General features: G+C 67.7%; 53 protein-coding genes and 1 riboswitch (2 of these 54 only partly in view). Of the genes, 21 read left to right on the top strand and 32 right to left on the bottom strand.

Going from position 1 to position 56,225, the window contains the following annotated elements:
- The 3 genes in view from rsmA to FHY09_RS01510 are tightly spaced (at most 15 nt apart) and all read left to right on the top strand, a layout consistent with a single transcriptional unit that may run on beyond the window.
- A protein-coding gene (gene rsmA / locus FHY09_RS01520) for a 16S rRNA (adenine(1518)-N(6)/adenine(1519)-N(6))-dimethyltransferase RsmA (RefSeq protein ID WP_166923474.1) crosses the window boundary here: on the top strand, window positions 1–272 show its 3' end. The gene continues 529 nt to the left of window position 1, outside the view; 272 of the gene's 801 nt are visible here — the last part of the coding sequence; its start codon lies off the left edge, out of view; its stop codon occupies window positions 270–272.
- A 13-nt stretch (window positions 273–285) separates the two neighbouring features.
- Window positions 286–669, top strand: a complete 384-nt coding sequence (gene apaG, locus FHY09_RS01515) for a Co2+/Mg2+ efflux protein ApaG (RefSeq protein WP_166923472.1) — start codon at window positions 286–288, stop codon at window positions 667–669.
- 15 nt (window positions 670–684) lie between these two features.
- The gene (locus FHY09_RS01510) at window positions 685–1,716 is read left to right on the top strand and encodes a symmetrical bis(5'-nucleosyl)-tetraphosphatase (RefSeq protein WP_166923470.1); all 1,032 of its coding nucleotides are present in this window, start codon (window positions 685–687) and stop codon (window positions 1,714–1,716) included.
- A gap of 66 nt (window positions 1,717–1,782) precedes the next feature.
- On the opposite strand, the gene FHY09_RS01505 is transcribed toward FHY09_RS01510, so the two are convergent.
- The 8 genes from FHY09_RS01505 to FHY09_RS01470 all read right to left on the bottom strand — a co-directional run bounded on the left by FHY09_RS01505 (window position 1,783) and on the right by FHY09_RS01470 (window position 7,294).
- On the bottom strand, window positions 1,783–2,277 hold the full coding sequence (locus FHY09_RS01505) for a dihydrofolate reductase (RefSeq protein ID WP_166924334.1): 495 nt from the start codon (window positions 2,275–2,277) through the stop codon (window positions 1,783–1,785).
- An 8-nt stretch (window positions 2,278–2,285) separates the two neighbouring features.
- Window positions 2,286–3,080, bottom strand: coding sequence for a thymidylate synthase (locus FHY09_RS01500; protein WP_166923468.1), 795 nt, complete (start codon window positions 3,078–3,080; stop codon window positions 2,286–2,288).
- Window positions 3,077–3,961, bottom strand: coding sequence for a prolipoprotein diacylglyceryl transferase (gene lgt / locus FHY09_RS01495; protein ID WP_166923466.1), 885 nt, complete (start codon window positions 3,959–3,961; stop codon window positions 3,077–3,079). Before lgt ends, FHY09_RS01500 begins: the two co-directional genes overlap by 4 nt.
- A 44-nt stretch (window positions 3,962–4,005) precedes the next feature.
- Window positions 4,006–4,500, bottom strand: coding sequence for a TPM domain-containing protein (locus tag FHY09_RS01490; protein ID WP_166923464.1), 495 nt, complete (start codon window positions 4,498–4,500; stop codon window positions 4,006–4,008).
- A complete protein-coding gene (locus FHY09_RS01485) occupies window positions 4,500–5,381 on the bottom strand; it encodes a TPM domain-containing protein (protein WP_456362675.1) in 882 nt (293 codons plus the stop codon). Before FHY09_RS01485 ends, FHY09_RS01490 begins: the two co-directional genes overlap by 1 nt.
- A 3-nt stretch (window positions 5,382–5,384) precedes the next feature.
- Window positions 5,385–6,023: a LemA family protein gene (locus FHY09_RS01480; RefSeq protein WP_166923462.1), complete on the bottom strand. Its 639-nt coding sequence runs from the start codon at window positions 6,021–6,023 to the stop codon at window positions 5,385–5,387.
- A gap of 110 nt (window positions 6,024–6,133) precedes the next feature.
- Window positions 6,134–6,883: a TerC family protein gene (locus FHY09_RS01475; protein WP_166923460.1), complete on the bottom strand. Its 750-nt coding sequence runs from the start codon at window positions 6,881–6,883 to the stop codon at window positions 6,134–6,136.
- 18 nt (window positions 6,884–6,901) lie between these two features.
- The gene (locus FHY09_RS01470; protein ID WP_166923458.1) at window positions 6,902–7,294 is read right to left on the bottom strand and encodes a diacylglycerol kinase; all 393 of its coding nucleotides are present in this window, start codon (window positions 7,292–7,294) and stop codon (window positions 6,902–6,904) included.
- 198 nt (window positions 7,295–7,492) lie between these two features.
- Here FHY09_RS01470 and FHY09_RS01465 point away from each other — a divergent pair, with 198 nt between their 5' ends.
- The gene (locus FHY09_RS01465; RefSeq protein ID WP_166923456.1) at window positions 7,493–8,203 is read left to right on the top strand and encodes an SGNH/GDSL hydrolase family protein; all 711 of its coding nucleotides are present in this window, start codon (window positions 7,493–7,495) and stop codon (window positions 8,201–8,203) included.
- A gap of 15 nt (window positions 8,204–8,218) precedes the next feature.
- Here the strand turns inward: FHY09_RS01465 and FHY09_RS01460 are convergent, their stop codons facing one another.
- The 3 genes from FHY09_RS01460 to FHY09_RS01450 all read right to left on the bottom strand — a co-directional run bounded on the left by FHY09_RS01460 (window position 8,219) and on the right by FHY09_RS01450 (window position 11,040).
- A complete protein-coding gene (locus FHY09_RS01460; protein WP_166923454.1) occupies window positions 8,219–9,490 on the bottom strand; it encodes a sensor histidine kinase in 1,272 nt (423 codons plus the stop codon).
- Between the two features lie 106 nt (window positions 9,491–9,596).
- Window positions 9,597–10,310: a response regulator transcription factor gene (locus FHY09_RS01455; RefSeq protein WP_042613699.1), complete on the bottom strand. Its 714-nt coding sequence runs from the start codon at window positions 10,308–10,310 to the stop codon at window positions 9,597–9,599.
- Window positions 10,311–10,395: 85 nt separating this feature from the next.
- Complete coding sequence (locus tag FHY09_RS01450) at window positions 10,396–11,040, bottom strand: arylesterase (protein ID WP_456362674.1); 645 nt, start codon at window positions 11,038–11,040, stop codon at window positions 10,396–10,398.
- A gap of 75 nt (window positions 11,041–11,115) precedes the next feature.
- Here FHY09_RS01450 and FHY09_RS01445 point away from each other — a divergent pair, with 75 nt between their 5' ends.
- From FHY09_RS01445 to FHY09_RS01435, 3 genes are all read left to right on the top strand, one after another.
- A complete protein-coding gene (locus tag FHY09_RS01445) occupies window positions 11,116–11,763 on the top strand; it encodes an ATP-binding cassette domain-containing protein (protein WP_166924330.1) in 648 nt (215 codons plus the stop codon).
- Window positions 11,760–14,264 (top strand): FtsX-like permease family protein, encoded by a 2,505-nt coding sequence (locus FHY09_RS01440; RefSeq protein WP_166923452.1) that lies wholly within the window; start codon window positions 11,760–11,762, stop codon window positions 14,262–14,264. Before FHY09_RS01445 ends, FHY09_RS01440 begins: the two co-directional genes overlap by 4 nt.
- Before the next feature lie 87 nt (window positions 14,265–14,351).
- A complete protein-coding gene (locus FHY09_RS01435; RefSeq protein ID WP_166923450.1) occupies window positions 14,352–14,690 on the top strand; it encodes a DMT family protein in 339 nt (112 codons plus the stop codon).
- Between the two features lie 9 nt (window positions 14,691–14,699).
- Here the strand turns inward: FHY09_RS01435 and FHY09_RS01430 are convergent, their stop codons facing one another.
- From FHY09_RS01430 to FHY09_RS01410, 5 genes are all read right to left on the bottom strand, one after another.
- Window positions 14,700–15,626, bottom strand: a complete 927-nt coding sequence (locus FHY09_RS01430) for a DUF6607 family protein (RefSeq protein WP_166923448.1) — start codon at window positions 15,624–15,626, stop codon at window positions 14,700–14,702.
- 48 nt (window positions 15,627–15,674) lie between these two features.
- Window positions 15,675–16,247, bottom strand: a complete 573-nt coding sequence (locus FHY09_RS01425; protein ID WP_166923446.1) for a ChuX/HutX family heme-like substrate-binding protein — start codon at window positions 16,245–16,247, stop codon at window positions 15,675–15,677.
- A 4-nt stretch (window positions 16,248–16,251) separates the two neighbouring features.
- Window positions 16,252–18,441, bottom strand: coding sequence for a TonB-dependent hemoglobin/transferrin/lactoferrin family receptor (locus FHY09_RS01420; protein WP_166923445.1), 2,190 nt, complete (start codon window positions 18,439–18,441; stop codon window positions 16,252–16,254).
- 121 nt (window positions 18,442–18,562) lie between these two features.
- Window positions 18,563–18,757, bottom strand: coding sequence for a hemin uptake protein HemP (hemP, locus tag FHY09_RS01415; protein WP_166923443.1), 195 nt, complete (start codon window positions 18,755–18,757; stop codon window positions 18,563–18,565).
- A 178-nt stretch (window positions 18,758–18,935) separates the two neighbouring features.
- The gene (locus FHY09_RS01410; RefSeq protein ID WP_166923441.1) at window positions 18,936–19,907 is read right to left on the bottom strand and encodes an aldo/keto reductase; all 972 of its coding nucleotides are present in this window, start codon (window positions 19,905–19,907) and stop codon (window positions 18,936–18,938) included.
- A 213-nt stretch (window positions 19,908–20,120) separates the two neighbouring features.
- On the opposite strand from FHY09_RS01410, the gene FHY09_RS01405 reads away from it, so the two are divergent.
- From FHY09_RS01405 to FHY09_RS01390, 4 genes are all read left to right on the top strand, one after another.
- Complete coding sequence (locus tag FHY09_RS01405) at window positions 20,121–21,419, top strand: nucleoside transporter C-terminal domain-containing protein (protein ID WP_166923439.1); 1,299 nt, start codon at window positions 20,121–20,123, stop codon at window positions 21,417–21,419.
- A 55-nt stretch (window positions 21,420–21,474) separates the two neighbouring features.
- Complete coding sequence (locus tag FHY09_RS01400) at window positions 21,475–22,437, top strand: ribokinase (RefSeq protein WP_166923437.1); 963 nt, start codon at window positions 21,475–21,477, stop codon at window positions 22,435–22,437.
- 527 nt (window positions 22,438–22,964) lie between these two features.
- On the top strand, window positions 22,965–23,969 hold the full coding sequence (gene dusB, locus FHY09_RS01395; RefSeq protein WP_166923435.1) for a tRNA dihydrouridine synthase DusB: 1,005 nt from the start codon (window positions 22,965–22,967) through the stop codon (window positions 23,967–23,969).
- 11 nt (window positions 23,970–23,980) lie between these two features.
- Complete coding sequence (locus FHY09_RS01390) at window positions 23,981–24,808, top strand: methyltransferase domain-containing protein (protein ID WP_166923434.1); 828 nt, start codon at window positions 23,981–23,983, stop codon at window positions 24,806–24,808.
- Here the strand turns inward: FHY09_RS01390 and FHY09_RS01385 are convergent.
- Entirely contained in the window at window positions 24,802–25,872 is a 1,071-nt protein-coding gene (locus FHY09_RS01385) for a metal-dependent hydrolase (protein WP_166923433.1), read from the bottom strand. The two genes, FHY09_RS01390 and FHY09_RS01385, sit on opposite strands and share 7 nt — an antisense overlap.
- A gap of 159 nt (window positions 25,873–26,031) precedes the next feature.
- Between FHY09_RS01385 and metK the strand changes: the two genes are divergently transcribed.
- Together metK and FHY09_RS01375 are read left to right on the top strand one after the other, a co-directional pair.
- On the top strand, window positions 26,032–27,246 hold the full coding sequence (gene metK / locus FHY09_RS01380; protein WP_166923432.1) for a methionine adenosyltransferase: 1,215 nt from the start codon (window positions 26,032–26,034) through the stop codon (window positions 27,244–27,246).
- A gap of 85 nt (window positions 27,247–27,331) precedes the next feature.
- A complete protein-coding gene (locus tag FHY09_RS01375) occupies window positions 27,332–27,838 on the top strand; it encodes an acyl-CoA thioesterase (protein WP_166923431.1) in 507 nt (168 codons plus the stop codon).
- A 37-nt stretch (window positions 27,839–27,875) separates the two neighbouring features.
- Here FHY09_RS01375 and ppc read toward each other — a convergent pair whose 3' ends face one another.
- Window positions 27,876–30,593, bottom strand: a complete 2,718-nt coding sequence (gene ppc, locus FHY09_RS01370) for a phosphoenolpyruvate carboxylase (RefSeq protein ID WP_166923430.1) — start codon at window positions 30,591–30,593, stop codon at window positions 27,876–27,878.
- Between the two features lie 219 nt (window positions 30,594–30,812).
- Between ppc and FHY09_RS01365 the strand changes: the two genes are divergently transcribed.
- Window positions 30,813–31,907 (top strand): hypothetical protein, encoded by a 1,095-nt coding sequence (locus FHY09_RS01365; RefSeq protein WP_166923429.1) that lies wholly within the window; start codon window positions 30,813–30,815, stop codon window positions 31,905–31,907.
- A gap of 152 nt (window positions 31,908–32,059) precedes the next feature.
- Here FHY09_RS01365 and FHY09_RS01360 read toward each other — a convergent pair whose 3' ends face one another.
- Window positions 32,060–34,579 carry a prolyl oligopeptidase family serine peptidase gene (locus FHY09_RS01360; protein ID WP_166924326.1) on the bottom strand — a complete coding sequence of 840 codons (2,520 nt, stop codon included), beginning with the start codon at window positions 34,577–34,579 and terminating at the stop codon, window positions 32,060–32,062.
- A 123-nt stretch (window positions 34,580–34,702) separates the two neighbouring features.
- Window positions 34,703–34,777, top strand: a riboswitch (S-adenosyl-L-homocysteine riboswitch).
- A gap of 35 nt (window positions 34,778–34,812) precedes the next feature.
- On the opposite strand from FHY09_RS01360, the gene ahcY reads away from it, so the two are divergent.
- The 3 genes from ahcY to FHY09_RS01345 all read left to right on the top strand — a co-directional run bounded on the left by ahcY (window position 34,813) and on the right by FHY09_RS01345 (window position 37,323).
- A complete protein-coding gene (ahcY, locus tag FHY09_RS01355) occupies window positions 34,813–36,273 on the top strand; it encodes an adenosylhomocysteinase (RefSeq protein WP_166923428.1) in 1,461 nt (486 codons plus the stop codon).
- 82 nt (window positions 36,274–36,355) lie between these two features.
- On the top strand, window positions 36,356–36,829 hold the full coding sequence (gene ybaK, locus FHY09_RS01350) for a Cys-tRNA(Pro) deacylase (protein ID WP_166923427.1): 474 nt from the start codon (window positions 36,356–36,358) through the stop codon (window positions 36,827–36,829).
- Window positions 36,829–37,323, top strand: coding sequence for a hypothetical protein (locus FHY09_RS01345; RefSeq protein WP_166923425.1), 495 nt, complete (start codon window positions 36,829–36,831; stop codon window positions 37,321–37,323). The genes ybaK and FHY09_RS01345 overlap by 1 nt, the downstream gene beginning before the upstream one ends.
- Window positions 37,324–37,357: 34 nt before the next feature.
- Here the strand turns inward: FHY09_RS01345 and FHY09_RS01340 are convergent, their stop codons facing one another.
- Complete coding sequence (locus tag FHY09_RS01340; protein ID WP_166923423.1) at window positions 37,358–37,915, bottom strand: DUF3228 family protein; 558 nt, start codon at window positions 37,913–37,915, stop codon at window positions 37,358–37,360.
- A 152-nt stretch (window positions 37,916–38,067) separates the two neighbouring features.
- On the opposite strand from FHY09_RS01340, the gene metF reads away from it, so the two are divergent.
- Both metF and FHY09_RS01330 read left to right on the top strand, forming a co-directional pair.
- Window positions 38,068–38,895 carry a methylenetetrahydrofolate reductase [NAD(P)H] gene (gene metF / locus FHY09_RS01335; protein WP_166923421.1) on the top strand — a complete coding sequence of 276 codons (828 nt, stop codon included), beginning with the start codon at window positions 38,068–38,070 and terminating at the stop codon, window positions 38,893–38,895.
- Between the two features lie 45 nt (window positions 38,896–38,940).
- A complete protein-coding gene (locus FHY09_RS01330) occupies window positions 38,941–39,501 on the top strand; it encodes a DUF4124 domain-containing protein (protein WP_166923419.1) in 561 nt (186 codons plus the stop codon).
- Between the two features lie 18 nt (window positions 39,502–39,519).
- Here FHY09_RS01330 and FHY09_RS01325 read toward each other — a convergent pair whose 3' ends face one another.
- A complete protein-coding gene (locus FHY09_RS01325; protein WP_166923417.1) occupies window positions 39,520–40,488 on the bottom strand; it encodes a Nudix family hydrolase in 969 nt (322 codons plus the stop codon).
- 224 nt (window positions 40,489–40,712) lie between these two features.
- On the opposite strand from FHY09_RS01325, the gene FHY09_RS16345 reads away from it, so the two are divergent.
- Window positions 40,713–41,672: a fimbrial protein gene (locus tag FHY09_RS16345; protein WP_208407441.1), complete on the top strand. Its 960-nt coding sequence runs from the start codon at window positions 40,713–40,715 to the stop codon at window positions 41,670–41,672.
- A 313-nt stretch (window positions 41,673–41,985) separates the two neighbouring features.
- On the opposite strand, the gene secA is transcribed toward FHY09_RS16345, so the two are convergent.
- On the bottom strand, window positions 41,986–44,718 hold the full coding sequence (gene secA, locus FHY09_RS01315; protein ID WP_166923415.1) for a preprotein translocase subunit SecA: 2,733 nt from the start codon (window positions 44,716–44,718) through the stop codon (window positions 41,986–41,988).
- A 184-nt stretch (window positions 44,719–44,902) separates the two neighbouring features.
- On the bottom strand, window positions 44,903–45,856 hold the full coding sequence (locus FHY09_RS01310; RefSeq protein WP_166923413.1) for a M23 family metallopeptidase: 954 nt from the start codon (window positions 45,854–45,856) through the stop codon (window positions 44,903–44,905).
- A gap of 12 nt (window positions 45,857–45,868) precedes the next feature.
- Between FHY09_RS01310 and FHY09_RS01305 the strand changes: the two genes are divergently transcribed.
- Window positions 45,869–46,309 (top strand): DUF721 domain-containing protein, encoded by a 441-nt coding sequence (locus FHY09_RS01305; protein ID WP_166923411.1) that lies wholly within the window; start codon window positions 45,869–45,871, stop codon window positions 46,307–46,309.
- Window positions 46,310–46,559: 250 nt separating this feature from the next.
- Here the strand turns inward: FHY09_RS01305 and lpxC are convergent, their stop codons facing one another.
- The 9 genes from lpxC to mraY all read right to left on the bottom strand — a co-directional run.
- A complete protein-coding gene (gene lpxC, locus FHY09_RS01300; protein WP_166923409.1) occupies window positions 46,560–47,474 on the bottom strand; it encodes a UDP-3-O-acyl-N-acetylglucosamine deacetylase in 915 nt (304 codons plus the stop codon).
- Between the two features lie 207 nt (window positions 47,475–47,681).
- On the bottom strand, window positions 47,682–48,935 hold the full coding sequence (gene ftsZ / locus FHY09_RS01295) for a cell division protein FtsZ (protein ID WP_166923407.1): 1,254 nt from the start codon (window positions 48,933–48,935) through the stop codon (window positions 47,682–47,684).
- Window positions 48,936–49,119: 184 nt separating this feature from the next.
- Window positions 49,120–50,355, bottom strand: a complete 1,236-nt coding sequence (gene ftsA / locus FHY09_RS01290) for a cell division protein FtsA (RefSeq protein WP_166923405.1) — start codon at window positions 50,353–50,355, stop codon at window positions 49,120–49,122.
- A complete protein-coding gene (locus tag FHY09_RS01285) occupies window positions 50,352–51,095 on the bottom strand; it encodes a cell division protein FtsQ/DivIB (protein WP_166923403.1) in 744 nt (247 codons plus the stop codon). Before FHY09_RS01285 ends, ftsA begins: the two co-directional genes overlap by 4 nt.
- The gene (locus FHY09_RS01280; protein WP_166923401.1) at window positions 51,092–52,084 is read right to left on the bottom strand and encodes a D-alanine--D-alanine ligase; all 993 of its coding nucleotides are present in this window, start codon (window positions 52,082–52,084) and stop codon (window positions 51,092–51,094) included. Before FHY09_RS01280 ends, FHY09_RS01285 begins: the two co-directional genes overlap by 4 nt.
- Window positions 52,081–53,517, bottom strand: a complete 1,437-nt coding sequence (murC, locus tag FHY09_RS01275) for a UDP-N-acetylmuramate--L-alanine ligase (protein ID WP_166923399.1) — start codon at window positions 53,515–53,517, stop codon at window positions 52,081–52,083. The genes FHY09_RS01280 and murC overlap by 4 nt, the downstream gene beginning before the upstream one ends.
- A 43-nt stretch (window positions 53,518–53,560) precedes the next feature.
- The gene (gene murG, locus FHY09_RS01270) at window positions 53,561–54,649 is read right to left on the bottom strand and encodes an undecaprenyldiphospho-muramoylpentapeptide beta-N-acetylglucosaminyltransferase (protein ID WP_166923397.1); all 1,089 of its coding nucleotides are present in this window, start codon (window positions 54,647–54,649) and stop codon (window positions 53,561–53,563) included.
- A complete protein-coding gene (gene ftsW / locus FHY09_RS01265) occupies window positions 54,646–55,983 on the bottom strand; it encodes a putative lipid II flippase FtsW (RefSeq protein WP_166923395.1) in 1,338 nt (445 codons plus the stop codon). Before ftsW ends, murG begins: the two co-directional genes overlap by 4 nt.
- Window positions 55,983–56,225, bottom strand: the final stretch of a protein-coding gene (mraY, locus tag FHY09_RS01260; RefSeq protein WP_166923394.1) for a phospho-N-acetylmuramoyl-pentapeptide-transferase. The gene runs 843 nt beyond the window's last position; the window shows 243 of its 1,086 coding nt (coding positions 844–1,086); its start codon lies beyond the right edge, outside the window; the stop codon is at window positions 55,983–55,985. The genes ftsW and mraY overlap by 1 nt, the downstream gene beginning before the upstream one ends.

Below are 56,225 nucleotides of genomic sequence, written 5' to 3'. Positions count from 1 at the left end.
TGGTGCCGCCGGGCGCGTTCCGCCCGCCGCCGAAGGTCGATTCGGCCGTCGTGCGGCTGGTGCCGCGCGATCCCTCCAGCATCGGCATCAACGATCGCAGGCGCTTCGCCGATGTGGTGCGGGCGGCCTTCGGCCAGCGACGCAAGACGCTGCGCAATGCCCTCAACAACGTGGTCTCCGCCGAGCAGTTCGCCGCTGCCGGCGTGCGCCCGGATGCGCGCGCCGAACAGCTGGACATCGCGGAATTCGTCGCACTGGCCAATGCAAGCTGATTACACTGCCGGTATGCAAGCCCCCGATCCTTACGCAATCGAAGTTGAAGTCGCTCCCCGCTTCCTCGACGACCAGTCCACCCCGGAAGACGGCCGCTATGCGTTCGCCTACACCATCCGCATCCACAACCGCGGAAGCGTGGCCGCGCGCCTGGTCGCCCGTCACTGGCGCATCGTCGACGGCAACGGCGAGGTGCAGCTCGTGGACGGCGATGGTGTGATCGGTGAGCAGCCCCGGCTGCGCCCGGGTGAAGACTTCCGTTACACCTCAGGCGTCATGCTGGGGACCGAGCACGGCACGATGCAGGGGCATTACGACATGGTGGCAGATGATGGCACCGAGTTCGTCGCTCCGATCGCGGCCTTCGTGCTGACCATCCCCCGAACGCTGCACTGACAAGGAGGCCAGGCCATGAGTGTGTGGGCAATCGGCGACCTTCAGGGCTGCTATGACGTTACCCAGCGCCTGCTGGAGAAGATCAGGTTCGATCCCGCACAGGACACGCTGTGGTTCTGCGGCGATCTGGTCAACCGCGGCGGCCAGTCGCTGGAAACCCTGCGCCTGGTGCATTCGCTGCGCGAGCACAGCGTGGTGGTGCTCGGCAACCACGACCTTTCACTGCTTGCCGTCGGTGCCCGCAGCGAAGAAGAACAGCGCAAGGTCAATCCGGACCTGCTGCGCGTGGTGCAGGCCGAGGACCGCGACGTGCTGCTGGAGTGGCTGCGCATGCAGAAGCTGGTGCATGCCGATCGAGCACTGGGCTGGATGATGGTGCATGCAGGCATCGCGCCCCGCTGGACCACGCAGATGACCGAAAAGCACGCGCGCGAGGTCGAGCAGCAGCTGCATGGTGCCGGCTACCGCAAGCTGCTGCGCAACATGTATGGCGACAAGCCGAGCTGGGCCCCCGGACTGACCGGGTACGAACGCTCGCGGGCGATCATCAACGTGCTCACCCGCATGCGCTATTGCACCTCGCGCGGGCGCATCGGCATCGAGGACAAGGGGACGCCGGGCACGCAGGAGCAGGGGTTGTATCCGTGGTTTGAAGTGCCGGGCCGCCTGGAGCGCGATCTGAAGGTGGTCTGCGGCCACTGGTCCGCGCTGGGCCTGACGATCACCCAGGGCGTGCACGCCATCGATACCGGCGCGGTCTGGGGCGGCAAGCTGACCGCCCTGCAGCTGGATACCGACGAGGTGCGCGTGGTGCAGGTACCCGGGCGCGACGTGCCCGCCCCCGTGCCGGGGGCCCGTCCGCCGGCGCGTCCCCCGAAGGCGCCGCAGGAGAAAACACCGCGCGGGTCGCAGCCGGCTGCGGCATCGGATCATGCACCGGGCCAGCCCACCGGTGGCGAGACCCGTACCCGCGGGCCGCGCCGGCGGCGCGGACGCGGTCGCGGCAATGGCGGCGCCGGCGCAGGCACGCCCCCGGCCGTCGACTGAAAAGGAACCCCGCCTGAGCCGTGCGCACGGCCGGGCGCGGCCCGTCCGCGCGGTCCGCAGGCGCGGCTAGTCGCGCCGCGTGTAGTGCAGGAATTCGAAGGCGAACGGGTGCTGCCCATCCGCCTCATGCCGTGCACGCTCCACCACCTGCCACAGGCGCTCGTCCACCTCCGGGAAGAAGGTATCGGCCTTGACCTCGGTGTCCACCCGGGTCAGGTGCAGGTCCGTGGCGTGGTCCATCAGCAGGCGGTAGATCTCACCGCCGCCGATCACGCACAGCTCCGGCGCGTTCTCTGAGGCCGCTACTGCGCGCGCCTGCTCGAACGAGGCCACCGCATGCATGCCCGCCCACGGCACCGCACCCCGGCGGGTCAGCACCAGGTTGGTCCGCCCCGGCAGCGCGCGCCCCAGCGATTCCGCCGTGCGCCGCCCCATCAGCACCGGCTTGCCCAGCGTCAGCGCCTTGAAGTGCTTCAGATCGTCCGGCAGGCACCACGGCAGCTCATTGTCACGCCCGATGCCGCGTGCGCGATCAAGCGCGGCGATGAAACTCACCTTCAGCGCAGCGCTCATACCGCGACCGGCGCCTTGATCGCCGGGTGCGGGTCGTAACCGTCGATGCGGATGTCCTCGAAACGGAAGCCGAACAGGTCCGTCACCTCCGGATTGAGCCACAGCGTGGGCAGGGCGCGCGGCGCGCGCGTGAGCTGTTCGCGCGCCTGCTCGTAGTGGTTCGAATACAGATGCGCATCGCCGAGCGTATGCACGAAATCACCGACGCCCAGCCCGGTCGCCTGCGCCACCATGTGGGTCAGCAGCGCATAGCTGGCGATGTTGAACGGTACGCCGAGGAAGATGTCGCCGCTGCGCTGGTAGAGCTGGCAGCTGAGCTTGCCGTCCACCACGTAGAACTGGAACAGGTTGTGGCACGGCATCAGGGCCATCTGCGACAGCTCGCCCACGTTCCAGGCACTCACCACCAGCCGCCGCGAATCCGGATTGCGCTTGATTTCCTCCACCAGCCACTGCATCTGGTCGATCTGGCGGCCATCGGCGGCCGCCCAGCTGCGCCACTGCTTGCCGTACACCGGCCCGAGATCGCCGTTCTCATCGGCCCACTCGTCCCAGATGCGTACCTGGTTGTCCTTCAGGTACCCGATGTTGGTATCGCCTTTCAGGAACCACAGCAACTCGTGGATGATCGAACGCAGGTGCAGCTTCTTGGTGGTGACCAGCGGAAAGCCGTGATTGAGGTTGAAGCGCATCTGCCAGCCGAACACGCTGCGGGTGCCGGTCCCGGTGCGGTCGCTCTTCTCGGCGCCGTGCTCCAGCACATGCGCGAGCAGGTCGAGGTAGGGCTTCATCGGGCGTCCTTGGCCACCGCCGGCTGCGGCAGCAGGCGCGGCGCCCGGCGCGACATCACCACCAGCACCAGGCCCAGCACCACCAGCGGCAGGCTCAGGATCTGCCCGCGCGTGAGCCAGTCGAAGGCCACGTAGATGCCGTTGTCGGGCATGCGCACGAACTCCACCGCGAAGCGGAACAGGCCATACATCAGCGCGAACAGGCCCGACACCAGGTAGCGGTTGCGCGGGGTGGCCGAGACCAGCCACAGCACCACGAACATCACCAGGCCTTCCAGGAAGGCCTCATACAGCTGCGAAGGATGGCGGGCATACGGGTTCAGCGCGCCTGCGGCGAACTGGGCCTTGAGCGTGGCGGTATCCAGCTGGGCCAGCGGCGCCGGCAGACCGGTGGGGAACACCACGCCCCAGGTGCCGTCGGTGAACTTGCCCCAGAGCTCATCGCCGATGAAGTTGCCGATACGCCCGAACCCCAGGCCCAGCGGGACCAGCGGCGCGATGAAATCCATGGTGTCGAAGAAGTGCAGGCGATGCCTGCGCGACCACCACCAGCAGGCCGCCAATACGCCCAGCAGGCCGCCGTGGAAGCTCATGCCGCCATCCCAGACCTTGAACAGCAGCAGCGGATTGGCCAGGAATTCGCTGAAGGCATAGAACAGCATGTAGCCTACCCGCCCCCCGACCACCACGCCGAGCATGGCGTAGAAGAGCAGATCGGAGAAGCCTTCGGCCGAGACCCCCGGCAGGCGGCCTGCCGCGATCCGGCGCTTGCCCAGGAACCAGGCCGAGGCGAAGCCAAGCAGGTACATGATGCCGTACCAGTGCACCTTGACCGGCCCCAGCGAAATGGCGAGGGGGTCGATATCGTGGAAGTAGATCATGGGGGGTGCCTTGCGGGGATCGGGGTAGTTTAGCCCGGCCGGGCTCACCCCAGAATCTGCGGCGCGTCCGGCAGGCCCGCAGGGTCTGACCGCAGGGAGGGCGGAAAGTGCCGCGCCAACAGCGTGGAGACCTGATCGATCGCGGCCACCAGCGCGCCGGCTGGATCACCGCCGCGCAGCCCCTCGCGCAGCTGCGCGCAGATCTGCTCCCAGTGCGCCTGCGCCACGTGCCCGTGCAGGCCGCGGTCGGCCACGATCTCGATGGCATGGTCGGCCAGCAGCAGGTAGACCAGCACGCCGTTGTTGCCGGGGGTATCCCAGGTCCGCAGGTGGGCGAACGCGCGCTCGGCTGCTTCGCGCGGACGCACGCCACGCCAAATGGCAGGCAGTGGCAGGTCCGCTTCCACGGCGAACATCACCTGTCCGCCATGACGGCGCTCACCGGCCGTGATGGCCTGCGTGATCGCCTCCAGCGTGGAGGGGGGGAACGTCCGCCGCACGGACGGCGAGAAGACGTGGCGCAGGAGCCGCGTGAGCATCACCACCCTCCCGACGCGCCGCCGCCGCCGGAACGGCCGCCGCCACCGCCCCAGCCACCGCCGCCAAACCCGCCACCGCCCCCACCGAAGCCGCCGCCGAAGCCTCCCCCGCCCCAGCCACCGCCGCGCGCGAAACGCGCCGGGTGTCCGGAGGTGACCGCGATCAGCAGGCCGACCACGCCGGCGATGCCGCTGGCCACCAGCAGGGAGGTGAACAGGAAGGCGACCACGGCGGCGCCGGCACCGGCGGCCAGGCCGCGCAGCGGACGGGGCAGCCAGCCCAGCACGGCCCGCAGCAGCGAACCGACGAAGAAGCCGATGACCACGGCGATGATCCAGCCATCGCCGGAGGGGGCGGCATCGCGCTGGCGGTGGGCACTGACAGGGGGCGGCAACGCTTCGCCCTCGATCAGCCGCGACAGCACGGCGGTGGCCTCGCTGATACCGCCCGCGTAGTCGCCACGCCGGAAGCTGGGCGCGATATATTCCTGGATGATCCGGTTGGCCACCGCGTCCGGCACGGCCCCTTCCAGGCCGTAGCCCGGCTCGATACGCACCCGCCGGTCGTCCTTGGCGACCACCAGCAGCACACCGTCATCCACGCCCTTGCGGCCGATCTGCCACGTATCGAACACGCGGGTGGTGTACTGCGCGATGTCTTCAGGCTGCGTGGTGGGCACGATCAGCACCTGCAGCTGGCTGCCCTTGCGCTGCTGGAGGTCCATGGCCTGCTGCACCAGCTGCCGGGTCTGTGCCGCATCCAGGGTCCCGGTGGTGTCCACCACGGGCGAGTCCAGGGGCGGAATCGGCGCGCTGTTCTGCGCTCCGAGCGATCCCAGCGGCGACAGCAGCAGCAGGGCCAGCAGCAGGCGCATCAGCATGGCTCAGCTGCCTGGCTGCGGCTGCGGCTGCGGGGCCGGGGCCGGGGCCGGCTGCGCGCCGTTGCCGAAGTTCACTTCAGGTGCGTTGGAGATCTGCGCTTCGTTGTCCACGGTGAAGTTGGGCTTGGGCTGGTAGCCGAAGATCTTCGCGGTGATCACCTGCGGGAACGAACGCACGTAGGTGTTGTAGTCCTGGACCTGCTGGATGTACCGGCCACGGGCCACGGTGATGCGGTTCTCGGTGCCTTCCAGCTGCGCCTGCAGATCGCGGAAGTTCGCGTCGGACTTGAGCACCGGATAGTTCTCGGTCACCACCAGCAGCCGCGACAGCGCACCGCCCAGCTCGCTCTGCGCCTGCTGGAACTGCTGCAGCGAGGCCGCATCATCGGCGTTGACGTTGATCTGGCCGACCCGCGAGCGTGCGTTGGTGACGTCGGTCAGCACCTGCCGCTCCTGGTTGGCGAACCCCTGGACGGTGTTGACCAGGTTGGGCACCAGGTCGGCGCGGCGCTTGTACTGGTTCAGCACCTCCGCCCAGCTGGCCTTGACCGACTCGTCCTTCTGCTGGATGGCGTTGTAGCCGCAGCCGGAGAGCAGGGATACCAGCACGAGCAGGGGAAACAGGCGGGTCAACAGGCGCATGGCCGCAATCCATCAGGTTGGAAAGCCGGAGCATGCCACGCGCCGCGTGAAAACGATCGTGCATACGCCAGTGCTGCCGGGCAAGGACCGGCAACACTGGCGGGCGACAGTCACCAGTCGCCGGCGCCCGGCACCTGCTTGGCGCGTGCGCGGTTGCGCATCAGCAGGTTCAGCCATTCCACCAGCACCGAGAAGCCCATCGCCGAATAGATGTACGGCTTGGGCACGTGCACGTCCAGGCCATCCAGGATCAGCACCGCGCCGACCAGCAGGATGAAGGCCAGCGCCAGCATCTTCACCGTTGGATTGGCGTCGATGAAGCGGCCCAGCGGATTGGCCGCCAGCAGCATCACCGCCACCGACAGCAGGATCGCCGCCACCATGACCGGGATATGGTCGGCGATGCCGACCGCAGTGATCACCGAATCCAGCGAGAACACGATGTCGATGATGGCGATCTGCAGGATCACCATGCCGAACACCGCCGAAGCCTTGGTGGTGGTCGGGTCGTTGTCCTCGCCACCGCTGATCATCTCGCGTATCTCCATCATGCCCTTGATGATCAGGAACAGGCCGCCGAGGATCAGCACCAGGTCGCGGATGGAGATCCCCATGCCGGCCACGGTGAACAGGTTCGCTTCCATGTGCGCCAGATAGGCCAGCGACACCAGCAGCAGGATGCGCGTGATGCACGCCACGGCGATGCCGAGCTTGCGTGCGAACGGACGGCGCGCCTCCGGCAGCTTGCTTACCGCGATGGAGATGAAAACGAGATTGTCGATGCCCAGCACGATTTCCAGCGCACTCAGCGTGAGCAGGGTCAACCAGACGTTGGGATCGGAGAACAGTTCAAGCAGCATGGGGAGGTCTTCGCGAAGTCAGGAAAAGGAAGAGAAAAGGCGGGGCAGCAGGAGCAGGCCCCAGCACAGCAGGACATTCACCAGCAGCACGAACACCGCGGCCGAGCCCATGTCCTTGGCCCGTCCGGCCAGTTCGTGGAACTCGCTGCCGTAGCGTTCGATGACAGCTTCGATGGCCGAGTTCAGCAACTCCATCGCCAGCACCAGCAGCAGCGAACCGAGCAGCAGCACGCGCTCAACCGGGGTCGCGCCGAGCCATAGCGCCAACGGCGCCAGCACGACCACCAGGCAGACTTCCAGCCGGAAGGACGATTCGTGCAGCCACGCCGCGCGCAGTCCCTGCCAGGACCACTGCGCGGCCTGCAGCATGCGGCGCGGTCCGCGTGGCGCGTGGCCGAACTGATCAGCCATGTCGAGCCCCGGGACGGACAGGGGCGGCGGGCGCGCGCAGGCGCCGCCACGTACGGAAAAAGCCAGGCATCAAGGCAACCACAGGGAAGACGGCAGGCGCTCATTTTGCCACAAGCCACCGGTGTGCCCGCCCCGCCTGCCCACCCGGGCCGGTACGATGGGCTCCGGTATCGAATCAGACCCTGCTGGAGAATCCACATGAAGCCGCATCCACGCCCCCTGCTGCTGGCCCTGGCCCTGGGCCTCACCGCTGCGGTGTCGGCGCAGGCCATCACACCTGCCACGCCTCCCCGCGTTCCCGGACAGGTCTCCAATGTCGCCTGGGAAGAAGACATGCGCGCGTTCGCCCGGGCCGACCAGGCCCGGCCAGTGCCCGACGGCGGCATCGCCTTCATCGGCAGTTCGTCGATCCGCATGTGGTCATCGCTGCAGCGGGATTTTCCGGGCAAGCCGGTCTACAACCGTGGCTTCGGTGGCTCGGAAGTGCGCGACAGCACCTGGTACGCCGATCGCCTGCTGATCCCGCACAAGCCCTGCGCGGTGTTCCTGTATGCCGGTGACAACGACCTCAACAGTGGCCGCACGCCGGTGCAGGTGCGCGAGGACGTGCTGGCCTTCGTGCAGCGCGTGCACAGCGCCCTGCCCGCCACCCGGGTCAACTACATCTCGATCAAGCCCAGCCCGTCGCGCGCGAACCTGCTGCCCGCCATCACCGAAGCCAACGGACTGATCCGCCGTGCCCTGGCCGGCGTACCCAACACCGGGTTCATCGACATCTATACGCCCATGCTCGGCACCGATGGCCAGCCCGACCCGGCGCTGTTCCTGCCCGACATGCTGCACATGAAGCCGTCCGGCTACGCGCTCTGGACCCGGGCGATCGCGCCCAGCGTCAGCTGCCCGAAGTAACCGGCGGACGCAGTTTCAGCGGAATACCACCACCGCTTCGGTACCCTGGCCCGGCTCACTGGTCAGAGTGATGGTCCAGCCGAAGCGGTCACACAGCCGCTTGACGATCAGCAGGCCGAGCCCGGTGCCCTGCGGGCGATCAGGCTCGGCGCGGTAGAACGGTTCGAACGCACGTGCCAGCGTTTCGGCGGACATGCCGATACCGGTATCGCGCACGCGCACGCGGTCCTGCTCCACGTGGACGTCCACGCGCCCTTCGTCGGTGTAGTTGCAGGCATTGCGCACCAGATTGCTGACCACCACCTGCAGCACCCGCGGCGGTCCGTGCAGCGTCACCTCGCCGGCGCCGTGCATCTCCACGTGCACCGGCTTGTTCGCCATCAGGCCGGCAGCGGTATCCACTTCGTGGCGGACCACCTCGGCCACATCGAAGACTTCCATCTGCGGCTGCACATCGGCCTCGCGCGCCAGGATCAGGAATGCATCGATCACCGCTTCCATGTCCCGCCCGGCGCGCTGGATGCGCTCCAGGCTGCGGCGCTGGCGGGGCGCGAGGTCCTCATCGCCCAAGGCCATGTCGCTGGCCACGCGGATCACGGTCAATGGAGTACGCAGCTCATGGCTGGCATCACGGGTGAAATCCCGCTCGCGTGCCACATTCTCGGTGACCCGGGTGGCCAACGAGTGCAGTGCCGCGGCAAGCTGGCGGGTCTCGCCCTGCATGTCGCCGGGCAGCCGTTCGGGGTCCAGATCAGAGGCATCGGGACGCGCCGGATCCCAGCGCGAGACGCGTCGGGCCAGCCAGTTCACCGGCGAGACGAGCCGGTTGGACACCCGCCAGGTCACCCAGCTTGCGCCATAGACGGCGAGCAGGGTCAGCAGTACCGGCACGATGCCGAACCAGAACGCCAGCATCTGTGCCCGTGAGCGCAGGAACACCAGATAGAGATGGCCCTGCGGCCGGGCATCCACCCAGACCAGCTGGTCATCGCCGGCCAGTTCGTGGAAGCCGGGTGCCAGCCCGCGCAGGCTGGCCGGCAGGGCCAGGGGCGAGCGCCCGGCTTCCAGCAGGTAGCCACGGACATTGTGCGTGTTGGGCGGCGGCTGCGCGGGCGAGGCCTCGTGCAGCGTCCAGTAGTACGTTGCTTCTTCCTGCAGCGCGGCCTTGATCAGGCTGTGCTTGATCACCAGCGAGACAAGCCATGCCCCCAGCACGATCGCGACGCTGGCGAGCACGGCCTGCAGGATGAAGGCAATACGGATCTTGCGCGGCAGGCCGTGCGGCATCGGGAAAGGTCGATACGTGGGAGGCGGCTCCAGTATAGGCAGCGCGCCCGTCAGGTCTCCGTACAGGGGCGATGAAGCGCCTGTACGGAAAACCCTGCGGCAGGTATCAGCCCATCGGCTGGGCGATGTCCGCGATGCGGTAACCGGCGCTCTGCACGGTATGCAGCAGCGGGCGGTCGAACGGCTTGTCGATGATCTTGCGCAGGTTGTACAGATGGCTGCGCAGGGTATCGGAATCCGGCAGGCCGTTGCCCCAGATCTCGCGCTCGATTTCCTGGCGCGTGACCACGCGCGGTGATTCGCGCATCAGGATGGTCAGCAGGCGCAGTCCGATCGGCGACAGCTGCAGCTCGGTGCCGGCTCGCGTGGCGCGCATGCTGACCGGATCGAGCACCAGGTCGGCGACCTTCAGCACTTCCGAACCCACCTGGCGGCGCTCGCGACGGATCAGGGCACGCAGGCGTGCTTCCAGTTCCTGGATCGCGAACGGCTTGGTGAGATAGTCGTCGGCGCCGAAGCCCAGGCCGGTCAGCTTGTCGTCCAGCGTATCGCGCGCGGTCAGCATCAGCACCGGGGTCGATTTGCGGGCGTCGTTGCGCAGACGGCGGCACACTTCGATGCCGTCCAGGCGCGGCAGCATCAGATCCAGCACGACCACGTCGTAGCTGTTCTCGGCGGCCAGACGATAACCGTCCAGCCCGTCCTGGGCATAGTCGACCTCGAAGCCACGGCCTTCCAGATACTCACCGATCATCTCGGAGATATTACGGTTGTCCTCCACGACCAGAACAAGGCCGGAGGTTTCCTTCGTCTGACGCATGGTCTTCCCTCTAACTTCAGCTTTGTGAAACATGCCGCATCGACAGTGGACGGGATGTGAAGCCTGATCGAAGGGAGCGTGAACCTCAGAGCAGCGGTTGCAGCAGCGGCCAGACATTCGCAAGCACGCGCGGCTGCGCCGCGGCCGTTGGGTGGAGACCGTCGGACTGCATCATCCCCGGCGCCAGCGCAACGCCCTCCAGCAGGAAGGGCAGCAATGGGGCCCCGCTTTCTGCCGCGACCTCGCGATAGACCGTCGCCAGCCGCTGCCGGTAGGCCGCCCCATAGTTGGGTGGCACGTCGATGCCAAGCAGCAGCACCTTCGCCCCACTGGCCTTGCTGGCCTGCACCATCTTCTGCAGGTTGGCGCGGATCTGTGGTGGCGTCAGTCCGCGCAGGGCATCGTTGCCGCCCAGCGCGATCACCACCACGGAGGGTTTCTCGCGGACCAGCAGGCCCGGCAGGCGCGTGGCCGCACCGGCCGTCGTTTCCCCGCTCATGCTGGCGTTGACCACACGCGCCTGCGTGCCCGAACCGGCGCTGAGCCGCTTGCCGAGCAGGTCCACCCAGCCGCTACCGGCCGGGATATTGTGGGCAGCGCTCAGGCTGTCGCCCAGCACCAGCACCGTGGCCGTTTGACCTTTGGCACACGCCAGCAGCGGCACCATCAGCAACCATGCCAGCAGCATCCCCATCGGGCCGAAGCGTCGGCCTTGTCCCGCAACGTGCATTGGAGTCTCCTCATCGACAGTCTGTCCCCCCGCAGCGTGCCCGTCGCCATCGCCGTCGACCAGGTCGGCAAGTCCGTGCAGGGCCCGGAAGGTGAAGTCCACATACTGGACAACATCAGCATGACGGTCCATGAAGGGACCTCGGTCGCCATCGTCGGCGCTTCAGGTTCGGGCAAGACCACCCTGCTCGGCCTGCTGGCCGGGCTCGATGTCCCCAGCCAGGGGCGCATCAGCCTGGCCGGCAGCGATCTGGGCACGCTCGACGAAGAAGCCCGCGCGCAGCTGCGTGCCCGCGAGGTGGGCTTCGTGTTCCAGAGCTTCCACCTCCTGCCCTCCCTGACGGCTGCCGAGAACGTGGCCCTGCCGCTGGAACTGGCCGGTCGTGAAGATCCCGCGCGCGTGGAGCAGGTGCTGGCGGCCGTCGGCCTGGCCCACCGTGCGCGCCACTATCCGCGGCAGCTGTCCGGCGGCGAGCAGCAGCGCGTGGCCCTGGCCCGCGCCTTTGTCACCCGCCCGCGCATTCTCTTCGCTGATGAACCCACCGGCTCGCTGGACCAGGCCACCGGCCAGCAGGTGAGTGATCTGCTGTTCGGCATGAACGCCGACAGTGCGACCACCCTGGTGCTGGTGACCCACGATCTGCGACTGGCGCAGCGCTGCCAGCACATCTTCCAGATCGATGGCGGACGCCTGCAGCCGGTGGTCAGCGGGGCCCACGCATGAACCTGCTGCGCCACGCGCTGCGTTCGCTGCGCCGTGAAGCGCTTGCCGGTGACCTGCTGACGGTGTTCGCCGCGCTGGTGCTTGGCGTAGCGGTGATGACCGCCGTCGGCACGCTGGTGGACCGGGTCAACCTGGCCCTGTCCAACAGCACGGCGGAGATGCTGGGCGGCGATCTCGGCGTGACCGGACGCGAGGCGCCGCCCGCGGCGTTCCGCGAAGAAGCACAGCGTCGTGGGCTGCGCAGCACCGCCATCGCCGCGTTCGGCAGCGTGCTGTTCCATGGCGAGGCCAGCCAGATGGCCACTGTCAAGGCGGTCGAGGCCGGCTACCCGCTGCGCGGGACGCTGCGCGTACGTGCCGGAACCGATGCGGCGCTGGTCGAATCCGCGGCCGCTCCCGCGCCGGGAGACGCCTGGGCCGACCCGCGCCTGCTGCAGGCGCTGGGCCTGCGTATCGGTGACCGGCTGGAGTTCGGCGGCGGGACGCTGCGCATCGCCGGCCGCATCGAATCCGAACCGGACACGTCCACCGACCTGCTCTCACTCTCGCCTACCCTGCTGGTGAACCGGGCCGATGTGGACGGTACCGGGCTGCTCGGGCCCGGCAGCCGGGTGAGCTATCGCCTGATGTTTGCCGGCGATCCCGAGCCCATCGCCGCCTTCCGGCAGTGGCTCGAACCCAGGGCCAAAGGCCTGCGGCTGCCGGGCGTGGGCGATACCCAGCGCGGGGTGCGCCAGGCATTCGAGCTGGCCGGGCGCTTCCTCGGCCTGAGCGCGCTGCTGGCCGTGCTGCTGTCCGGCGTGGCCACCGCCCTGGCGGCGAACCGTTTCGCCCTGAGCCGCATCGACCAGGTTGCGGTGCTGCGGTGCCTGGGCGCGCGCCAGCGCGACATCCTCGGCAGCCTGGCCCTGCAGCTGCTGCTGCTGGCCATCCCGGCGTGCGTGCTCGGCGTGGCGCTCGGCATGGCCACCCAGGCCGGGCTGGTGCAGATCCTTGGCGGCCTGGTCCCGCAGCGCCTGCCGCTGCCGCAGGCTACGCCGGCGCTGGCCGGTGCGGTGATCGGGCTGGTCCTGCTGCTCGGCTTCGGGCTGCCGCCGCTGCTGAGGCTTCGCAACGTGCCACCAATGCGCGTGCTCAACCGCAGTTTCGCCACCCTGCCGCGGACCTCGCTGCTGGTCTACGTGGGCGCGCTGGCGGCCAGCCTGGCCCTGACGGTCAACGTGACCGGCGACCTGAAACTGGCCTTGTACGTGCTCGGTGGCCTGGCCGGGCTCGCCCTGCTGGCCGGTCTGGGCGGTCTGCTGCTCCTGCAGCTGGTGCGCGGCCTGCAGCACCGCCTGCATGGCAACTGGCGGCTGGGCCTGGCCGCCCTCACGCGCCGCCGCCTGCTGGCGGTGATGCAGCTGGTCGGCCTGTCGCTCTCGCTGTGCGCGCTGCTGATGCTGGCCGTGGTCGGACCCGCGCTGCTGCAGCAATGGCGCGACCGGCTGCCGGCCAACACGCCCAACTACTTCCTGATGAACATCCAGCCTGACCAGCAGCAGGCCGTGCTGGCGGCGCTGCGCGCGCAGGGCGCAGACGATGCCGGCGTGGAGCCCTTTGCCACCGGTCGCTTGATCGCCATCAACGGCAAGCCGCCGCTGCGCCGCGATCCTGCGGCGGAAACCGATGGGCAGGGCCCCGACGGCGCCGGAGACGATGGCAACCGACCGGTCAATTTCAGCTGGCGCGCCACGTTCCCGCCGGCCAACCAACTGCTTGAGGGACGCTTCTGGGCAGCCGACAGCAGCGCGGCGGAGGCGTCGGTGGAAGAAGGCTGGGCCCGGCGCTACGGAGCCGGCCTCGGTGATTCGATCACCCTGGAGACCGGCGAGCAGCAGCGCGAGTACACCATCACCAGCATCCGCAAGGCCGAGTGGAACTCGTTCCGGGTGAACTTCTTCCTGCTGCTCAACGCCAATGCGGTCGGCGACACGCCCTACAACCTGATCTCGGCGTTCCATCTGCCGCGGTCGCAGGCCGCTGGCCTGGGGCAGCTGGTACGCGAACTGCCGAACCTGTCGCTGCTGGATGTGGACGGGGTGATCAGCGAGGTGCGACAGGTGATGGAACGGGTGACGCAGGCGATCCAGCTGGTCATGGGCTTCAGCCTGCTCGCCGGCGTGCTGGTGCTGCTCGCAGCGCTGCAGTCCACGGCCGGGGAGCGCCGCTACGACAGCGCGGTGCTGCGCACGCTCGGCGCGACCCGCCGGCAGCTGCGCGGTGCGGTGCTGGTGGAGTTCGGTGCGCTGGGCCTGCTGGCTGCCCTGCTGGCGGTGGGGGCGGCAGCGCTGATCGGTGCAGTGGTCTCACGGCAGGTCTTCGAGCTGGCGATGTCGCCGCCGTGGACCGGCCTGCTTGCCGGCGGCGGCGCCGGCGTGCTGCTGAGCGTGCTGGCCGGCTGGTGGGGCACGCGCCGGATCCTGCGGACGCCGCCGGCGCTGGCCCTGCGCGAGGCCTAGCCAAGGGCGCGGCGCCGCGCATGCACGTTGACCCGCCGCTTACGGGACGGGCGCATAATCGCGCCCTCTCTCCCGGCATGTCCGTCCATGGCCCAGTACCTCTATCCCGTCCTGCTGCTGCTTGGCAGCAACATCTTCATGACGTTCGCTTGGTATGGCCACCTGAAATACAAGAGCGCTCCGCTGATCACGGTGATCCTGATCAGCTGGGGCATCGCCTTCTTCGAGTACTGCCTGCAGGTGCCGGGTAACCGGCTGGGCAGCGCGGTGTATTCCGCGCCGCAGCTCAAAGGCATGCAGGAAGTGATCACGCTGCTGGTCTTCGCCGCGTTCTCGGCGTTCTATCTGGACCAGCCCCTGAAGTGGAACCACTGGGCGGCGTTCGGACTGATCGTGATCGCCGCCCTGCTGATGTTCAAGGAGTGAGCCGGCGGGTCATTGCGCTGGCGCCGGCGCCACGAACTGCGCGAACACCGCATCGATCTGCGCGTCGGTGACCGGCTTTCCGTCCTGCAGGTCCTGCGCCAGAGTGAACAGCGGGATGATCATCGGCATGCCATCCAGCGGCATCCTGAGCTGGACACCGGGGGCCTGGCCGAGCACGGCCTGCCAGCGATGGCGCACCCTGTTCCAGAAGCCGGACGTGGCCGCCCAGTAACGCCGCGCGGGCGTGAAATCCACCTCGGTGGTGCGCACGTAATCATTGAATCCGAACTCGCGCGCGATCTCCTGGCCGCGGCCATCGGCCTGGCGCTGCACCTTGGTGTTGAACTGCTCATGGGTCCAGCCACGCGGGGTGAGCGTGTGCCGGTTGACCACCGCCAGCGCGTTGTAATCCTTGCGCCGGGTGTACTCCCGCCGCGGCAACGGGCGCCAGCCGGTATCACTGGTCCAGGTGGCGGTCTGGTTGTCATACGTCCAGCGCCCCGTACCGCAATAACGCGGCGCATCGCTGACCTCGAACACGCACTGCGTCCACGCGCCACGGGTGACGTCCGCTGGCAGCGCACGCACGCGCCAGGTCTGTTCGCCGGTGAATTCGAATCGGCTGGCGGCCTGGTACACCCAGTCCTGGCGCCAGTGCTTGGTCACGTGGCCGTCCTTGCCCACCAGCAGGTGCTGCAGCACGATCCGCTCCGGCGTGTCTTCCACCACGATGACCACCTCGTCACCGCCACTGCGCTGCGCGGGCGCACGTTCGTAACCCGGCTTCAGCAGTACGGTTTCATCGAATGCGAAGTCGACGCTGTACTCGCCCTGCAGGGCGAGGATGCTCTGGCGGTCACGCGTGGGTGCGGCGGCCTGGGCGTTGGCAGCGGCGCTGCAGAGCAGCAGCAGGGTGGCAGGAAGAGCGTTCATCATGGGGTCCTGGGCGGGAGCGGGAAGGAAGCCGCCGCGCGCTGCGGCAGATCAGGAGCGCAGCAGTGCGGGGACGCGTGGTGCGGCATCGACCTCCGCCGACGGCATCTCGGCGCCTTCGAGCCGCGCGATACGGCGCGCCACCGCCGCGCCAAGGCTGGACAGTGGCGCCAGGCTCGCCGCCAGCCCCTGCCCACCCGCGGATGCGTGCAGGCGCAGCGCGCACACGCGCCAGCGCTGGCCGCGCAGATGCCCGGCCAGGCGCCGCCACAGGCGTTCGCCGACATTGCCTTCCCCCTCGCCCGATGACAGGCCCGGCAGCTCGGCCACAAGCCGGTCCCACGCCAGGAAATCGCTGTCCGGCAGCAGGTACAGCCGCCAGCAGCAGCGGCCGCGGTCATCGGTGAAGCACAGGCTTTCGCGCAGCCCTTCGCTGTCCACGCCCTGGCAGGCATGGACCGCGACGGCCTGGTGCCAGCCCGCCAGCTCGCTGCCGTCTGCGTGGTACAGGCACAGCACCGTGCCCAGTTCCGCCAACCGCGTGGGTGCAGGCGGTACCGGGGCCATCATGGGCGACAGGGGAAAACGCGGGGAACGGCGCGCGGCGGACAGGGCTCGGCTCATGGGATCACCAGCTCACGGCAAGGCTGGCCGACAGCGTCCGGCCAGGATTGGAGAAACGATCCAGCACGGTGCTGTTCGCCGCGAGCGTGCCGACGAGGGCCGAGCTGTCGATGTAGGTGCGATCGGCGAGATTGAACACGCCCACGTTGAACCTCGCGCCCGGCGCGAAGCGCCAGTGCGCCATCAGGTCGAGCACGCCGTAGCCCGCCGTGGGATGGCCGGTGGCGGTGGCGAGGCGGTCCTTGCGGCGAGCGAACGTGCCGGCCAGCTCGATGCCCCAGGCCTCACGGTCGTAGGCCACGCCCAGGGTGCCGCGCAGCGGGTCCACCGAATCCAGGGGTACGTCTTCGGTGCGGTTGTCACCCCGCGACCAGGCCACCGCACTGCGCAGCGACCATCCCGCAAGGGCCGCGCTGAGCTGGCCGACGTCGATGCCGGCCTTGAGCTCGGCGCCCTGGATACGCGCATCGGCGATGTTCTGCGACTGGAACACCATCAGCCCCTGCGCGTTGGTGCCCACCCATCGGCTGGACTCGATGAAATCCTTGTAATCGTTGTAGTACCCGCTCAGGCTCACATACGCCGCCGGCGTGAGGAACCGGATCCCGAGTTCGATGCCGTCGCTGGTTTCCGGCTTCAGGCCGGGATTGGGTATGGCGGTGTAACCGAACATCACGTTGGTGAAACCCAGGTTGACGTCGTTATACGGAGGCGAGCGGAACCCGCGCGCGTAGCCGGCGAACAGCGACCAGTCCGCAGCGAAACGCCAGACCATCCCGAGCTTGGGCGAAACACGGGTTTTCTCCAGCCGCGCCACCGCTACGCCCGGGTTGTCGGTGGCGAAGATGCCATCGAGCTCCGGCTCGAGTTCATACCGGTCCACGCGCAGGCCCGGTACCAGCGAGAGGCGGCCGTCAGCCAGGCGCATCTCGTCCTGGACGTACAGTCCGAACTCGCGGGTCCGGCTGACCGGGAAGTCCCGCACCGGGAACGCATCGGGCAGGATCGTGGTGCTGACCTGGCCGTTGGCGAGCACCTGGTAGCCGTCCCGTTTCTGGCGGATCCCGGTCCAGGTGCCATCGATGCCATAGGTCAGCGCGTGCTCCACCCCGCCCGTCCGCAGCGCCTTTTCAAAGACCGCCTGCAGGCCATGGGCGCGCTGGTCGAAATTGAACGTGCGGTGGCGACGGCTGCGGTTGCTGCGCGCCTCATCGGTGACCTGCGTGGTTTCGCTGTCCTGGCGGTAGACCTGCCAGCGCAGGCTGTTCGCCGCCGCCCACGGCAAGCCCTCCATTTCATGGGCCAGGGACAGGCGCGCACGCGTCTGTGTATCCCGTGCCGTCATGCCGGTGGTGGTGGTGCGATCGACCGACGAGAACACATCGGTATCGGTACGGTCTTCGTTGCCTTCCAGCGTGAGCTTGAAGCGCTGGTCGTCGGAGGGTGCGTACACCAGCTTGGAGAGCACGCTGCGGCCGTCGCGCTGCTGCGGGTTGGCGGCCGTTCGGGTGTTGTCGCGCGTGCGCACCTCGCCCTTGGTCGCGGTTTCCTGCCCCTGCCGGTGATTGATGTTGACCATGCCACTCCAGCGCTCGCCGCCGAACGCGGTGGTCGCGCTGCCGAGCAGCCCGTTCCATTGCCCGTCGTAGCCGAACTTCAGGCCGGCATGGGCGCTGCGATCCGCCTCAAGGTAATCCGCCGGATCCTTGGTGATGAAAGCCACCACGCCGCCCAGCGCGTCCGAGCCGTACAGCGAACTGGCCGGGCCGCGCACGATCTCCACGCGCTTGAGCGTTTCCACGTCGGTGAAATCGCGGTTGGCATTGGAGAACGCACCGATGCTGAAGCTGGTCGGCATGGCGATGCCGTCGGTCTGGATGCGCACGCGGTTGCCATCCAATCCACGGATGCGGAAGCCACCGAGGCCGAAGCGGGTCGCATTGCGCGTCACCGAAACACCTGGCTCGTAGCGCACCAGATCCTCGATGTCATGGACCAGCTGGTCATCCATGCGTTGCCGGTCGATCACATCCACGGTGGCCGCCACATCACTCAGCGCGCGCTCGGTGCGGGTCGCGGTGACCTGCACGCGGTCGAAGGCACGGGCCGCCTCGGGCGCGGGACTGGATTGCGCGCGGGCAGGCGAAGGCAGCGCCAGCCACAGGGCGGCACACAGGAGCGTCGGTCGGGTCATGGAATGCCGTTGTCGGGCGGAGTCAGAGCCCCCGGCGCCCGCCCTGGCCAACAGGGGCCATGGCGGAAAGCCGAGGGGGAGAGAGCAGGCGGTGCGGCCGCTGCAGGAAGCGGCCGCCCGGTTACTTGGTCAGGATCAGCTTGTCGTTGCTCGTATGGCGCAGACGGTAGAAGCGGTCGCCGTGCTGGATCAGGATCTCGCGACGCCCCTTGAGCAGGGCTTCGCTGTCGATCACGTCCTCCGCGGGAATGGCACGGACCGGACGGTCGCGGAGGGTCAGTACGTCGGGACGCAGGAGCACAGGTTGAGCGTTCATGATCGTCGTATCTCGTTGCGAGGGACGATTCAAATGATAACGATTCTCAGTTCGCAATCAACAACCATTCTCAAATAGGTTGATGTAATTGATGATCGATTTTCTTTTATTCATAGCCTTTGCCTATTGGAAGGCCCGAACAGGCGGCTGTACGTAGCCGCCTGTCGTCCCGCGGGCCTCAGCCAAACACGGCCTCGATCTGGTCCCAGGTGCCCTGGTCCACGCGGTCCAGTACGTCCAGCGCACGCAGGTTTTCCAGCAGCTGCGGCACCCGGCTGGCGCCCAAGATCACGCTGGAGACGTTGGGATTGCGCAGGCACCACGCGATGGCCAGCGCCGCCGGTGGCAGGCCGAGCGCATCGGCCAGTGCGGTAAAGCGCTGCACCTGGGCCAGACGCGCCTGCGGCTGGCCGCCAAGTACGAGGTCCTGCAGCCAGCCCATGTCCGGACGCCCGAGGCGGGTGTCTGCTGCAAAGCCCGACGCGTATTTCCCGGTCAGCACGCCCGAGGCCAGCGGCGAGAAGGTGGTCAGGCCCAGCCCCGCCTCTGTGCAGAGGTCCGCATAGTCCTGCTCCACCCGCCCGCGGTGCAGCAGGTTGTATTGCGGCTGCTCCATGGTGGGGCCCTGGAGGTTGTGCCGGTGCGCGACATCCAGGGCTTCGCCGATCTGCGCCGCCGACCACTCCGACGTCCCCCAGTAGAGCACCTTGCCCTGGCGCACGAGCGTATCCATCGCATGCACGGTCTCCGCCACGGGGGTATCCGGATCGGGGCGATGGCAGTAATAAAGATCGAGATAGTCCACCCGCAGGCGCTTGAGCGCAGCGTGGCACGCATCGGTGACGTGCTTGCGCGAAAGGCCGCGCTGGGTCGGGCGGGGATCGGCGGCGCTGCCGAAGAACACCTTGCTCGACACGCAGAACCCGTCGCGCGGCAGACGCAGGTCCGCGATGACATCCCCCATGACCTGCTCGGCGCGCCCGTTGGCATACCCTTCGGCATTATCGAAGAACGTGATGCCGTGGTCCCACGCGGCGGCCACCAGGTTGCGCGCCTCATCACGGGCGATCTGGTCGCCGAAGGTGACCCACGCCCCGAAGGACAGCGCCGAAAGGTTCAGCCCGGAGCGTCCAAGGCGGCGGTAATGCATGCGGTTCTCCTGTGGCCAGCCCGTCCTGCGGGCCCGATCGTGGGCCATTCTACCTGCGCACCTGCGGTGCTGCCGCAGGCGCCGGGCATGCGGTTGAAGGCGGTTTACCGGCCGATCGCCTCGTGCTGCGTGCTTTTCCTTGCCCCCGCCCCGGCCCTGCTCTAGGCTTCCCGTTTTTGCGCGGTGCCGTCTGGCGCCATTCAGGGATTCGACATGGTCGATGGTTTGGGCAGGATCGGCTTCGGCCTGTTTGGTTTGGCGGTGCTCATCGGCATCACCTGGCTGTTCTCCAACAACAAGCGTGCAGTGGACTGGAAGCTGGTGATCACCGGCATCGTGCTGCAGATCGCTTTCGCGGCGGTGGTGCTGCTGGTTCCGGGCGGACGCGATGTCTTCGATGCGCTGGGCCACGGCTTCGTGCGCGTGCTGAGCTTCGTCAACGAGGGCTCGGGCTTCATCTTCGGCTCGCTGATGAACGTGGACAGCTACGGCTTCATCTTCGCGTTCCAGGTGCTGCCCACCATCATCTTCTTCTCGGCGCTGATGGGCGTGCTGTACCACCTCAACGTCATGCAGGCCATCGTGCGCGTGATGGCGGCGGCGATCACCAAGGTCATGCGGGTGTCCGGGGCGGAAACCACCAGTGTCTGCGCGAGCGTGTTCATCGGTCAGACCGAGGCACCGCTGACCGTGCGTCCCTACATCGCACGCATGACCCAGTCCGAACTGCTGACGATGATGATCGGCGGCATGGCCCATATCGCCGGCGGCGTGCTGGCGGCCTACGTCGGCATGCTCGGTGGCGGCGATCCGGAGGCCCAGGCGTTCTATGCCAAGCACCTGCTGGCGGCAAGCATCATGGCCGCACCGGCGACGCTGGTCGTGGCCAAGCTGCTGATCCCGGAAACCGGCACCCCGCTGACCCGCGGCACCGTCAAGATGGAGGTGGAAAAGACCTCCAGCAACATCATCGACGCCGCTGCCGGCGGTGCGGCTGACGGCCTGAAACTGGCACTGAACATCGGCGCGATGCTGCTGGCCTTCATCGCCCTGATCGCGCTGATCAACGCCCCGCTCACCTGGCTGGGCGAAGTGACCGGCCTGGCCGCGCTGCTCGGTGCCCCGACCAACATGTCGACGATCTTCGGTTACCTGCTGGCGCCGATCGCCTGGGTGATCGGCACGCCGTGGGCCGATGCCACCACGGTGGGCTCGCTGATCGGCCAGAAAGTGGTGATCAACGAGTTCGTGGCCTACTCCCAGCTGTCCAACATCATCAACGGCCAGGTACCGGGCGTTTCACTGTCCGAAGAAGGCCGCCTGATCGCCACCTACGCGCTGTGCGGCTTCGCCAACTTCAGCTCGATCGCCATCCAGATCGGCGGCATCGGCGGGCTGGCCCCCGAGCGTCGCCACGATCTGGCGAAATTCGGCCTGCGCGCCGTGCTCGGCGGCACCATCGCGACCTTCATGACCGCTACCATTGCGGGTGTGCTGACCCATTTCAGCTGATGGCCCGGCCGATGCCTCCGGCCACCCCACGCATCACCACGGAACAGTTTTCTCTATGAGCAGCAATGTCGTCGTCGTCGGTTCCTTCAATGTCGATCATGTGTGGCGGTGTGAAACCCTGCCGGCACCGGGCGCGACCATTGCCGGCCGCTACAGCACCGGCCCGGGTGGCAAAGGCTTCAACCAGGCCGTGGCGGCGCGCCGCGCGGGCGCCGACACCACCTTCCTGTGCGCGCTGGGCGCGGATGCAGGCGGTGCCATGGCGCGTGATCTTGCCGCGCAGGACCACTTCACGCTCATCGCCGAGGCGAGCGCCGAACCGACCGGCACCGGCGGCATCTACGTGGATGCGCGCGGGCGCAACACGATCGTGATCGGCCCGGGCGCGAACGCGGCGCTCAGCACGTCCTTCATGCGGCAGCAGCAGGCGCTGCTGGCCGGTGCCAAGGTCGTGCTGGCGCAGCTGGAATCACCGGTGGAAACCATCGAGGCGGTGCTGGCCGCCGCACGCGAGGCCGGCGTCACCACGGTACTCAATGCGGCCCCGGCGGATGCGCCTTCCAGCATCGCGCTGCTGAAGCTGGCCGACGTGATCACGCCGAACGAAACCGAATTCGCCGCACTGCTCAACCGCCACGTGGGCGAGCGGATCGACCCGGATGATGTCGCGGCGCTGGACGGTGCGAGCCTGCATGCGCTGTGCCGCAAGCTGGTCGGCAACGGGACGGTGGTGGTGACGCTGGGTGCGGTGGGCGTATTCGTTTCGCACGATGAAGATGCGCTGCGCGGCGACACCCAGCCGTACTACCGGGTGGGTGCCGAACAGGTGCAGGCGATCGATACCACCGGCGCCGGTGATGCCTTCAACGGTGCGCTGGTGGCTTCGCTGGCGCAGGCCGGTGACGCCCCGTTCGCGCGCCACGTGCGTTTCGCCAACCAGTTCGCCGGCCGCTCCACGGAAAAGGAAGGCGCCGCAGGGGCGATGCCGCACTTCACTCCGGCCGACCAGGCCCCCTGATCGGTCCAACAGCGGGGGCGGCGCCCCCGCTCCCCTGCTTCAAGCAACAGCGCAGAGCGCAGGCTCCGCGCTGTTCTGCGTCTGGGGGGGGGCGCAGTGGGCCGGCGGGGACGGCAACCGCCGCACCTGCGTGCCTCGTCTCGCGCCATCCCTGGCGCCCGACGCCAGCGTGCCGCAGGACGGCCGGATGCGCTTGCTTTTGCTTTGCTGGGCTTTTGCTTTTCTCCCTTTCCAAACGCGGCGGGCACGCGCGCTGACTGTCGAAGGCCGGGTGGAGGGGCTGATGGGGGCGTGTCGCGCCAGGGATGGCGCGACGCGAGGCCCGCAGGAGCGGCTTTTGCCGTCCCCCATCAGCGCCCTCCACCCGGCCCATCTCCCGCCAACCGATGCCCACCGGTGTCCACCGGTGTCCACCGCGAGGGGCCTCGCCGTTCGCCGCCGTCAAGCGTCCCGCCAGCATCTACTGATGCCCATGCAGCATGAGCCGCACGGACTGCCCCACCCGCCCCCGCACTACAATGACACCCATGCAGATCGGCCCCTATTCCATTGCCCCCAATGTCGTGCTGGCACCCATGGCCGGTGTCACCGACAAACCGTTCCGGCTGCTGTGCAAGCGCCTGGGCGCCGGGCTGGCCGCCTCGGAAATGACGATTTCCGACCCGCGTTTCTGGACGACCCGCAAATCCATCCATCGCATGGACCATGACGGCGAACCGGCGCCCATCAGCGTGCAGATCGCCGGCACCGAGCCCCGGCAGCTGGCCGAGGCCGCCCGCTACAACGTCGACCATGGCGCGCAGATCATCGACATCAACATGGGCTGTCCCGCCAAGAAAGTCTGCAACGCCTGGGCCGGCTCGGCGCTGATGCGCGACGAAGCCCTGGTCGCCCGCATCCTGCAGGCCGTCACCGGTGCCGTGCCGGTGCCGGTGACGCTGAAGATCCGCACCGGCTGGGACGGCGACCATCGCAACGGGCCGGTCATCGCGCGCATTGCCGAAGACTGCGGCATCGCCGCACTGGCCGTGCACGGCCGCACCCGCGACCAGCACTACACCGGCCAGGCCGAGTACGCCACCATCGGTGAGATCAAGGCCGCGCTGCGCATTCCCGTGATCGCCAATGGCGACATCGACTCACCGCGCAAGGCCGCCCAGGTGCTGGCGCAGACCGGCGTGGATGCAGTGATGATCGGCCGCGCCGCGCAGGGCCGACCCTGGATCTTCCGCGAGGTCGCGCATTTCCTGGCCACCGGGGAGGACCTGCCGCCGCCGGCGCTCACCGAGGTGCGCGACATCCTGATCGGCCATCTGCACGCCTTGCATGCCTTCTACGGCGAGGTGCAGGGCGTGCGCATCGCCCGCAAGCACCTGGGCTGGTATGCCCGGGACCGCCCGGAAAACGCGGCGTTCCGGGCCGTGGTCAACCGCGCCGAAGACCCCGCCAGCCAGATCGCGCTGACGGCCGACTACTTTGCCCGCCTCATCGATGAAGCGCCCGCCGAGCCCCGCTCGCTGCTCCCTGCCTGACACCTGCCCCCATGACCCCACCCATCGCCGCACCCACCTACCTGCACGGGTTTTCCAGCACCGAGCAGGAACGCCTGATGACCCAGGCCCGCCTGCTCGAACCCACGATCTTCGGCCAGATCGACTACACCGGCGTGCGCCGGCTGCTGGAGGTGGGCAGTGGCGTGGGCGCGCAGACGGAGATCCTGCTGCGGCGCTTCCCCGACCTGCACGTCACCGGCATCGATCTGAGCGAAGCGCAGCTGGCCACGGCGCGCAGCAACCTGGAAAAGACCCCGTGGTGCAGCGACCGCCACGTGCTGCTGCAGGCCGACGCAGGCGAACTGCCGTTCGGGGCGCGCGAGTTCGATGGCGCCTTCCTGTGCTGGGTGCTCGAACACGTGCCCTCGCCCGCGCGCGTGCTCAGCGAAGTGCGCCGCGTGCTTTCACCGGGCTCGCCGGTGTTCATCACCGAGGTGATGAATGCTTCCTTCCTGCTCGACCCGTATTCGCCGAACATCTGGCGCTACTGGATGGCCTTCAACGATTTCCAGCATGACCACGGCGGCGACCCGTTCGTAGGGGCCAAGCTGGGCAACCTGCTGCTGGCCGGCGGCTTCCGCGATGTGCAGACGGAGATCAAGACCATCCACCTGGACAACCGCGAGCCGGCCCGCCGCAAGACCATGATCGCCTTCTGGGAGCAGGTGCTGCTTTCGGCCGCCGAACAACTGGTCCAGGCCGGCAGCGTTGATGCGGAGACCGTGGACGGCATGCGCCGCGAATTCCGCCAGGTGCAGAACGATCCCAACGCGGTGTTTTTCTATTCCTTCGTGCAGGCGCGCGCCACGGTCTATTGAGGCGCCCGCGTCTGCGCCGCTGGCGAGCCGGACCCGGCGGGCTGTTGCCAGATCCGCGTCCACATCGCCCGCAGCCGCCGGGTCGCGTCCGCACGTGCCTGCGGGCTGCTGTAGTCGCTGCGGACCTGCTCGGGCACGATGCCCTGCCAGCGCCCGTCGCGGTGCTCGGCGACCACGAAGTTGAAGGTGTAGTCCGGCTCAAGCCCCATGCGCAGGTCACTCAGCAGCAGGCGGTCATCCACCACCTGGGCCCGCATGAAGCCGCGGTTGAACCAGGTCAGCCGCTGCACGGCGGGCAGATCGCGCGCCTCGCGCAGCGCCTGCACGTTGGACGGATGGCCGTCGAAGTGCATGACGCCTTCATCGGCGATCACGGAGCGGTCGCCCACCACGTAGCCGCTGGGGGTCATCGCCACCACGCGCCACAGCAGCGTGTTGAAGGGCATCGGTGTGGAGAACCGTGGCGCATCGCCCAGGCCCATGGCGGTCAGGCTCTGCGTCGCAGCGCGGTCCACCTGCGCCTTGGCGACCAGGCTCCAGGCCAGGTACCCGCTGCTGAGGATCAGCGCGAGGGCCAGCACCCGCCCTGCCCACGCCCGTTCGCGGCCAAACCAGGCCAGCACGCAGCCGAGCAGCAACCACACCGTATAGAGCGGATCGATGATGAACACGCTCGACCCCATCACCGGCGAGGAAGCCAGCGGCCACCACAGCTGCGTGCCGTAAACGGTCATCGCATCGAGCAGCGGATGGGTCACAAGCGCCAGCTGCATCGCCCAGAACCAGCGCACGGGGGCCTGCGCGACGCGGCCTCTGCCGAAGCGCCTGAACAGCCACCAGAGCAGGGCCGCCACCCACGGCAGCACCAGCAGCGAATGGCTTGCGCTGCGATGCTCGGTCATCGCCGCCACCGGATCGGCGGCGAGCAGCCCCAGCCACAACGCGTCCAGGTCCGGGAGGGTACCCAGTGCGGCACCGGCCAGCAGGGCGGCCCTGCGGTGGCGCGCGGGGGCGATGGCGGCTGCGACGGCGCCGCCCAGTACGATCTGTGTCAGGGAGTCCATCGACCGATGCTAGCAGGCCCCGTGGACCGGCCGCCTGTCGTGTCGTGGACACGCCCGCTTAACCATCGGCAACTTTTCACGGTCCACAATGCAATGGTGTCGCGCGCCGTGTATCATTCGCGACCATCTTTCCATCCGAATCAAGGGATATAACGCCTGATGTCCAGCTTCCTGTTCACCTCCGAATCGGTCTCTGAAGGCCATCCGGACAAGATTGCCGACCAGATCTCCGATGCGGTGCTGGACGCGATCCTGACCCAGGACCAGCGTGCCCGCGTGGCCTGCGAGACCCTGGTCAAGACCGGTGTGGCCATCGTGGCCGGCGAAATCACCACCAGCGCGTGGGTCGATCTCGAAGCCATCACCCGCAAGGTGATCCTGGACATCGGCTACAACAGCTCCGACGTCGGTTTCGACGGCGCCACCTGCGGCGTGCTGAACCTCATCGGCAAGCAGTCCCCGCATATCGCCCAGGGCGTTGACCGCAAGAAGCCCGAAGAAATGGGCGCCGGCGACCAGGGCCTGATGTTCGGTTACGCCACCAACGAGACCGACAGCTACATGCCGGCCGCGATCCACCTCTCGCACCGTCTGGTCGAGCAGCAGGCCAAGATCCGCAAGAAGAAGAACACGGCCCTGTCGTGGCTGCGTCCGGACGCCAAGAGCCAGGTCACCCTGCGCTATGACGAAGAGGGCAACGCGACCTCGATCGACGCCGTGGTGCTGTCCACCCAGCACGCCCCGGGCGTCAAGCAGAAGGACCTGATCGAGGCCGTCCGCGAAGAGATCATCCGTCCGGTGCTGCCGGCCAAGTGGCTGCACAAGGGCACCAAGTTCCACATCAATCCGACCGGCAAGTTCGAGATCGGTGGCCCGGTGGGCGACTGCGGCCTGACCGGCCGCAAGATCATCGTCGATACCTACGGCGGCTGGGCCCGTCACGGCGGTGGCGCGTTCTCGGGCAAGGATCCGTCCAAGGTCGACCGTTCTGCCGCCTACGCCGCCCGCTACGTGGCCAAGAACGTGGTCGCGGCCGGCCTGGCCGACCGCTGCGAAGTGCAGGTCTCCTACGCCATCGGCGTGGCCGAGCCGACCTCGATCTCGGTCACCACCTTCGGCACCGGCAAGATCCCGGACGAGCAGATCGAGAAGCTGATCCGCAAGCACTTCGACCTGCGCCCGTACGGCATCATCAAGATGCTCGACCTGATCCACCCGATGTACCAGCAGACGGCGGCCTATGGCCACTTCGGCCGCAAGCCGAAGGAGTTCGCCTACCTCAACGGCGCGGGCGAGACGGTCAACGCCACGGCCTTCTCCTGGGAGAAGACCGATCGCGCTGCCGCCCTGCGCGCGGATGCGAAGCTGAAGTAAGCCACCCGGAGGGCCGCGCAAGCGGCCCTTCTTTCATGTGACGGGGCGCAAGGGCAGAGCCGGACGCTCCCGCTACAATCGCCGGATGTCAGAAGAAATCAAATCGCACGAACTGACCATGACGGTGCTGATGACGCCGGACATGGCCAACTTCTCGGGCAAAGTCCATGGTGGCGCCGTGCTGCGCCTGCTCGACCAGGTCGCCTACGCCTGTGCCAGCCGCTACGCCGGCCGCTACGTGGTCACCCTGTCGGTGGACCAGGTGATGTTCCGCCAGCCGATCGCGGTCGGCGAGCTGGTGACCTTCCTGGCCTCGGTCAATTACACCGGCACCTCGTCGATGGAGATCGGCGTCAAGGTTGTCGCCGAGGACATCCTCAAGCGCAGCGTGCGCCACGCCAACAGCTGCTTTTTCACCATGGTGGCGGTGGATCAGGACAACCGCCCCACGGCCGTGCCGGCCCTGCAGCCGACCACGCCGGACGAGCAGCGCAGGCACGCGGCGGCGCTGCTGCGAAGGCAGCTGCGACAGGAAATGGAGCTGCGCCACCGCGAGCTGCTGGCCTCCAACCCACCCGCACCCGGGGCCTGATTGCAGGTAGCCGGCGGCGCCCCGGCGCCTGCGTTGCCTAGCCCGTGTTCTGCACGCCCTGCGAGACACCGTTCACGCAGGCCACCAGCGCGCGCAGCAGGTCGTCATCGCCACGGTCACTGGCACGCCAGCGCTGCAGCAGGTCCACCTGCAGCACACTGATCGGGTCCACGTAGGGATTGCGCAGGCGGATCGAATGCGCCAGGCGCGGGTCGTGTTCGAGCAGCGTGTCCTGCCCGGTCAGCGCCAGTACCCAGCGTTCGGTCAGTGCCCATTCCTGCTGTATTTTGGGAAAGAACGCCTCGTGCAGTGCACCCGACAGCCGCGAGAACTGTTCGGCGATGGTGATGTCACCTTTGGACAGCACCATCGCGATGTCGTCCAGGAAGGTGCGGAAGAACGGCCACGCCTGCGCCATGTCCCGCAGCGTACCTTCGTGGCCTGCATCGACCGCGGCCTGCAGGCCGCTGCCCACGCCATACCAGCCGGGGATGACCGCACGGGCCTGGCTCCAGGCAAACACCCAGGGGATCGCGCGCAGGTTGCTCAGCGCCGCGTCCTGGCCCAGTCGCCGCGAGGGCCGCGATCCCAGTGTCATGCGTTCGATCACATCGATCGGCGTGGCCGTGCGGAAATAGTCCATGAAGCGCGGTTGGCCGACGAACCCCCGGTACGCCTCGCTGCTGGCCTCGGATACCGTGTCCATCACCGGGCGCCATGCCGCTTCGCGCGGCTCCGGTGCACGCGGCCGCAGGCTGGAGCGCAGCACCGCGCCGGTGGCCTGCTCCAGCGAACGCACCGCCAGGGCGCGGATGCCGTACTTGCGGTGGATGACTTCGCCCTGCTCGGTGACGCGCAGGCGTCCATCGATGCTGCCACGTGGCGAAGCATCCACGGCACGGGTGGTCTTGCCGCCGCCGCGGCTGATGGAACCGCCACGCCCATGGAAGAAGGTCAGTGCGATGCCGGCCTCGGCGGCCACCTCGAGCAGCTCCACCTGCGCCCGCTGCAGGCTCCAGCGCGAGGCGGCGATGCCGCCGTCCTTGCTGCTGTCCGAGTAGCCGAGCATCACCATCTGCACATCGCCGCGCGACTGCAGATGACGACGATAGACCGGGTCCTGCAGCAGGTCGCGCAGCGTGTCGGTGCCCTGCCGCAGGTCGTCCACGGTCTCGAACAAGGGCGCGATGTCCAGCGGCACCGCGCCGTCCTCGTCCACCAGCCCTCCCCGGCGCGCCAGGGCGAGCACCGCCAGCACATCGCCGCGGTCGTGCGCCATGGAGATGATGTAACTGCCGAGGGCATCGGCGCCATGCCGGCGGCGTGCATCGGCCAACGCGGCGAACACCGCATCGATGCGCTGGTTGCCTTCTTCGTCCGCTGCCGGCACCACCTCATCACCGCTTGCGTAGGGTCCCAGCAATGCCGCGCGTGCGCGCGCATCGCGCGCCTCCCAGGCGGCTTCACCGTCGAGCGAGAGAGCCAGGGCACGGGCGTGCACGCTCGATTCCTGGCGCACATCCAGACGCGCCAGGTGGAAGCCGAAGGTCTTCACCCGCCACAACAGCCGTTGCACGGCAAAGCCCCCGGCATGTTCGCCGCGGTTCTCGCGCAGGCTGTCGAAGATCAGCTGCAGGTCGCCGATGAGTTCGTCCGGACCTTCGTACGCCGCATCGCCATCGTCCAGCGTGGCCTGCAGGCGGGCCCGCATGCGGTCGTTCAACAGGCGGTAGGGCATGTCCGCATGGCGCGGCCGCGATTCCACCTGCGGCAGGCGCTGCTGGTAGTCGGCCAGGCGCGCCTGCAGGGCCGCGCTCACCGCTACCCGCTGCGTGGACTGGCTGAGCAGGCTGGCCAGGCGCAGCAGTTCCTTCTGGTACTGGCCCAGCACCGCACGGCGCTGGGCATCAAGCGTGCTGCGGATGGTCCCACCGTCCACGTTCGGGTTGCCGTCCATGTCCCCGCCCACCCACGTGCCGAAGCGCAGCAGGCGCGGCAGCGGCAGCGCCTGGCCATAGGTGGCCACCAGTGCCTGCTGCAGCGACTCGTACAGCACCGGGATCACCCGGTACAGCACCTGCACCAGGTAGAACCCCACGTGCTCGCGCTCGTCGTCCACGGTCGGCCGCACCGGCGAGGAATCGGTGGTCTGCCAGGACGCGGTGAGCGCCATGCGGAAGCGTGCATCGTCGGCCGCCGCTTCACCCGGCGTGCGCTGGCCATCGAGGTTGTCCACCAGGCTGGCCACCATGAGCTGCTCTTTCTCCAGCAGCGCGCGCCGTACCGCTTCGGTCGGATGCGCGGTGAACACCGGCTCGATGTCGATGCGCGGCAGCCAGTCCGCCAGCTCCTGCAGGCTCACGCCCTGCGCCTTGAGCTGCTGCAGGGCATCCTGCAGGCCATCGGGTTGCGGCGCCTGCGTGCCAGCGCGCTGGTAGTGCCGGCGACGGCGGATGCGGTGCACGCGCTCGGCGATGTTGACCACCTGGAAGTAGGTACTGAAGGCCCGCACCATGGACTCGGCCTGCTGCGGCGAGCGCCCGGCCAGACCCTCGGCCAGATCCGAAAGCGGCGACTGGTTCTCACGCCGCGCGATCGCGCGCGTGCGGACACGCTCCACGTCCTCGAAGAAACCTTCGGAAACCTGTTCGACGAGCAGGTCGCCGACCAGCGTGCCGAGCCGGCGCACATCGTTGCTGAGTGCGCGATCAGGCGATGCGGTGCCGGTGTTGCTGCGATGGGACTGGGTGTGCACGCACGAGCCTCGCTGATGGACGTCGGCCAAGACTAGCGCACTCGGTGGCCGACCCGCCGGTGCAGGCACGGATTCTGGCAGCCGCCGACGCACCGGCGCCCCATGATTCGAGGGTTGAACGCTCAAGGAACCACCATGCTCCCATTGCCCTCTCTCTCCTCATTGGCTGCGCCCGTACGGGCGTGGCGCGCCGTCGTACGCCAGGACATCGATGCGGGCATGAAGCTTGTCGAACGCCACCCCTGCCGACGCAACGCGGCCCTCGCATTGCGGCTCATCGAAAATGGGGAGAGACGCCTGGTCAGTGCCCTGCCGGGCGATGTGCACGGCGTTGTCCGTCTCGGCCGCCAACGCGCGCAGGTGGTGCGGCTGCTGGCCCTCGCCAGGCCCGACGCGTCCGTGCCAGGCACAGGACACACACCACAGGAACGCTTCCCCCACTTCGCCCAGCGCCTGCTGCGTGTTGCCACATTCGCCCCTGGTCCTGATGCCCGTCTGCAGGTCTGCCTGACGCCACGGCGGCAGCTGGAGGCGCTACCCAGTAATCCGTCGACAGTGATTTACGCCGATGCCGTGAGTTCACGGGCGACCTCGATCGCTTCCTGCCCAGACAGCGGGCAACCACCTTACGAAGCTATCGGGCCTCTGGCGAGGCAGCATATGACACCGCGCAGCAGCAAGGCCTCCTCCCTGCTGTCGTCGCCGTACACCCGAGCTGCAGGCCGCGAGGACAGCAGGCCGTCAGGGCTGCGAAGCCTGTCCCACGCGCAGTACCGCGCGCTGATGGCGCAGATCGAACCGCACGACGCCAGTGAGGTAGTCAGCCAGTTGCTGGGATTCGATCGGGACCTGCAGAACATGTTCGATAATTACAGCTGTTTTTCGGGTAAGCAGGATCTCGCTGCATTGGATGGCTTCATCGCCAAAGCAGAAGCCGGCCGTACGGCGCTCACAGCGATGAAGGTCCGCTACACCGGCATCCGGCAGGCAATGGACATCATGGTGAAGCATTACCGCGACCAGAACGTTCGCAGCACCGCGCTCGAAGAAGCGCTGTGCCGCGAGGTCAGGGCCCGCCAGCTCGGCGCGCTGGCGACCCTGCTTGAGGGCCCGTTGGCGCAGTTCGGGGATGTGACGCAATTCGACGCCAGCGCCAGCCGGGCACTGGACATGCTCACGCGCATGCATGGCCAGGTGCTGGACTGCGGCAAGCTCAGCGGGGTGCAGCGCACGTCCGCCGAGATGCTGACGAACGAAGCAAAGGAGATGATCGCCGCGCGACGCACAGCAATCACTGAAACGCTTCACGGCTGATCCGGCCACCTACGTTGCCGTTGCAGGGAGAGGCGCGCCCACCCGCAACGCCAGCGGGCAGGACAGTGGTCGGAGGGCTGCCCTCTTCCGGGTGGCGTGGCAGGCTCCAGGAGATGGAGCCGCCGTCCGCCCGGGCGTTCCTGCCGGCCTTCTCAGCGTCGCGGCGCCGATCGCCCCTGTGCCGGCGCGCCGATGGTCTGCTCCAGCCAGCGCTCGCTCTCGGCCAGCATCGTCATGATGGATTCGCGCGCGCGGTAGGCATGTGATTCATTGGGCAGCATCACCAGCCGCGCCGTACCGCCGAGCCCCTTGACGGCGGCGAACATGCGCTCGCTCTGCATGGGGAAGGTGCCGGAGTTGTTGTCGTCCACGCCGTGGATGAAGAGGATCGGGTCCTTGATGTTGCCGGCGTAATTGAACGGTGACATCTTCAGGTAGGTGTCCTGCGCCTGCCAGTAGTTGCGCTCCTCGGCCTGGAAACCGAACGGGGTCAGCGTGCGGTTGTAGGCGCCGCTGCGTGCGATGCCGGCCTTGAACAACCGGCTGTGCGCGAGCAGGTTGGCCGTCATGAACGCGCCGTAGGAATGGCCGCCGATGGCGATGTGGTCGCGATCGGTCACACCTCGGCGCACCACTTCGTCCACCGCCGCCTGCGCGTTGGCCACCAGCTGCTCGAGATAGGTATCGTTGGGCTCCTTGTCACCCTCGCCGATGATCGGCATGGTCGGGCTGGCGAGCACCACATAACCGGTGGCCAGGAACGCCTGCGGGCCCCAGTAGCTGATCGCATTGAACCGGTACGGCGAATCGGTGACCTGGCTGGCCGAGGCTGCACTCTTGTACTCGCCCGGGTAGGCCCACATCAGCAGCGGGCGCGGCCCATCCCGCTTGGGGTCGTAGCCCGGCGGCAACAGCAGCGTGCCGGTGAGTTCCACGCCATCCTTGCGCGCGTAGCGGATCTGCTCCTTGGTCACCCCCTGCAGCTGCGGCAGGGGATGGGCGAACGCGGTCAACGCGCGCGGCGCCGCCGTGGCATCGCCCAGCGGCTGCACGTAGTAGTTCGCCGGCTGCTCGGGGCTCTCGCGCGTCAACAGCAGCGAGGACGCGTCGGGCCCCAGCAGCGCGATCGGCACCGAGTAGGTCGGCGCCTGCGAATGGAACAGGCGGGTGGTCCTGCGCGTAGCCAGATCGAACCGATCCACGAACGGGCGGTCGCCTTCCGGCGAGGCGCCGGCACCGTAGTAGTACAGGCTGCCGCCGTCGGCACTGGTCTGCAGCAGCGCGCGGCCGTTGTCATCGCGCAGCACGCCCGGCTTGCCCGGATCGCTGTAGCGGTCCTGTGCATCGCGGTCGAACAGCAGCGTGGGCTCGGTGCCGGGCACGTCCGGGGCGATGCGCCAGGTCTTGGTGCGGCGCGTCTTCCACCACGATTCGTTGAGCAGCGCCAGATCACCACGGCCCCAGGTGATGCCCGCGAACCGGCTGCCCAGCTGGGCCAGGGTGACCGGCGCCGTATCGAAGGGTGCCGCCTGCATCATCACCGCATCGCGGATGCGGGCCTGCCGGTTGGGGTCGCCACCGTCCTGTGCTTCGGCCCACACCAGCGTGGCCGGCACATCGGCACGCCAGCTGATGTCACGCACGCCGGTGACTTCGGCGTCGTTGCCGGTGGGCAACCCTTCCACCAGCGGCCGCACGGCCACGGTGTGCACCAGCCGGCCGCTGCGGTCGAGCACCTCGATGCGGCGCGGGAAACTGCTGACCGGCACCACGTACGAATACGGTCGCTGCGCCCGCTGGCTGAGCAGGTAGCGGCCATCCGGCGAAAGGCTCAGGCCGAGGTAGACGCCGGCCGTACCGACGGCCTGCGCCCGGCCATCCAGGCCGACCTCCATCGGTTGCGCGTTGGCGTAGTAATCGAACACCCGCGCGTCGGCCTCGTTCTTCAGCAGGTCCTGGTAGGTGCGGATGGACACCACGCCGCCGCCTTCGCTGGTCTGCTGGATTGCCGGGCCGCTCGGCGTGGCCGTGCCGGAGGGCGGCGCGCCGGCGTTGGCGATGCGGCTCATCACCACCAGGCCGCGGCTGTCGGGCAACCACTGGTAGCCATCACCGAGCACGGTGTTGAGGTCACCGCGCAGGCGCCGTGCGCTGGCATCGGCCACGTCCACCAGCCACAGCTCGTTGGCACCGCTGCGCGCATCCACCTGGTTGAAGGCCAGCCACTTCTGGTCCGGTGACCAGGCCAGGCTGGCGACGGACAGGTTGTCCGGCAGGCCGCTGATCTGGATCTCCTTGCCATCGTTGATCCCCAGCAGCCACAACTTCGCGCCGTAGCTGAAGCGGCTGTCGGAGAAGGTGCGCGGGTTGATACGGCGCCCGGCAAGCTTGAGTTCGGGCTGAGCGACAACCTCGATAGAGGGCAGCGGCGGCATCTGCAGCATGGCGGCCAGATCGCGCTGTGGCGACAGCGAAAGGCTGGGTGCGCGCGGCTGGTCGACCACCGCCTGCAGCGCGGCCGAAGGCAACTGGTACCCCGCCTGTGCGGCCGACGCCGCAGCAGCGACCCGCGGCTGTGCGGGCGTGGCCGGACCGGCCGCCGACGCCGACGGGGCAACAGCCAGCAGGGCCATCGACAGGACCAGGCCGGACCACTGCCCCTTACCGCGCATACGCTTGCTCATCACCACCGCCTCATTGCCTCTGGAGAGTCCCCGACCTTAACAGCCGCCGTGTCGTTCACCCCCTGCCGATGGTTGGGGGCGGGGCATGCCGCGATATAATGGGCGCCTTCCCCTGCCGAGGGGCGCTGCGACCGGACACCCCGGCCAGGCTCGGAGGGTGGCTTTGCAGAACGGCGCCCGGACAGATACGAGCATCCGCTCATCTACAACCGGAGCACTCAATGAACGCTGTTGCCAAGACCTTCTCCACGGAAGGTGATTACAAGATCGCCGATATCTCGCTCGCCGACTGGGGCCGCAAGGAACTGGACATCGCCGAGCACGAAATGCCGGGCCTGATGTCGATCCGCCGCAAGTACCAGGCCGAGCTGCCGCTGAAGGGCGTGCGCGTGACCGGTTCGCTGCACATGACCATCCAGACCGCGGTGCTGATCGAGACCCTCAAGGACATCGGCGCGGACGTGCGCTGGGCCTCGTGCAACATCTTCTCCACCCAGGACCACGCCGCGGCGGCCATCGCCGCTTCGGGCACGCCGGTGTTCGCCTGGAAGGGCGAAACGCTGGAGGAGTACTGGGACTGCACGCTGGACGCGCTGACCTTCACCCTGCCCGACGGCACCCTGACCGGCCCGGAACTGGTGGTGGACGATGGCGGCGATGTGACCCTGCTGATCCACAAGGGCTACGAGCTTGAAAACGGCAGCACCTGGGTCGACGAGAAGGCGTCCTCGCACGAGGAGCAGGTGATCAAGGACCTGCTCAAGCGCGTGGCCAAGGAGCGCCCGGGGTACTGGGGCCGGGTGGTCAAGGACTGGAAGGGTGTCTCGGAAGAGACCACCACCGGTGTGCACCGCCTGTACCAGCTGGCCCAGGCCGGCACCCTGCTGATCCCGGCGATCAACGTCAACGACTCGGTCACCAAGAGCAAGTTCGACAACCTCTACGGCTGCCGCGAGTCGCTGGCCGACGGCCTCAAGCGCGCGATGGACGTGATGCTGGCCGGCAAGGTCGCCGTGGTCTGTGGCTATGGCGATGTGGGCAAGGGCTGCGCGGCGTCGCTGCGTGCCTACGGCGCGCGCGTGGTGGTCACCGAGATCGATCCGATCTGCGCCCTGCAGGCGGCGATGGAAGGCTTCGAGGTCAACACCCTCGAATCCACCCTGGGCCGTGGCGACATCTACGTCACCACCACCGGCAACAAGGACATCATCCGCATCGAGCACCTGAGCAAGATGAAGGACCAGGCCATCGTCTGCAACATCGGCCACTTCGACAACGAGATCCAGGTCGATGCGCTCAATGCCTTCCCCGGCGTGCAGAAGATCAACATCAAGCCGCAGGTGGACAAGTACGTGTTCCCGGCTGCTGATGGAAGCGCCGGCAACGCGATCTTCCTGCTGGCCGATGGCCGCCTGGTGAACCTGGGCTGCGCCACCGGCCATCCGAGCTTCGTGATGTCCAACTCGTTCGCCAACCAGACCCTTGCGCAGATCGACCTGTGGGCCAACAAGGACAGCTACGAGAAGAAGGTCTACCTGCTGCCGAAGAAGCTGGACGAAGAAGTGGCCCGCCTGCACCTGGAGAAGATCGGCGTGAAGCTGACCACCCTCAGCCAGGAACAGGCCGACTACATCGGCGTGCCGGTGGAAGGTCCGTTCAAGCCGGATCATTACCGCTACTGATCGGCCTGCCGTTCACGCCGTGGCAGACGGACGGGCGCCTTCGGGCGCCCGTTCTGCATTCCCCCCACGCTACGATGCTCGCATGACCCCCGCCATCAACCTGCTCACGCGCGAAAAGATCCCCCATACCGTGCACAGCTATGTGCACGACGCCCAGGCGGCATCCTATGGCGGCGAAGCGGTGGACAAGCTGGGGCTCGACCCCGCACGGGTCTTCAAGACCCTGCTGGCGGCAGCGGAGACGCACGAACTGCTGGTGGCCATCGTGCCGGTCAGCGGACAGCTCGACCTGAAAGCACTGGCCACGGCGGCCGGCTGCAGGAAATGCGCCATGGCCACCGCCGATGCGGCGCAGCGCGCCACCGGCTACCTGGTCGGTGGGATCAGTCCGCTGGGACAGAAAAGGCGCCTGCGCACCTTCATCGACTCAAGCGCGCAGGCGCTGGACACGGTGCATGTCAGCGCGGGTCGGCGTGGGCTGGAAGTGGCGCTGTCCCCGGCCGACCTGGCGCGCCTGAGCGGCGGTCATTACGCCGCCATCGGGCGTTCCCACTGATGCGCCTGCCCTGGTCCGCATCGACGCCGCCGCGGCTGGACGATCCGCAGGCGGACGCGCTGCTGCAGGATCTGCTCTCGCGCGATGCGAGCCGTATCCACGCCGCCGGCAGCCAGCTCGCACGGTCGTTCAGCACCCCCACGCTGGAAGCGCTGGCGCCGCATGCCGAACGCATCGAAAAAGCCTGCCAGGGCGTGCAGCTGGGCGGCGCCCTGGTGCGCAACGATGTGCATCTCAACGCCGCACTGCGCCGTCTGCATCATTGGCGGGAGCGCCGCGGCTGCCTGTGCGCGCTGTATCCGCATTACCTGTTCTTCAAGCCGCAGACCCTCATCTCGCAGGGCCAGGTGCGGTTGCTGGAACGCGGCACGGCCGACGACGGCTGGGGCGAGCGCCATCGGGTCGCCTGCACCGGCTGCGGCCGGCACTGGGACGCCACCGACCGCGAGTACCATTACCCGTGGTGGGAATGGACCCCGGTGGAGGATCCTTGACGCCACGCGCTACCCCACGCGTCCCATTGCACGGTCACGGCCGCCAGTTGGCGTTGTTTTCCCAGAACGCCACCGCACGCTGATACGCCTCGCGATCCAGTGGCACGCCCGAACCGCCCTCCTCCACGCCCAGCGCATTGCGCATCATGGTGATCGGCGCCATCGGTACTTCTTCCGGCTCGGCGGTGTAGATGCAGCCCACGATGCCCCACGCCGCCTCGATCGGCGAGCCCTCCCTGGCCAGCTGCTCGGCGCTGTACAGGATCACCACCAGATAGTTCGCGCGTGGCGATTCCACCCCTTCGAACCAGCGCACCAGCACCGGCAGTTCATCGCGGTTGCGCGCCTCGTAGCCGCTGCGCAGCAGATGCCGGTTGTGGTCGGTGACCGGCACGGTGAGGCAGCGCGTGCTTGTCCAGTTTTCGTAGACGAACAGCTTGCAGAATGGCGCGTACCCCTCGAGTACCTTCAGCGGGGCAGTGGCATTGAGATGGGCTTCGAACTGCTCGGCCGTGCAGTCCTGGATCGTGTTGGCGCGCGGCGTGCGCGGAAACAGCCGCGGGCGGGCGAAGGGCGTAAGGACGATGGACACGCAGACAGCCTCGGAGGTGCGGGGCTACAGGGTAACGGCCGCCGACCGCGGCGTCCCCCGGTACGGCGCGCAGGAGCCCGACGTCTTCAACACTTGCACATCCATCTTGATGGAGAGATATAATCACCCCACGCCCGCCCCCAGCCTCGCCCATGACCGCTCTCAGCTTCGAGTTCTACCCGCCCAAGACCGACGAGCAGCGCGCCCAGCTTGACCGCACCGCCAGCCGCCTGCGCGCCTACGCACCGGACTATGTCTCGTGCACGTTCGGCGCCGGCGGCTCCACGCTCAGCTACACCTCCGAAACGGTCCGCCACCTCAAGCAGCACCATCGCTTCGAAGCCGCCCCGCATCTGTCCTGCGTGGGGGGCACGCGCCAGGAAATCCGCGAACTGCTCAAGCTCTACCGCGCGATCGGCTGCCGCCGTCTGGTGGCACTGCGTGGCGACCTGCCGTCCGGCATGGGTCACCCCGGCGACCTGCGCTATGCGGCCGAGCTGATCCAGTTCATCCGTGCCGAGCATGGCGATGCCTTCCACATCGAAGTGGGCGCGTACCCGGAAACCCACCCGCAGGCCCAGGATGCGTTGACCGACCTGACGCACTTCAAGGCCAAGATCGATGCCGGTGCGGACGCGGCGATCACCCAGTATTTCTACAACGCCGACGCCTACTTCCACTTCGTCGATGCCGTCCGCCGCCTGGGCGTCACCGCGCCGATCACTCCCGGCATCATGCCGATCTCCAACTTCAGCCAGCTGCGGCGTTTTTCCGAGCAGTGCGGTGCCGAGATTCCCCGCTGGATCAGCCGCCGCATGCTCGCCTATGGCGATGACAGCGCGTCGGTGCGGGCGTTCGGCGCCGAAGTGGTGGCCCAGCTGTGCCAGCGCCTGATCGATGCCGGCGTGCCCGGCCTGCACTTCTATACGCTCAACCTCGCCAAACCGACCACGGCGGTGCTTAAGCTGCTGCGTATCTAGGCATTTTCATCGCACCACACGCGCACGGGCGCTACGCTGCCGCGCATGAGATCCGTTTCTTCCTGCGTTGCACTGCTGCTGGTCTTCAGCCTTCCCCCGGTGGCCGCTGCGCAGCCCGATCGCCTGAACCGCTGCACCGATGCGCAGGGCGGCAGCGTGTACACCGACCGGCCCTGCGAAACCCTGGGCGCACGTTCGCGCATGCCCGCGCCTGCGCCGGTGGCCGGCAACGTACAGGACCGCGACACGCTCGGCGCACGCTGCCCGCGCCGCCTGAGCGAACTGGTCAATGCCCTGCGCGCGGCGGCGGGCCATGACGACGTGAACCGGTTGTCGTCGCTGTATCTGTGGGGCACGGTGTCCGATGCTGGCGCGCAGCGCGTCCTGGCACAGCTGGACGCCATCGCCCGACGGCCCTTGGTCGACATCGTGCCGGTCTATCCGCAGGTGCAGGAAACGCTGAGTGACGGCACAGGGCCGTTGCCCTCGGCGCGCCCGAATCCCGTCGGGCTGCGCCTGGAGCAAGTACTGCCCGGCACTGCGACGCCGGCACGCACGGTGCTGGGACTGCGTCGGCACTACGGGTGTTTCTGGATCACCCTCTAAGCCCGGCACAGGCCGGCATCACGCAGGCAGGGCCTGCTGCGGCCACAACCCGCGGATGGCAGCGATGCCCTGTGCGCCGTGCTGGCGGGCCACGGTGACATCGTCCGCGCCCAGCCCGCCCAGGGCGTAGATGGGCAACGCCACCTTTGCACGCAATGCCGCAAAGGCGTCCCAGCCCATCGGTACGGCGTCCGGGTGCGAGCCGGTCGCCTTGACCGGCCCCAGCACGACGAAATCACACCCCAGCCGCTGGGCCGCCTCCAACTCTGCCAGGTCATGGCACGAGGCGGCCACGAGCTGTCCCGCCGGCAGCGGACGTGATTCCAGCTGCAGCACCTGTCGGGAGGACAGGTGCACGCCGATGCCAAGCGCGCTGGCGAGTTCGATATCGCGGTTGATCAACCATTGCACGGGCCCCCGGTGCGCCTGCATCGCCGCTTCAGCCAGCCTGCGCGCGTGCGGATGGCCACTGCCCAGCCGCAGCTGGATGCGCTGCAGTCCGCTGCCCACCGCCATGCGCAGCTGCTCCTGCCAGTGCGTGCCGGCGGCTTCGTCCGCAGCCGGCTCCGGCGTGATCAGATAGCGGTCCGGCTCGCGCAGCGCGGCCACCACCGGGATATCCGCCGGCGGCATCGAATAGCGGCAGAGCTTGTCCGGGGCCACCCACGTGATCGCCTGCCCTTCCCGGCCGCGTGGCGTCCCTTTCCAGCTGCGCACGTGGCGGACTTCGAGGGTCAGCGTTTTGTCGGGATACACCTGCGGCACGTCCATGACCCACTCGCCCACCTCGGCTTCGATACCGAGTTCCTCCTGCAGTTCCCGCACCAGGGCCTGCGCGGAACTCTCACCGGGCTCCCGCTTGCCACCGGGGAACTCCCACAACCCGGCCATGTCGCTGTGACCGGTACGGCGGTTGAGCAGGATGCGGCCACGGGCATCGGTGATGACGGCGGCGACGACGTGGATTGATCGTTTCGGTATCGGCATGAAAGAAGAATGCCCATAAGCGGCACGAGAGTGCAACGCGCGTTTCTCATTGCCAGGCCCCGGAGGCTTGGCCTGCTGCAGCCGCAGGCGCCTGCCCGAACTTTGAAGTTATTCCCATGGCTGCGGGCGGGGCACCTGCGCAGAATGCGGGCTCATCCCCGCTGCGCTCTGCTCCGCGACGTCGGCAGACGACGCAGCCGCCACCCCAGCGCCTGGACCACCGCATGATGCTTCCCGTTCTGACTGCCCGGCTCCGCCGCCTCGTCTGCATGACCCTGCTGGCCGCCTCTGGAAACGCATGGGCCTGCGTGTTCACTTCGCTCGACCCCGTGTTCAACCTCGCCGTCCAGGCCAACACCGATGATGCGCCCGGCACGTTCTACGGCTGGGGCAGCCGGGTCGGCATCTTCCTCACATTATGCGGACCCAACGCCGTGTTCCAGACCGACGGCAATCTCGGCGGCTTCACGCCGGTCGGATCGGCCAACGTCGACGGCACCGTCTACCCGACCTACGCACTGAGCCCAACTTCCCCGTTGGTCATCTTCCGGATGGAGAACGACGGCGGCGGCGGCGTTCCGATCCACCTCTACCAGTTGAACGATCTGCCCCTGCGGGTCAATGCAAGCAGCGGTGCCTATGTTTTCATCCGCGCAGGTGCCATCTCGCGACGCGGCATGACCAGCCAGTCGCACAACACCTCGGAGATCGTCAGGTACTGGGTGCGCGACTCTCCCGCCAAGCCCGAGGAGGCGACGCTCAAATTCGATGTCACCGTGACGGGCAGCACCTGCGCCGTGCTCGATACGCCGGTCCGGCTGAGAGACATCACGCCGGGCGATCTCGGTGCGGCAGGCAGCACGGCGGCGCGGATGGACTTCACCGTGGACCTGGTGTGTCCCGGCGACAACATCCCCGTGAGGCTGACGCTGACCGATGCCACGCCCGGCGGTGGCGCTGGCGGCGGGCGCCTGCGTCCCGCGCCCGGCAGCACAGCCAAAGGGGTGTCCATCGAGCTGCTGCGCAACAATGCCCCGGTCGTATTCGGCCAGCAGTGGTCGTTCGGCAATGGCTCCAACGGTGTGCAGAAGATCCGGCTGTCCGCCCGCTATTTCCGCGAAAGCGGCGCGCTCGTGCCAGGCACCATCGAAGGCCAGGCGTACCTGACCGCCGACTACAACTGAGCCGCCAGACAAACGCCCCGCCGCAGCGGGGCGTTCACAGCGGGATGGGCCGTCAGGGACGGCCCGGCGCCTTCATCGCGATCAGAACGCCACGTTCCCGTTCACCTGGGCCCCGAACGCGTGCTGCCCATCACCGGCGCGACTCTGCGCGGCGAAGGACGGTCGCGTGCAGGCCACCGCCACGTGCGGGGTAAGGGTCAGGGTCTCGCGCTGGAGTCCCAGCCCCCTTCCCACCCACCGGCCCCGGGTAACGGCCAGAAAAAACCCCGCGGGCGCGGGGTTTTTCAGCGTTGTCCGTCAGCGTGCGCGGCGGTCAGCTCAACTGTCCGTGGCAATGCTTGTACTTCTTGCCGCTGCCGCAGGGGCACGGATCATTGCGGCCGATCTTCGGCTCGTCGCGCTGCAGCTGCCCTGCCCCGCCCTGCGCGGCCTGCACCTGTGCGGCTTCCTCGTCCGCACCGTAACCGCCAGCACCCTGGTGCTGGAACTGCGACTGCAGCATGCGGGCTTCGGCCTGCTGCCGTTCTGCCGCTTCCAGCGCCGCCACTTCCTCGTCGCTGCGGATGCGCACGCGGGCCAGCATGGTCACCACTTCGCGCTTGACGTTCTCCAGCATGTCGGAGAACAGCTCGAACGCTTCCTTCTTGTACTCCTGCTTCGGCTGCTTCTGCGCGTAGCCGCGCAGGTAGATGCCCTGGCGCAGGTAATCCATGCGCGCCAGGTGTTCCTTCCAGCTCTGGTCGAGCACGGTCAGCATCACGTGCTTTTCCAGCGCGCGCATCGTCTCCGGACCCACACCCGCTTCCTTCTGGTCGAAGTGGGCGTTGATGCGCTGCTGCACGTTCTGCGCGATGCCTTCGGCGTCCATCTCTTCGTGCGTCCTGACCAGGTCGGTCAGCGACATGTCCAATCCGAATTCGGACTGCAGCGTGGCTTCCAGGCCGGCCAGGTCCCACTGCTCGTCGATCGAGTTGGGCGGCACGAAGCGGGCGACGATGTCGTACACCACGTCGTCGCGGATGCCTTCGACATTGTCCTTCACCGACTCCGCGTCCAACAGTTCGTCACGCTGGGCGTAGATCACCTTGCGCTGGTCGTTGTTGACATCGTCGAAGTCCAGCAGGTTCTTGCGGATGTCGAAGTTGTGCGCTTCCACCTTGCGCTGCGCCTTCTCGATCTGCCGGCTGACCAGGCGGTCCTCGATGACGTCGTCTTCCTTCATGCCCATCATGCGCATCGCCTTCTGCACCCAGTCGGAGGCGAAGATGCGCATCAGGTTGTCTTCCAGCGACAGGTAGAAGCGGGACGAACCCGGGTCACCCTGGCGGCCCGAGCGGCCACGCAGCTGATTGTCGATACGGCGTGATTCATGGCGCTCGGTGCCGATGATGTGCAGGCCGCCGGCGGCCTTGACCGCGTCGTGGCGCTGCTGCCACTCGGCCTTGAGGGCAGCCCTCTGCGCGTCGGTCACCGCCTCGCCCAGCTCGTGAAGCTCGGTTTCCAGCGAGCCGCCGAGCACGATGTCGGTACCGCGGCCGGCCATGTTGGTGGCAATGGTCACCGCACCCGGACGGCCGGCGTTGGCGACGATGGTGGCTTCGCGGTCATGCTGCTTGGCGTTGAGCACTTCATGCTTCACGCCCGCCTTGGCCAGGTGCTCGGACAGCATCTCCGAGGTCTCGATCGAGGTCGTGCCCACCAGCACCGGCTGGCCACGCTTGTTGCACTCCTGGATGTCGGCCAGCACGGCATTGAACTTGCCCTGGCGGTTGAGGAAGACCTGGTCCGGCGTGTCCTTGCGGATGGTCGGGCGGTTGGTCGGAATCACCACCACTTCCAGGCCATAGATGCTCTGGAACTCGAAGGCCTCGGTGTCGGCCGTACCGGTCATGCCGGACAGCTTCTTGTACATGCGGAACAGGTTCTGGAAAGTGATGCTCGCCAGGGTCTGGTTCTCGCGCTGGACCGGCACGCCCTCTTTCGCCTCGACGGCCTGGTGCAGGCCATCGGACCAGCGGCGACCGGCCAGCGTACGGCCGGTGAACTCATCGACGATCACCACTTCGCCATCGCGCACAATGTAGTCCACGTCGCGCTGGTAGATGGCATGCGCGCGCAGCGCCGCATTGAGGTGGTGCACGACGGTGAGGTTCTGCGCCGCGTACAGGCCATCGGTCTCGGCATCGAGGATGCCGGCTTCGACCAGCAGGCGCTCGGCATGCTCCATGCCGGCCTCGGACAGATGGACCTGCTTGCCCTTCTCGTCGACCCAGAAATCGCCTTCGGCTTCTTCGTTTTCCTGCTTGACCAGGTTCGGCACGATCCGGTTCACGCGGATGTACAGCTCCGGGGAATCATCGGCCGGGCCGGAGATGATCAGCGGGGTGCGCGCTTCGTCGATCAGGATGGAGTCCACTTCGTCGACGATGGCGTAATGCAGGCCGCGCTGGTAGCGGTCGGCCTTGGACAGCGCCATGTTGTCGCGCAGGTAGTCGAAACCGAATTCGTTGTTGGTGCCGTAGGTGATATCCGAACCATAGGCTTCGCGCTTGTCGCTGTGCGGCATGCCGGGGTACACCACGCCGACGCTCAGGCCAAGCCAGTTGTACAGCTTGCCCATCTGCGCGGAGTCGCGACGTGCCAGGTAGTCATTGACCGTGACCACGTGCACGCCCTTGTCTTCCAGCGCGTTGAGGTACACCGGCAACGTGGCCACCAGCGTCTTGCCTTCACCGGTGCGCATCTCGGCGATCTTGCCCAGGTGCAGCACCATGCCGCCGATCAGCTGCACATCGTAATGGCGCATGCCGAGCACGCGACGACTGGCCTCGCGGCACACGGCGAACGCTTCCGGCAGGACCTGGTCGAGCGTCTCACCCCCGGCGATGCGCTGCTTCAGTTCCGGCGTCTTCGCCTGGAGCTCGGCGTCACTCAGCGCCTCCATGGCCGGCTCCAGCGCATTGATCTTGGCGACGATGCGGTTGAGCTGGCGCAGCTGTCGTTCGTTACGACTGCCAAATACGCGGGTAAGCAGGCTGTTGATCATTGAGGGAACCGGTTGTCAGGTGAACGCCGCACGGCTCCAGCAGGAATCCGTCCGCCGCAAACACAACAAGGCGCGAAAGCGCCCTGTCGATGGCATCAGCCATTGTATCTTGGGTTGGGGGTGCGCGGTTTCAAGCCGCGCGCCACAGGCCCGGGGTGCGCCGGACGGCGCCTGGCGCGGGGGCTCAGCCGCGCGAGATGCGCCCGACCGGCGTGTTGCCGCCTTCACCGAGGAACTTGCGCGGGTTGACCACGTTGCCGTTCTCCCAGACTTCGAAGTGCACGTGGGCGCCAGTGGAGCGGCCCGTGGAGCCGGCACGCGCCACCTGCTGGCCGGCACGGACCAGGTCGCCGGCCTTCACCACCAGCCGCGAGTTGTGGGCATAACGGGTGACATAGCCATTGCCGTGGTCGACGTCGACGACATTGCCGTAGCCGCCCTTGACGCCGGAGAAGCTGACCACGCCATCGGCCACGGACAGCACCGGATCGCCCACCTTGGCATGGAAATCAATGCCCTTGTGGTTGCCGACACCGCGCCCGAACGGATCGGCACGGTTGCCGAAGCCGGAGGTGACGTAGCTGTTGCGGATCGGCATGCGCGAGGGCACGGCGTTGCGCTGCAGCTGCTGGTCGAACATCAGCGATTCCATCACCCCGAGCTGGCGGCCGGCAGCAGAAAAGCGCTGCTCAAGCATCTGTAAGTCGGCGTTGACATCCTTGGCCGGGATATCGGAGATCGGTCCGCTTGCATCGCCATCACCGAGGCCGGGGGTCGCGGCGAAATCGAACTCGCCATCATCCAGCTTGCCCATCTGGGTCAGGCGCTCGCCCAGGGCGTTCAGGCGCGTGGCCTGGGCCTGCAGTTCGCCCAGGCGCGCGGCCAGGGCATTGACCTCGGTCTGCGAGTCGCGGCGCACCTGCGCCAGCTCCCGCTCCTGCTGCGCTACCCGTGCCTGGAGACGCGAATCCCCCAGCAGGTTGGCACCCATCCCGCCGGCGAAGCCGATCAGGCAGCCCATGCCCAGTACACTGCCCAGCAACGCACGGGGCCGATCCTCGAAATAGAAGCGCAACCGCGCCAGCGGTGTTTTTGCGTTCTTTTCACGCGTTTTGATTACGATCTTTTTGAATGCCATCAGTGAGTTTTCATGTCAGAGCCGAAATCCAGTGCCCGTCGCGCCTCCGCACCGAAACCGGCTCTGGACGCGGTCATGGCGGACAAATCCGGTAACCCGCTGCGTCGCGCCCTGTGGCTCGACTCGCTGGACCAGCAATTGCGCCCCCATCTGCCTCCCGCGCTGCGCAGCCATTGCCGGCTGGCGAACGTGAACGGCGAGCACCTCGTTTTTCTCGTCGAATCGTCCGTGTGGCACGCCCGACTGCGGCTTGCCGAAGCACAGATACTCGACGCGGCCCGTTCCATCGGGCTGAAAGCCACCAAGGTGACCATCAAAACCGCGTCTGCCCCTCCTCCACGCTCCCCAGCGATCGACAACAGGAATGGACCACACGCCGTTTCGGCCACCACGCACAAGGGACTGCGTGATGCCTTGGACAGCCTCCAGGACGTTCTTTCCTCCAAGTCCTGATAGACAGCGGCGCACTCCAGCTCCGCTTCCCCGCCCGCCTCGTCGATGTCGACGGGGCGTGAAACATTCGGGGACCGAGGGGGCATCCTATCGGGGTGGCGTCGCCGTGTCGTTAGGGTTACGTTATTTATTCGTTAAGTTCAGGCTTTGAAGGGGCGAGGTTCACGAACATCGCCTTCACACGGGTGAACGCCGGGAACGAAAACGCCGCCTCGGCAGGCGGCGTCAACGTCTTGAAAATCAAGGCCTTTCAGGCGTAAGCCGGTACGTCGTACTCGACCAGGGGGGTCTGTGCGGTGGAAACGTCGCCACTGACCCACTCCCACGCCGTGGCATCGGCCAGGACAGCGCGCACCAGCTTGTTGTTGAGCGCGTGACCGGACTTGAAGCCCTCGTACGCGCCAAGCACCTGCGCGCCGGCCAGGTACAGATCACCGATCGCGTCGAGGATCTTGTGCCGCACGAACTCATCGGCATACCGCAGGCCGTCTTCGTTCAGCACGCGGAACTCGTCCAGCACGATGGCGTTGTCCATGGACCCGCCGAGTCCGAGATTGCGCTCGCGCATGTATTCCAGGTCGCGCATGAACCCGAAGGTCCGCGCACGCGAGATCTCGCGCGTGTAGGCACGGGTGGAGAACTCGATTTCCTGCCGCGACTGGCGTGCGGGAATCATCGGGTGGTCGAACTGGATGGTGAAGCCCAGCTTGTAGCCCTCGTAGGGGCTGAAACGGGCGACCTTGTCGCCGTCGGTGACTTCGACGGTCTTGAGCATGCGGATGAAACGCTTCGGGGCATCCTGCTCGGCGATGCCCGCCGACTGCAGCAGAAACACGAACGGACCGGCGGAACCGTCCATGATCGGCAGCTCGGCCGAGGACAGTTCCACGATGATGTTGTCCACGCCCAGCCCGGCGAGCGCCGACATCAGGTGCTCCACCGTCTGGATCTTGGCGTCGTTGCAGGTCAGCCCGGTGCACAGGGTGACCTCGGTGACCAGCTCCGCCTTGGCCGGCACTTCCACCACCGGCTGCAGATCCACGCGCCGGAACACGATGCCATGGTTGACCGGTGCCGGGCGCAGGGTCATGTAGACCTTGTCGCCGCTGTGCAGGCCAACGCCGGTGGCACGGATCGTGTTCTTGAGGGTACGTTGCGGAATCATGGGGAGACCAGGTGCATGCGGCCGGCCGCGATGGCCTGCCCAGGGGGTTCACTAGATTAACACGCGGCCATCCCTACCCCGGCTGAAAGCCGGCCGTGGCCGTGCAGCGCGCTTGCGCGCGACAGGGCGGCCGGGCCCATCCTGGCCCGGCGCCTGATGCAACAGGACATGGTGCCTAGCCCGGGGAGGACAACCCCGGGCGGGCGATCAGTCCGCCTGGCGGCGCAGGAACGCCGGAATGTCCAGGTAGTCGTTGGGCAGCTCAGCGGTGGCCGGGCTGCTGCTGGAGGACGAAGAAGCCGTCGAGGTGGAAGGCGTGCTGGAGGCGGCCACGCTGTCGCTGCTGGCGCGACGCAGGCCCAGGCCCACGCCACCGACCGCCTTGGAAACGGCATCGCCGCCGTTGTCGAAGTCCGAGAACTCCGGCTGGCCGGTGGTGGCATTGCGCACCAGCTTGATCGGTGCACGTTCGCCGGGGCGCTGGCTCTTGCTGGCGGCCACGCGGTTCAGGCCGGTCGCCACCACGGTCACGCGCACTTCGTCCTGCATGTCCGGGTCGAGCACGGTACCCACCACCACGGTCGCATCTTCCGACGCGAAGCCATCGATGGTGCGGCCGATCTCGTCGAACTCGGCCATCGTGAAATCGGCACCGGCGGTGATGTTGACCAGGATGCCGTTGGCGCCGGCCAGATTCACATCGTCCAGCAGCGGGTTCTGGATCGCCGATTCGGCCGCAGCCTGCGCGCGGTCATCACCGCGTGCGGTACCGGTACCCATCATCGCCAGACCCATCTCGGACATGACGGTGCGCACGTCGGCGAAGTCGACGTTGATCAGGCCCGGACGCACGATCAGATCGGCGATGCCCTGCACGGCGCCCTGCAGCACGTCGTTGGCCGCGCGGAAGGCCTGGATCATGGTGGCGTTGCGGCCGAGCACGGTGATCAGCTTTTCGTTCGGGATGGTGATCAGCGAATCGCAGTGCTGGCTCAGTTCCTCGATGCCCTTCAGCGCGACCTGCATGCGGCGACGGCCTTCGAACGGGAACGGCTTGGTGACCACCGCGACGGTCAGGATGCCCATTTCCTTGGCCAGCTGTGCGACCACCGGGGCCGCACCGGTGCCGGTGCCACCGCCCATGCCGGCGGTGATGAACACCATGTCCGCGCCCTGCAGCGCGTCCATGATGCGCTCGCGGTCTTCCAGTGCGGCCTGGCGGCCGACCTCCGGATTCGCGCCGGCGCCCAGGCCCTTGGTGACGTTGGTGCCGAGCTGCAGCTGCAGCTTGGCGCCGCAGTTCTTGATGGCCTGCGAATCGGTGTTGGCGGTGATGAATTCCACACCGTCCACCGCGGAGTTGACCATGTGCGCGACAGCGTTGCCGCCGCCACCGCCCACGCCAACGACCTTGATCACCGCGTTGGGTGCCATCTTTTCGATCAGTTCAAAATGCGCCATGTCCGTGTCCTCGGTTGTATCCGCTTCCTTTGGCATGAGGGGCGAGGCGTCCTGCCTGTCCGTGCATGCCGCCGTTGCGGCTGTAGTGGTTTGTGGTTCTGTTCGTTTGGTGCGGGTGTCGTCTTGTGCTGCCGGTGGTGCTGTGTATCCCTGCGGCGCCGGCGACTGCCCGGCGCGGGTGCGTTCAGAACTCGCCGCGGAACCAGGTTCTGAGTTTCTTGAACATGCTGCCGGCACGGCCGGTCGGCAGCGACGGCCGGCGCGGATGCTCGATCTGGCTGCCCATCAGCAGCAGACCCACGCCAGTGGCGTGGACGGGGTTGCCGACCACTTCGCCGAGGCCGGTGACGTGCTGCGGAATGCCCACCCGTACCGGCATCTGCAGCATTTCTTCAGCCAGTTCGACCACGCCTTCCATCTTCGACGCACCGCCGGTGAGCACCATGCCGGCGCGCACCAGTTCCTCGAAGCCCGAGCGGCGCAGTTCGGCCTGCACCATCTCGAAGATTTCCTCGTAGCGGCCCTGTACCGCCTGCGCCAGCGCGTGGCGGGGCATGCGCCGCGGCGGGCGATCCCCCACGCTCGGCACCTGGATGCTTTCCTCGGCCGTGGCCAGCTGTGCCAGCGCACAGGCGTAGCGCACCTTGATCTGCTCGGCTTCCGGGGTCGGCGTGCGCAGCATGTGCGCGATGTCGTTGGTCACGTGGTCGCCCGCGATCGGCAGCGAGGCTGTATGGCAGATCGCGCCCTGCACGAAGACAGCGATGTCGGTGGTGCCGGCGCCCATGTCGACCAGCACCACGCCCAGTTCGCGCTCGTCGGCGGTGAGCACCGCCACGCTGGAGGCCAGCGAGGACAGCACCAGATCATCCACCTGCAGGCCGCAGCGCTGCACGCACTTGCTGATGTTGGCCGCCGCCGACTGCGCGCACACCACCAGGTGGGCATGCACTTCCAGGCGCACGCCGGTCATGCCGACCGGGTTGCGGATGCCTTCCTGTGAATCGTCCAGCACGTACTCGCGCGGAATCGCATGCAGGATCTTCTGGTCGGCGGGAATGGCGACCGCCTTGGCGGCGTCCAGCACGCGATCCAGGTCGCCCCAGGTCACTTCACCATCGCGGATCGGCACGATGCCGGGCGAGTTCTTGCACTGCACGTGGTTGCCGGAGATCGAGGCATACACCGAGCGGATCTCGCAACCGGCCATCAGTTCGGCTTCTTCCACCGCACGCTGGATCGACTGCACCGTGGACTCGATATCCACCACCACGCCGCGCTTGAGGCCGCGCGATTCGTGGGAGCCGATGCCGATCACTTCGATCGGGTTGCCCGGCGAATACTCGCCCACCAGCGCCACCACCTTGGAGGTGCCGATGTCCAGGCCAACGATCAGTGATTTGTCACCCTTGCGATTCATGTTCTTTCCTGGGTCCTTCGTGCCGCGGTGGCCGGCGCATCGGTCGGCGCCTCACCCCAGCTGAGGGTGAAGCCATTGGTGTAACGGAGGTCGGCACGCACGATCGGTGCGGCCTGGCTGGCCAGTTGCGGCAGCACGCGGACGTAGCGTTGCAGGCGCGAGCGCGCATCGTCGCGGCCCACCACCACCTCGGTGCCATTGCTCAGCACCAGCGACCAGCTGCCACGCGCATCCAGGCTCACGCGCTCCACGTCCAGCCCGGACGGGGCGAACAACGCGCGTGCGTCGTTGTACAGGGTGACCACGTCCTCGGTCCTGCCGTCGGGACCATCCAGTTCGGGCAGCTGCAGGTCGGCCAGCTTCTTCGGCGTGGGGAACAGCTTGCCCTGCTCGGAGAGCAGGCGATCGTGGCCCCAGCGCGCGAACGGCTTGTGCTCGACCAGCGTCACCTCCATCACGTCCGGCCATTGCTTGCGCACGCGCGCGCTTTCCACCCAGGGCAGCCGTTCGATGGCGTCCTGCGCATCCTGCAGCTTCACGGCGAAGAAGCCCGAACGAGCGTAGGGCAGCAGCAGGGACTGCAGCTGCTCGGCCGGAACGCGCTTGAACTCGGCATGCACGCGCAGCTTGGTCAGCGGCCAGCGCTCGGCGCCGACCCAGCCGTTGAGCACGGCCACCACCGGCAGCGCGACGACCGAGAGCGCCAACAGCCAGACGACGATGCGCAGCAGCGCGTTCATGCGTGCGCCGCCTCCCCGTCCGCCGCTGCAGCGTCCGTCGCTGCAAGGGTCTGCTCCAGCACGCGCCACACCAGCGACGGGAAGGAAATGCCGAGCTGGCCAGCCGCCTTGGGCACCAGCGAATGGCTGGTCATGCCCGGTGCGGTGTTCACTTCAAGCAGGTACAGGCGGCCCGTGGCGCGGTCACGCATCACGTCCACGCGGCCCCAGCCACGGCATCCGATCGCCTGGAACGCGGCCAGTGCCAGCGCACCGATTTCGGCCTCGTGCTCGCCCTGGAGGCCCGGGCACTCGTAGCGGGTGTCGTCGGACTGGTACTTGGCTTCGTAGTCGTACCACTCACCCTTGGGAATGATGCGGATGGACGGCAGCGCGACATCGCCGAGGATACCGACGGTGAGTTCGTCGCCGACCACCATCTGCTCCATCAGCAGCTGCCCGTCATACCGCTGGGCCAGTGCCACCGCCTCGTCCAGGCCGGCATCGTCGAACACCCGGCTGATGCCCACGCTGGAGCCCTCGTTGGCCGGCTTGACCACCACCGGCAGGCCGAGCTCGGCCGCCAGGGCATGCACCGTCGCGGCCGTGACCTTGCGGTACTGCGGCGTCGGCAGGCCGAGCGAGAGCCAGATCTGCTTGCTGCGGATCTTGTCCATGCCCAATGCCGAACCGAGCACCTGCGAGCCGGTGTACGGGATCTGGAAGGCGTCCATCAGGCCCTGCACGATGCCGTCTTCGCCGCCGCCGTTGTGCCCGTGGAGAATGTTGAAGACGCGGTCCACCTGCCTGCCGGCCAGCGCTTCGGCGAGTGCCGGGATGCCGTCGATGGCGAACGCGTTGACGCCCTGCGCCTGCAGCGCTTCGAGCACGTTGCGGCCGGAATCGAGCGAGACGTCGCGCTCGCTCGAGGTGCCGCCCAGCAGCACGCCGACGCGCCCGAACACGGACGGATCGGTGGTGCGCTGGGGTGCGATGATCGCGTGGCTCATGCCACCACCTCCACGCTGAAGCCTTCGCTGGCGATCTGCTGGGCGACCGCGCCGATGTCGCCGGCGCCCATCATCAGCAACAGGTCACCGTCCTGGAGCACGTCGGGCAGCACGTGGGACAGTTCGCTGGCCTTGCCCACCACCACCGGTTCGCTGCGGCCCCGCGCACGGATGGCGCGGGCCAGGGCATGCGAATCCGCCCCGGCGATCGGTTCTTCGCCGGCCGGGTACACCTGGCTCAGCACCAGCGCATCGACGCTGGACAGCACAGCGGCGAAGCGATCGAACTGATCACGCGTGCGGCTGTAGCGGTGCGGCTGGAACGCCACCACCAGGCGACGCTCGGGCCAGCCGCCGCGGGCGGCGGCGAAGACCGCCTCCAGTTCACTGGGGTGGTGGCCATAATCATCGATGATGCGCACGCGCGCGCCCTGCGCCGCGGTGACCTCGCCGAGGTCGTTGAAGCGGCGGCCGACGCCGGCGAAACTTTCCAGCGCCCGGGCGATCGCGTCCGGTGCGACGCCCAGCTGCCAGCCCACGGCGGCGGCGGCCAGCGCGTTGAGGACGTTGTGGCGTCCCGGCAGCGCGAGCACCACTTCCTGGCTCGTGCCCTGCGGCAGGCGCAGCGTGAAGCGCATGCGCGAACCTTCCTGCACCACGTTTTCGGCACGCACATCGGCGGCGCTGTCGATGCCGTAGCTCATCACATGGCGCGGCGTTTTCGCGGCAAGCGCGGCCACCTCTGGATCATCGATGCACAACACGGCCAGGCCGTAGAACGGCAGCCGCTGCAGGAACTCGGCGAACGCTGCCTGCACGCGGGCGAAATCGTTGCCGTAGTTCTCCAGGTGGTCCGCATCGATGTTGGTGATGATGGACATCAGCGGATTGAGGCGCAGGAAGCTGCCGTCGCTTTCATCGGCCTCGGCCACCAGCCACTGGCCGCTGCCGAGCTTTGCGTTCGCACCGGCCGCCAGCAGCTGGCCACCGATGACGAAGGTCGGGTCCAGGCCCCCTTCGCTCAGCACCGCCGCGGTGAGGCTGGTGGTGGTGGTCTTTCCATGGGTACCGGCCACGGCAATGCCGCGGCGGAAGCGCATCAGTTCGGCAAGCATCGCGGCGCGCGGCATGATCGGGATGCGCTGGCTGCGGGCCTCCATCAGCTCGGGGTTGTCTTCGCGGATCGCGCTGGACACCACCACGCAGTCGGTACCGAGCACATTGGCGGCCGAGTGGCCGCGCATCACGCGCGCGCCCAGGCCGCTCAGGCGGCGCGTGGCCGCGTTGTCGGACGCATCGGAACCGGAGACTTCATAGCCGAGGGTGAGCATCACTTCGGCGATGCCGCTCATGCCGGTGCCACCGATGCCGACGAAATGCACGCGCGGGAACGCGCGCACCAGATCATTGGTGTCGTGCAGGCGACGGATCATGCGCGATCCTGCAGGGTGGCGGCGCCGTGGCGCAGCACAGTGTTCATACAGCTTCCTCAAGGATGATATCGGCGATGCGCTCAGCGGCATCCGCCATGGCCAGGGCACGCGCGGCTTGCGCCATCTGCATGCGGCGGTCGGGATTGTCGGACAGTTCACGCAACAGCGACGTGATGCCGACAACAAGATCATCGTCCTGTTTCAACAGCACCGCCGCATCGCGTTCGACGAGGTACTCGGCATTGCGCGTCTGGTGATCGTCGACGGCGGCCGGGAACGGAACCAGCAGGCTGCCCACGCCGACGGCACAGAGCTCGGCGAGGGTGGATGCACCGGCGCGGCAGACCACGATGTCCGCCCACGCGAAGGCTTCGGCCATGTCGGCGATGAACGGCGTGACGGTGGCCTGCACACCGGCGGCGGCATAGGCCTGCAGCGCCTCGGCATGCATTTTCTCGCCACTCTGGTGGCGCACCTCTACGGGGTGGCCGGGGCCCAGCGCGGCGATCGCCTGCGGCACGCCGCTGTTGAGTGCCCGCGCGCCCTGGCTGCCACCGACCACCAGCACGCGCAGCGCGCCCTCGCGGTCGGCGAAGCGATGCGCGGGCGGCGAAATCGCGGCGATGTCCGCGCGCACGGGATTGCCCACGGCTTCTTCGCGCGGCAGCGTGGTGCCCGGGAAACCGGTCAGCACGCGGCGCGCGAAGCGCGCCAGGAAACGGTTGGTCATTCCGGGCGCGCGGTTCTGCTCGTGCACCAGCAGTGGCAGGCCGTGCAACCGGGCCGCCAGCCCACCGGGGCCGGAGGCATAGCCGCCGAAGGCGATCACCGCGCGCGGCGTGCGGTCGCGGATCAGGAACCCGGCCTGGCGGATCGCGCGCAGCAGCCGCCACGGTGCGGTGAGCAGCGCAAGCGTGCCTTTGCCACGCAGGCCGGCGATGTCCAGCGTATCGATGGGCACGTCCTGCTGCGGCACCAGGCGCGTTTCCATCTGGCCGGCCGCGCCCAGCCAGGTCACCGGGACGCCACGCGCACGCAGCACGCGCGCAACGGCGAGGCCGGGGAAGATATGCCCGCCGGTGCCGCCGGCCATGATCATCACCGGGCGCAGGATCTGCGGGGCGGCGCTCATCCGAGCCTCCCGAACGTCGGCTCGACGCGCGACTGCAGGCGGCTGGTGCCGCGAACGATCGGCGCGGCCGGTGCCGCGTTCGCCGATGCGGCGGGCGCTCCCACGTTACCCACGTGGTTCGGCGTCATCGAGGCACCGTGACCGGCCTTTGACGGTACCTCCTCGGCCCCTTCCGGCAGACCCATCCGCACCGACTGGCGACGCTCCGCGCGGTCCAGCTCGTAGGACACCCGCAGCAGCAGGCCCATCGCCACGCAGGTCATCAGCACCGATGACCCACCGGATGAAATCAGCGGCAGCGTGAGCCCCTTGGTGGGCAGGATGCCCAGGTTCACGCCGATGGATACAAAGCTCTGCATGCTGATCCACAGGCCGATGCCGAAGGCGATGTAGCCGGAGAAATGCCGCTTCATCTCCACGCAGCGCATGCCAAGCCAGAAGGTGCGGCCGACCAGCAGTGCATACAGCGAGATGATCAGGCAGGTGCCCAGGAAGCCCAGTTCCTCGGCGGTGACCGAGAAGATGAAGTCCGTATGCGCTTCGGGCAGGTAGTAGAGTTTCTGGACCGAGTTGCCCAGGCCCACGCCGGTCCATTCGCCGCGGCCCACGGCCATCAGCGCGTTGGAGAGCTGGTAGCCGTCGCCCTGCTGGTCGGCCCAGGGGTCCAGGAAGGAGGTGATGCGGCGCATGCGGTAGGGTTCGATGATGGCCAGCGCGCTCATGCCCACCATGCCCAGGATGACCGGCATGGACATGCGCGGCATGTTCACCCCGCCCAGCACCAGCATGCCGGCGGTGATCGCCAGCAGCAGCGTCGAGGATCCGAAGTCCGGCTGCAGCAGCAGCAGCGCCACCAGCGCGCCGGCGACGCCCAGCGGCTTGAGCATGGCCGGCCAGGTAGCGTTGACCTCGTCGCGGAAGCGCACCAGGTAGCTCGACAGCCACACGATGTAGAGCACCTTGACCGCTTCGACGGTCTGGAACTTGGAGATGCCCAGGTTGATCCAGCGCCGCGCACCATTGACCGTGCTGCCCAGCCCTGGCACGAACACCGCCACCAGCAGCAGGAAGCATCCCAGCAGCAGCAGCTGGTTGTACTGCTCGATGGTCTTGAGTTCTGTGCGCATCACCAGCACGGCCAGCACCACCCCCACGGCCAGGAAGATCAGGTGGCGGTTGAGGTAGTAGAACGGGCTGCTCATCAGCGCGATCGAGCTCGACGCCACCATCACCACGCCCAGGCCGGTCAGCGCGATCATCGCCCCGAGCAGCCACTTGTCGAAGCGGCCGCCGATGGCTTCAAGGCGTGTTGCCTGGCGCGAGGCATCGTTCATCAGCGCACCTTCAACGTGGCCAGGCCGACGAGCACCAGCACCACCGAGATGATCCAGAAGCGCACGATCACGCGCGGCTCGGGCCAGCCCTTCAGTTCGAAGTGGTGGTGGATGGGGGCCATGCGGAACACGCGCTTGCCGGTGAGCTTGAAGGAGGCCACCTGGATCATCACCGACAGCGTCTCGATGACGAACACCCCGCCCATGATCACCAGCACCAGCTCCTGGCGGGTGATCACCGC

It is taken from the genome of Xanthomonas sp. 60, from assembly GCF_011761925.1.
This window is presented reverse-complemented; position numbering and strand designations above follow the sequence as displayed.

Coding starts and splice junctions, on each gene's coding strand:
- apaG (WP_166923472.1), top strand. CDS start 286: ATGCAAGCCCCCGATCCTTACGCAATCGAAGTTGAAGTCGCTCCCCGC.
- FHY09_RS01510 (WP_166923470.1), top strand. CDS start 685: ATGAGTGTGTGGGCAATCGGCGACCTTCAGGGCTGCTATGACGTTACC.
- FHY09_RS01500 (WP_166923468.1), bottom strand. CDS start 3,080: ATGAAGCCCTACCTCGACCTGCTCGCGCATGTGCTGGAGCACGGCGCC.
- lgt (WP_166923466.1), bottom strand. CDS start 3,961: ATGATCTACTTCCACGATATCGACCCCCTCGCCATTTCGCTGGGGCCG.
- FHY09_RS01490 (WP_166923464.1), bottom strand. CDS start 4,500: ATGCTCACGCGGCTCCTGCGCCACGTCTTCTCGCCGTCCGTGCGGCGG.
- FHY09_RS01485 (WP_456362675.1), bottom strand. CDS start 5,381: ATGCTGATGCGCCTGCTGCTGGCCCTGCTGCTGCTGTCGCCGCTGGGA.
- FHY09_RS01480 (WP_166923462.1), bottom strand. CDS start 6,023: ATGCGCCTGTTGACCCGCCTGTTTCCCCTGCTCGTGCTGGTATCCCTG.
- FHY09_RS01475 (WP_166923460.1), bottom strand. CDS start 6,883: ATGCTGCTTGAACTGTTCTCCGATCCCAACGTCTGGTTGACCCTGCTC.
- FHY09_RS01470 (WP_166923458.1), bottom strand. CDS start 7,294: ATGGCTGATCAGTTCGGCCACGCGCCACGCGGACCGCGCCGCATGCTG.
- FHY09_RS01465 (WP_166923456.1), top strand. CDS start 7,493: ATGAAGCCGCATCCACGCCCCCTGCTGCTGGCCCTGGCCCTGGGCCTC.
- FHY09_RS01460 (WP_166923454.1), bottom strand. CDS start 9,490: ATGCCGCACGGCCTGCCGCGCAAGATCCGTATTGCCTTCATCCTGCAG.
- FHY09_RS01455 (WP_042613699.1), bottom strand. CDS start 10,310: ATGCGTCAGACGAAGGAAACCTCCGGCCTTGTTCTGGTCGTGGAGGAC.
- FHY09_RS01450 (WP_456362674.1), bottom strand. CDS start 11,040: ATGCACGTTGCGGGACAAGGCCGACGCTTCGGCCCGATGGGGATGCTG.
- FHY09_RS01440 (WP_166923452.1), top strand. CDS start 11,760: ATGAACCTGCTGCGCCACGCGCTGCGTTCGCTGCGCCGTGAAGCGCTT.
- FHY09_RS01435 (WP_166923450.1), top strand. CDS start 14,352: ATGGCCCAGTACCTCTATCCCGTCCTGCTGCTGCTTGGCAGCAACATC.
- FHY09_RS01430 (WP_166923448.1), bottom strand. CDS start 15,626: ATGATGAACGCTCTTCCTGCCACCCTGCTGCTGCTCTGCAGCGCCGCT.
- FHY09_RS01425 (WP_166923446.1), bottom strand. CDS start 16,247: ATGAGCCGAGCCCTGTCCGCCGCGCGCCGTTCCCCGCGTTTTCCCCTG.
- FHY09_RS01420 (WP_166923445.1), bottom strand. CDS start 18,441: ATGACCCGACCGACGCTCCTGTGTGCCGCCCTGTGGCTGGCGCTGCCT.
- hemP (WP_166923443.1), bottom strand. CDS start 18,757: ATGAACGCTCAACCTGTGCTCCTGCGTCCCGACGTACTGACCCTCCGC.
- FHY09_RS01410 (WP_166923441.1), bottom strand. CDS start 19,907: ATGCATTACCGCCGCCTTGGACGCTCCGGGCTGAACCTTTCGGCGCTG.
- FHY09_RS01405 (WP_166923439.1), top strand. CDS start 20,121: ATGGTCGATGGTTTGGGCAGGATCGGCTTCGGCCTGTTTGGTTTGGCG.
- FHY09_RS01400 (WP_166923437.1), top strand. CDS start 21,475: ATGAGCAGCAATGTCGTCGTCGTCGGTTCCTTCAATGTCGATCATGTG.
- dusB (WP_166923435.1), top strand. CDS start 22,965: ATGCAGATCGGCCCCTATTCCATTGCCCCCAATGTCGTGCTGGCACCC.
- FHY09_RS01390 (WP_166923434.1), top strand. CDS start 23,981: ATGACCCCACCCATCGCCGCACCCACCTACCTGCACGGGTTTTCCAGC.
- FHY09_RS01385 (WP_166923433.1), bottom strand. CDS start 25,872: ATGGACTCCCTGACACAGATCGTACTGGGCGGCGCCGTCGCAGCCGCC.
- metK (WP_166923432.1), top strand. CDS start 26,032: ATGTCCAGCTTCCTGTTCACCTCCGAATCGGTCTCTGAAGGCCATCCG.
- FHY09_RS01375 (WP_166923431.1), top strand. CDS start 27,332: ATGTCAGAAGAAATCAAATCGCACGAACTGACCATGACGGTGCTGATG.
- FHY09_RS01365 (WP_166923429.1), top strand. CDS start 30,813: ATGAAGCTTGTCGAACGCCACCCCTGCCGACGCAACGCGGCCCTCGCA.
- FHY09_RS01360 (WP_166924326.1), bottom strand. CDS start 34,579: ATGCGCGGTAAGGGGCAGTGGTCCGGCCTGGTCCTGTCGATGGCCCTG.
- ahcY (WP_166923428.1), top strand. CDS start 34,813: ATGAACGCTGTTGCCAAGACCTTCTCCACGGAAGGTGATTACAAGATC.
- ybaK (WP_166923427.1), top strand. CDS start 36,356: ATGACCCCCGCCATCAACCTGCTCACGCGCGAAAAGATCCCCCATACC.
- FHY09_RS01345 (WP_166923425.1), top strand. CDS start 36,829: ATGCGCCTGCCCTGGTCCGCATCGACGCCGCCGCGGCTGGACGATCCG.
- metF (WP_166923421.1), top strand. CDS start 38,068: ATGACCGCTCTCAGCTTCGAGTTCTACCCGCCCAAGACCGACGAGCAG.
- FHY09_RS01330 (WP_166923419.1), top strand. CDS start 38,941: ATGAGATCCGTTTCTTCCTGCGTTGCACTGCTGCTGGTCTTCAGCCTT.
- FHY09_RS01325 (WP_166923417.1), bottom strand. CDS start 40,488: ATGCCGATACCGAAACGATCAATCCACGTCGTCGCCGCCGTCATCACC.
- FHY09_RS16345 (WP_208407441.1), top strand. CDS start 40,713: ATGATGCTTCCCGTTCTGACTGCCCGGCTCCGCCGCCTCGTCTGCATG.
- secA (WP_166923415.1), bottom strand. CDS start 44,718: ATGATCAACAGCCTGCTTACCCGCGTATTTGGCAGTCGTAACGAACGA.
- FHY09_RS01310 (WP_166923413.1), bottom strand. CDS start 45,856: ATGGCATTCAAAAAGATCGTAATCAAAACGCGTGAAAAGAACGCAAAA.
- FHY09_RS01305 (WP_166923411.1), top strand. CDS start 45,869: ATGTCAGAGCCGAAATCCAGTGCCCGTCGCGCCTCCGCACCGAAACCG.
- lpxC (WP_166923409.1), bottom strand. CDS start 47,474: ATGATTCCGCAACGTACCCTCAAGAACACGATCCGTGCCACCGGCGTT.
- ftsZ (WP_166923407.1), bottom strand. CDS start 48,935: ATGGCGCATTTTGAACTGATCGAAAAGATGGCACCCAACGCGGTGATC.
- ftsA (WP_166923405.1), bottom strand. CDS start 50,355: ATGAATCGCAAGGGTGACAAATCACTGATCGTTGGCCTGGACATCGGC.
- FHY09_RS01285 (WP_166923403.1), bottom strand. CDS start 51,095: ATGAACGCGCTGCTGCGCATCGTCGTCTGGCTGTTGGCGCTCTCGGTC.
- FHY09_RS01280 (WP_166923401.1), bottom strand. CDS start 52,084: ATGAGCCACGCGATCATCGCACCCCAGCGCACCACCGATCCGTCCGTG.
- murC (WP_166923399.1), bottom strand. CDS start 53,517: ATGATCCGTCGCCTGCACGACACCAATGATCTGGTGCGCGCGTTCCCG.
- murG (WP_166923397.1), bottom strand. CDS start 54,649: ATGAGCGCCGCCCCGCAGATCCTGCGCCCGGTGATGATCATGGCCGGC.
- ftsW (WP_166923395.1), bottom strand. CDS start 55,983: ATGAACGATGCCTCGCGCCAGGCAACACGCCTTGAAGCCATCGGCGGC.